At 71.0% G+C, this 57511-nt stretch carries 46 protein-coding genes, 2 pseudogenes and 1 riboswitch; of the genes and pseudogenes, 16 read left to right on the forward strand and 32 right to left on the reverse strand.

Features of this window, described 5'->3' with window-relative positions; translation table 11 throughout:
• Positions 1-633 precede the first annotated feature (633 nt).
• Positions 634-780, forward strand: a complete 147-nt coding sequence (locus OHS81_RS08435; protein ID WP_328383932.1) for a hypothetical protein — start codon at positions 634-636, stop codon at positions 778-780.
• Between the two features lie 30 nt (positions 781-810).
• Here OHS81_RS08435 and OHS81_RS08440 read toward each other — a convergent pair whose 3' ends face one another.
• The 3 genes from OHS81_RS08440 to OHS81_RS08450 form a co-directional block, all read right to left on the reverse strand.
• The gene (locus OHS81_RS08440; protein WP_328383933.1) at positions 811-2139 is read right to left on the reverse strand and encodes a class I SAM-dependent RNA methyltransferase; all 1329 of its coding nucleotides are present in this window, start codon (positions 2137-2139) and stop codon (positions 811-813) included.
• 345 nt (positions 2140-2484) lie between these two features.
• A complete protein-coding gene (locus OHS81_RS08445) occupies positions 2485-4536 on the reverse strand; it encodes an APC family permease (RefSeq protein ID WP_328383935.1) in 2052 nt (683 codons plus the stop codon).
• Positions 4537-4852: 316 nt separating this feature from the next.
• Positions 4853-6820 (reverse strand): NAD(P)-binding protein, encoded by a 1968-nt coding sequence (locus OHS81_RS08450; protein ID WP_328390984.1) that lies wholly within the window; start codon positions 6818-6820, stop codon positions 4853-4855.
• Between the two features lie 328 nt (positions 6821-7148).
• On the opposite strand from OHS81_RS08450, the gene OHS81_RS08455 reads away from it, so the two are divergent.
• Together OHS81_RS08455 and OHS81_RS08460 are read left to right on the forward strand one after the other, a co-directional pair.
• On the forward strand, positions 7149-7817 hold the full coding sequence (locus OHS81_RS08455; RefSeq protein WP_086721044.1) for a potassium channel family protein: 669 nt from the start codon (positions 7149-7151) through the stop codon (positions 7815-7817).
• Positions 7814-8485, forward strand: coding sequence for a potassium channel family protein (locus OHS81_RS08460; protein ID WP_030088864.1), 672 nt, complete (start codon positions 7814-7816; stop codon positions 8483-8485). The genes OHS81_RS08455 and OHS81_RS08460 overlap by 4 nt, the downstream gene beginning before the upstream one ends.
• Before the next feature lie 139 nt (positions 8486-8624).
• Here the strand turns inward: OHS81_RS08460 and OHS81_RS08465 are convergent, their stop codons facing one another.
• The 4 genes from OHS81_RS08465 to OHS81_RS08480 all read right to left on the reverse strand — a co-directional run bounded on the left by OHS81_RS08465 (position 8625) and on the right by OHS81_RS08480 (position 13334).
• Positions 8625-9500 (reverse strand): DUF3159 domain-containing protein, encoded by an 876-nt coding sequence (locus tag OHS81_RS08465; protein ID WP_443058667.1) that lies wholly within the window; start codon positions 9498-9500, stop codon positions 8625-8627.
• 3 nt (positions 9501-9503) lie between these two features.
• The gene (locus tag OHS81_RS08470) at positions 9504-9902 is read right to left on the reverse strand and encodes an OB-fold nucleic acid binding domain-containing protein (RefSeq protein ID WP_030088861.1); all 399 of its coding nucleotides are present in this window, start codon (positions 9900-9902) and stop codon (positions 9504-9506) included.
• 116 nt (positions 9903-10018) lie between these two features.
• A complete protein-coding gene (locus OHS81_RS08475) occupies positions 10019-10702 on the reverse strand; it encodes a response regulator (protein WP_328383941.1) in 684 nt (227 codons plus the stop codon).
• Positions 10703-10781: 79 nt separating this feature from the next.
• On the reverse strand, positions 10782-13334 hold the full coding sequence (locus tag OHS81_RS08480; protein WP_328383943.1) for a sensor histidine kinase KdpD: 2553 nt from the start codon (positions 13332-13334) through the stop codon (positions 10782-10784).
• Between the two features lie 243 nt (positions 13335-13577).
• Between OHS81_RS08480 and OHS81_RS08485 the strand changes: the two genes are divergently transcribed.
• Entirely contained in the window at positions 13578-14150 is a 573-nt protein-coding gene (locus tag OHS81_RS08485; protein WP_443058668.1) for a GNAT family N-acetyltransferase, read from the forward strand.
• A gap of 107 nt (positions 14151-14257) precedes the next feature.
• Here the strand turns inward: OHS81_RS08485 and kdpC are convergent, their stop codons facing one another.
• From kdpC to OHS81_RS08520, 7 genes are all read right to left on the reverse strand, one after another.
• Positions 14258-14926, reverse strand: coding sequence for a potassium-transporting ATPase subunit KdpC (gene kdpC / locus OHS81_RS08490; protein WP_328383947.1), 669 nt, complete (start codon positions 14924-14926; stop codon positions 14258-14260).
• A 5-nt stretch (positions 14927-14931) separates the two neighbouring features.
• Positions 14932-17031, reverse strand: coding sequence for a potassium-transporting ATPase subunit KdpB (kdpB, locus tag OHS81_RS08495; protein WP_328383949.1), 2100 nt, complete (start codon positions 17029-17031; stop codon positions 14932-14934).
• A 32-nt stretch (positions 17032-17063) separates the two neighbouring features.
• The gene (gene kdpA / locus OHS81_RS08500; RefSeq protein ID WP_328383951.1) at positions 17064-18740 is read right to left on the reverse strand and encodes a potassium-transporting ATPase subunit KdpA; all 1677 of its coding nucleotides are present in this window, start codon (positions 18738-18740) and stop codon (positions 17064-17066) included.
• A gap of 7 nt (positions 18741-18747) precedes the next feature.
• The gene (kdpF, locus tag OHS81_RS08505; protein ID WP_016575741.1) at positions 18748-18837 is read right to left on the reverse strand and encodes a K(+)-transporting ATPase subunit F; all 90 of its coding nucleotides are present in this window, start codon (positions 18835-18837) and stop codon (positions 18748-18750) included.
• 328 nt (positions 18838-19165) lie between these two features.
• Positions 19166-19930, reverse strand: a complete 765-nt coding sequence (locus OHS81_RS08510) for a DUF3710 domain-containing protein (RefSeq protein WP_328383953.1) — start codon at positions 19928-19930, stop codon at positions 19166-19168.
• A gap of 1 nt (position 19931) precedes the next feature.
• Positions 19932-20453: a dUTP diphosphatase gene (gene dut, locus OHS81_RS08515; protein ID WP_088800457.1), complete on the reverse strand. Its 522-nt coding sequence runs from the start codon at positions 20451-20453 to the stop codon at positions 19932-19934.
• Positions 20450-21043, reverse strand: coding sequence for a PaaI family thioesterase (locus OHS81_RS08520; RefSeq protein WP_328383956.1), 594 nt, complete (start codon positions 21041-21043; stop codon positions 20450-20452). Before OHS81_RS08520 ends, dut begins: the two co-directional genes overlap by 4 nt.
• A gap of 58 nt (positions 21044-21101) precedes the next feature.
• Between OHS81_RS08520 and OHS81_RS08525 the strand changes: the two genes are divergently transcribed.
• Entirely contained in the window at positions 21102-21545 is a 444-nt protein-coding gene (locus OHS81_RS08525) for a DUF3093 domain-containing protein (protein ID WP_328383958.1), read from the forward strand.
• Positions 21546-21565: 20 nt separating this feature from the next.
• Here the strand turns inward: OHS81_RS08525 and OHS81_RS08530 are convergent, their stop codons facing one another.
• The 4 genes from OHS81_RS08530 to OHS81_RS08545 form a co-directional block, all read right to left on the reverse strand.
• Positions 21566-22378, reverse strand: coding sequence for a hypothetical protein (locus OHS81_RS08530; protein WP_443058837.1), 813 nt, complete (start codon positions 22376-22378; stop codon positions 21566-21568).
• A gap of 101 nt (positions 22379-22479) precedes the next feature.
• Positions 22480-22782: a DUF4193 domain-containing protein gene (locus OHS81_RS08535; protein WP_003982531.1), complete on the reverse strand. Its 303-nt coding sequence runs from the start codon at positions 22780-22782 to the stop codon at positions 22480-22482.
• Positions 22783-23308: 526 nt separating this feature from the next.
• The gene (locus OHS81_RS08540; protein ID WP_328383962.1) at positions 23309-24571 is read right to left on the reverse strand and encodes a sensor histidine kinase; all 1263 of its coding nucleotides are present in this window, start codon (positions 24569-24571) and stop codon (positions 23309-23311) included.
• Positions 24572-24577: 6 nt separating this feature from the next.
• The gene (locus tag OHS81_RS08545; protein WP_006602630.1) at positions 24578-25231 is read right to left on the reverse strand and encodes a response regulator transcription factor; all 654 of its coding nucleotides are present in this window, start codon (positions 25229-25231) and stop codon (positions 24578-24580) included.
• Positions 25232-25555: 324 nt separating this feature from the next.
• Here OHS81_RS08545 and OHS81_RS08550 point away from each other — a divergent pair, with 324 nt between their 5' ends.
• Positions 25556-25732: a hypothetical protein gene (locus tag OHS81_RS08550; RefSeq protein WP_006602631.1), complete on the forward strand. Its 177-nt coding sequence runs from the start codon at positions 25556-25558 to the stop codon at positions 25730-25732.
• A gap of 81 nt (positions 25733-25813) precedes the next feature.
• Here the strand turns inward: OHS81_RS08550 and OHS81_RS08555 are convergent, their stop codons facing one another.
• Both OHS81_RS08555 and OHS81_RS08560 read right to left on the reverse strand, forming a co-directional pair.
• Entirely contained in the window at positions 25814-26659 is an 846-nt protein-coding gene (locus tag OHS81_RS08555) for an inositol monophosphatase family protein (RefSeq protein WP_328383964.1), read from the reverse strand.
• A 54-nt stretch (positions 26660-26713) separates the two neighbouring features.
• Positions 26714-27868 (reverse strand): ferrochelatase, encoded by a 1155-nt coding sequence (locus OHS81_RS08560; RefSeq protein WP_328383966.1) that lies wholly within the window; start codon positions 27866-27868, stop codon positions 26714-26716.
• A gap of 182 nt (positions 27869-28050) precedes the next feature.
• On the opposite strand from OHS81_RS08560, the gene OHS81_RS08565 reads away from it, so the two are divergent.
• Both OHS81_RS08565 and OHS81_RS08570 read left to right on the forward strand, forming a co-directional pair.
• Positions 28051-29334, forward strand: coding sequence for an MFS transporter (locus tag OHS81_RS08565; protein ID WP_328383968.1), 1284 nt, complete (start codon positions 28051-28053; stop codon positions 29332-29334).
• A gap of 247 nt (positions 29335-29581) precedes the next feature.
• Positions 29582-30925: a D-arabinono-1,4-lactone oxidase gene (locus OHS81_RS08570; RefSeq protein WP_328383970.1), complete on the forward strand. Its 1344-nt coding sequence runs from the start codon at positions 29582-29584 to the stop codon at positions 30923-30925.
• Positions 30926-31023: 98 nt separating this feature from the next.
• Here OHS81_RS08570 and OHS81_RS08575 read toward each other — a convergent pair whose 3' ends face one another.
• On the reverse strand, positions 31024-32238 hold the full coding sequence (locus tag OHS81_RS08575) for a hypothetical protein (RefSeq protein ID WP_328383972.1): 1215 nt from the start codon (positions 32236-32238) through the stop codon (positions 31024-31026).
• 498 nt (positions 32239-32736) lie between these two features.
• Between OHS81_RS08575 and sepH the strand changes: the two genes are divergently transcribed.
• Positions 32737-33795: a septation protein SepH gene (gene sepH, locus OHS81_RS08580; RefSeq protein ID WP_328383974.1), complete on the forward strand. Its 1059-nt coding sequence runs from the start codon at positions 32737-32739 to the stop codon at positions 33793-33795.
• Positions 33796-33912: 117 nt separating this feature from the next.
• Here the strand turns inward: sepH and OHS81_RS08585 are convergent, their stop codons facing one another.
• The gene (locus tag OHS81_RS08585; protein ID WP_328383976.1) at positions 33913-34752 is read right to left on the reverse strand and encodes a sulfurtransferase; all 840 of its coding nucleotides are present in this window, start codon (positions 34750-34752) and stop codon (positions 33913-33915) included.
• A gap of 249 nt (positions 34753-35001) precedes the next feature.
• Between OHS81_RS08585 and OHS81_RS08590 the strand changes: the two genes are divergently transcribed.
• Positions 35002-35778: a VOC family protein gene (locus OHS81_RS08590; protein WP_328383978.1), complete on the forward strand. Its 777-nt coding sequence runs from the start codon at positions 35002-35004 to the stop codon at positions 35776-35778.
• Positions 35779-35815: 37 nt separating this feature from the next.
• Here OHS81_RS08590 and OHS81_RS08595 read toward each other — a convergent pair whose 3' ends face one another.
• The 4 genes from OHS81_RS08595 to OHS81_RS08610 form a co-directional block, all read right to left on the reverse strand.
• The gene (locus OHS81_RS08595) at positions 35816-36481 is read right to left on the reverse strand and encodes a thymidine kinase (RefSeq protein WP_328383979.1); all 666 of its coding nucleotides are present in this window, start codon (positions 36479-36481) and stop codon (positions 35816-35818) included.
• 63 nt (positions 36482-36544) lie between these two features.
• Complete coding sequence (locus OHS81_RS08600; RefSeq protein ID WP_328383981.1) at positions 36545-37735, reverse strand: alkaline phosphatase family protein; 1191 nt, start codon at positions 37733-37735, stop codon at positions 36545-36547.
• The gene (locus OHS81_RS08605) at positions 37735-38328 is read right to left on the reverse strand and encodes a DUF5998 family protein (RefSeq protein WP_129293815.1); all 594 of its coding nucleotides are present in this window, start codon (positions 38326-38328) and stop codon (positions 37735-37737) included. Before OHS81_RS08605 ends, OHS81_RS08600 begins: the two co-directional genes overlap by 1 nt.
• Before the next feature lie 38 nt (positions 38329-38366).
• Positions 38367-41390 carry a bifunctional acetate--CoA ligase family protein/GNAT family N-acetyltransferase gene (locus OHS81_RS08610; RefSeq protein ID WP_328383985.1) on the reverse strand — a complete coding sequence of 1008 codons (3024 nt, stop codon included), beginning with the start codon at positions 41388-41390 and terminating at the stop codon, positions 38367-38369.
• Positions 41391-41612: 222 nt separating this feature from the next.
• On the opposite strand from OHS81_RS08610, the gene OHS81_RS08615 reads away from it, so the two are divergent.
• Entirely contained in the window at positions 41613-41894 is a 282-nt protein-coding gene (locus OHS81_RS08615; protein WP_328383986.1) for an HPr family phosphocarrier protein, read from the forward strand.
• 380 nt (positions 41895-42274) lie between these two features.
• Here the strand turns inward: OHS81_RS08615 and OHS81_RS08620 are convergent, their stop codons facing one another.
• From OHS81_RS08620 to OHS81_RS08635, 4 genes are all read right to left on the reverse strand, one after another.
• On the reverse strand, positions 42275-42964 hold the full coding sequence (locus tag OHS81_RS08620; protein WP_328383988.1) for a GntR family transcriptional regulator: 690 nt from the start codon (positions 42962-42964) through the stop codon (positions 42275-42277).
• 265 nt (positions 42965-43229) lie between these two features.
• Positions 43230-44009, reverse strand: coding sequence for a M23 family metallopeptidase (locus OHS81_RS08625; protein WP_328383990.1), 780 nt, complete (start codon positions 44007-44009; stop codon positions 43230-43232).
• Between the two features lie 12 nt (positions 44010-44021).
• A riboswitch (cyclic di-AMP (ydaO/yuaA leader) is annotated at positions 44022-44177 on the reverse strand.
• A 210-nt stretch (positions 44178-44387) separates the two neighbouring features.
• Positions 44388-45770, reverse strand: coding sequence for a M16 family metallopeptidase (locus tag OHS81_RS08630; protein ID WP_328390988.1), 1383 nt, complete (start codon positions 45768-45770; stop codon positions 44388-44390).
• A 38-nt stretch (positions 45771-45808) separates the two neighbouring features.
• Positions 45809-47158: a M16 family metallopeptidase gene (locus OHS81_RS08635; RefSeq protein WP_328390990.1), complete on the reverse strand. Its 1350-nt coding sequence runs from the start codon at positions 47156-47158 to the stop codon at positions 45809-45811.
• Between the two features lie 299 nt (positions 47159-47457).
• Between OHS81_RS08635 and OHS81_RS08640 the strand changes: the two genes are divergently transcribed.
• Positions 47458-49905, forward strand: a complete 2448-nt coding sequence (locus tag OHS81_RS08640; protein WP_328383992.1) for a DNA gyrase/topoisomerase IV subunit A — start codon at positions 47458-47460, stop codon at positions 49903-49905.
• Between the two features lie 60 nt (positions 49906-49965).
• Here the strand turns inward: OHS81_RS08640 and OHS81_RS08645 are convergent, their stop codons facing one another.
• Positions 49966-51072, reverse strand: coding sequence for a CobW family GTP-binding protein (locus OHS81_RS08645; protein WP_328383995.1), 1107 nt, complete (start codon positions 51070-51072; stop codon positions 49966-49968).
• Between the two features lie 107 nt (positions 51073-51179).
• A pseudogene (locus tag OHS81_RS08650) lies at positions 51180-52393 on the reverse strand (citrate synthase/methylcitrate synthase).
• Here OHS81_RS08650 and OHS81_RS08655 point away from each other — a divergent pair.
• The 4 genes and pseudogenes from OHS81_RS08655 to OHS81_RS08670 all read left to right on the forward strand — a co-directional run.
• A pseudogene (locus OHS81_RS08655) lies at positions 52327-52884 on the forward strand (citrate/2-methylcitrate synthase); the annotation flags it as partial. The pseudogenes OHS81_RS08650 and OHS81_RS08655 sit on opposite strands and share 67 nt — an antisense overlap.
• A gap of 198 nt (positions 52885-53082) precedes the next feature.
• Positions 53083-54081 carry a sucrase ferredoxin gene (locus OHS81_RS08660; protein ID WP_328383997.1) on the forward strand — a complete coding sequence of 333 codons (999 nt, stop codon included), beginning with the start codon at positions 53083-53085 and terminating at the stop codon, positions 54079-54081.
• A gap of 1067 nt (positions 54082-55148) precedes the next feature.
• Complete coding sequence (locus OHS81_RS08665) at positions 55149-56804, forward strand: sensor histidine kinase (protein WP_328390992.1); 1656 nt, start codon at positions 55149-55151, stop codon at positions 56802-56804.
• Positions 56801-57475 carry a DUF7342 family protein gene (locus OHS81_RS08670; protein WP_328383998.1) on the forward strand — a complete coding sequence of 225 codons (675 nt, stop codon included), beginning with the start codon at positions 56801-56803 and terminating at the stop codon, positions 57473-57475. The genes OHS81_RS08665 and OHS81_RS08670 overlap by 4 nt, the downstream gene beginning before the upstream one ends.
• Positions 57476-57511: the final 36 nt, after the last annotated feature.

The following is a 57511-nucleotide window of genomic DNA, read 5'->3' on the forward strand; positions in this document are numbered from 1 at the left end:
TCCGACTCTATCAGATCCTTGCGGGCCCGATTTTCGCCGGCGCGTTTCCGCCTTTCGGCTTCTTCGCGTTTCCAACCTTACCAGATCCGTTTCCGTCTCTGGCTCCCTGTTGGAGCGGGTCGGCCGTTCCGCTTTCGCTTTCGCTTTCCGGCCTTTCCGACTCTAGCAGACCCGATTTCGTTCCGTTGCCGGCCCGAATTCGTTTCCGATTCCCCGTCGGAGGGGGTCCGCCTGGGGTGCGACTTCTTGCGTTGCCGCGCCTTTCGGCGTGATCACTACTTTAGCGGAATTCCTCGTTGACGCATAATCACGTCACGGTCGAATTTCGGCATGCCGAAATTGGTCCCGGTGAGGGGCCGTGCAGTAGTGGTGTGCCGCTGTCGCGGCGGGATGGCTGCCCGGCGCCTGTCGGCTCCGTGGCAACTCGAAGAACTTACACGATCCTATGGGTGCGGCACGACTTGGGGGTACGTCCACGGTGGTTCGGGCTGTCCCTGACCGCTAGGTCGCCGATCCGTCTGGTCGCTGGGGCACCTGCAAGGCAGGCACATTCCCATGGTCTGTCCCGGTTCGGCACGCTCGCAGTGGTAGACCGCCTGCGAGGGAGGACCGTGACGGACGCATCGAGCGTTGGTGCTGTCCTCCCACCCCGCTGAAGGTTTCGCCGCTCTCCAGGAGGTGCGCCGGGCGCCGCCGTTGCGGCAGCGCCCACAGCACCTCGGCGATCTCCGCGCGGCCGCTTCGGAAGAGCTGGTGCAGGCAGCCGAGGGCCCGGCCTGAGACGCCACGGCCCTTTGCCCGAACCGCAGGTCAGACGCCCTTGGCCGTCTTCTCCAGCACCACGACGCACTCCACATGATGCGTCATCGGAAACAGATCAAACGCCCGCATCCGCCGCGGCGCATAGCCCGCCTCCGCGAAGTACTTGAGGTCGCGGGCGAGGGCTGCCGGGTCGCAGGCGACGTAGGCGATGCGGCGGGGGGTGAGGGAGGCGAGGTGGGTGACGGTCTTTTTGCCGGCGCCGGCGCGGGGTGGGTCGAGGACGATGAGGTCGACGTCGGTGATGCCGGTGCGGGGGAGGATCGCCTCGACCTTGCCGTGTTCGATGCGTACGCGGTCGAGGTCCTGGAGATTGTGGCGGGCGTCGTCGACGGCACGCTTGCCGGATTCGATGCCGAGGACCGCGCCCTTGTCTCCGACGCGTTCGGCGAGGGCGCCCGCGAAGAGGCCGACACCGCAGTAGAGGTCGAGGGCCATATCGCCCTTCTTGGGCATCAGGCCCTGCATGACGGCCTCGACGAGGAGGTCGGCGGCCTTCGGGTGGACCTGCCAGAAGCCACCGTTGCCGACCCGCCAGGTGCGGTCGGCGGCGCGTTCGCGGACGAAGGGGCGGCCGTGCACGCGGTGGACGCCGCCGTCCTTCTCGCCGATCCGCAGGACGGAGACCGGCTTGTCGAGTTCGACGATGGGGAGGCGGCCGCCGGGGCGGGGGGTGAGGATGACCTGGCGGTCGTGGGAGCCGGTGGCGGCGATCGCCTCGACAGTGGCCATCTGGGGCCACTCGCGCTTCTCGATGCCGAGTTCGGAGACCCCCGGGGCGGCGATCATGCAGTGGGTGACCGGCTCGATGTCGTGCGAGCGGTGCTTGCGCAGGCCCGCGTGGCCGTCGGCGTCGACGGCGTACTGGACGCGGGTGCGCCAGGCGGGGACCTCGCCCTTGGCGACCTTGTCGCCCGGGGCGGGCTCGACCGTGCCGTCCCAGTGGGCGTCGTCCGGCGACAGCCCGGCCAGCCGTTCCAGCTGTTCGGCGATGACCGAGGCCTTCAGGCGGCGCTGGGCGCCGGGGGCGGCGTGCTGCCAGTCGCAGCCGCCGCACTTGCCGGGGCCGGAGAAGGGGCAGGGGGCCTCGACCCGGTCCTTGGAGGGGGTGAGGATCTGCACCGCGTCGGTGCGCAGGAAGCGCGCACCCTCCTCGCCGTCGGTGACGCGGGCGATCACCCGCTCTCCGGGCAGGGCGTGCCGTACGAAGAGGACCTGGCCCTCGTCGGTGCGGGCGATGCAGTGGCCGCCGTGTGCGACCGGGCCGACCTCGACCTCGTACTCCTCGCCGACCAGCGATTTCTTCGGTTCTGCCTGCATGGCGGGAGGGCTCCTGTGGTGGGTGGTGCGGGGCGAGACGGGGGCGGTACGGGGCGCGCGGTACGGCCGGGCCACCCTCTGTACGGCGGGACGCCGACCGTCAAGTCTACGTCCCACCGTGCCGTGTCCTGTCCCGGTGCGGTGCTGCCCCGGTCCCGTGCTGTCCCGGGGCCGGGCCTCCTGCGGATCGCACCCTCGTCGGACATGCGGCCCACCGCTGGGATCTCGCACCTCGTCGGGGCTGCGGCCCGCCACTCCTCGTCGGGGCCTCCCGCTGCCCGTACCGCGCTCTGGTGCCGCTGCCGTACCGCGCCGCCCCGGTGTCCTGCCGGGGCGGTGGCGTCCCTACTTCTTGGTGGCTGCCTTTTCCTTCTTCGGCTGGGCGACCGGGCCGCGGCGGACCGCGCCCGGAGCGTTCCACTCGGCGCGCTTGCGGGCGCGCTGCTTGGCGGCCTCGGAGGAGTCCAGCTGCCAGGGCACGGAGGTGACCATGACGCCGGGGGTGAAGAGGAGGCGGCCCTTGAGGCGGAGGGCGGACTGGTTGTGGAGAAGGTGCTCGTACCAGTGGCCGACGACGTATTCGGGGATGTAGACGGAGACGGCGTCGCGCGGGCTCTCCCGGCGCAGCGACTTGACGTAGTCGATGATCGGCCGGGTGATCTCGCGGTACGGGGAGGCCAGGACCTTCAGCGGCACCTCGATGCCGCGGCGCTCCCACTCCTCCCGAAGGGCCTTGGTGTCGGCCTGGTCGACGTCCACGCTGACCGCTTCGAGGCTGTCGGAGCGCATCAGCTTGGCGTAGTTCAGGGCGCGCAGGGTGGGCTTGTGCACCTTGGAGACCAGGACGAGGGAGTGCACCCGGGAGGGGCGGACCACGTCGTCGTCGGGGGTGTCCTCGGCGGCGATCTCGTCGGCGACCCGGTCGTAGTGGCGGCGGATCGCGGACATCGTCACAAAGAAGATGACCATGCCGAGCAGCGCCACCCACGCGCCGTGGGTGAACTTCGTCAGGAGGACGACGACCAGGACCAGGCCCGTGAAGAAGGCGCCGAAGGCGTTGATGGCGCGGGAGCGGTGCATCCGGCGGCGCTTGGCCGGGTCGGTCTCGCTGAGCAGGTGGCGGTTCCAATGGCGGACCATGCCTGTCTGGCTGAGCGTGAACGAGACGAAGACGCCGACGATGTAGAGCTGGATGAGGCGGGTGGAGTCCGCGCCGTAGAGGTAGACGAGGATCGCGGCGGCGCCGGCCAGCAGGACGATGCCGTTGGAGAACGCCAGGCGGTCGCCGCGGGTGTGCAGCTGGCGCGGCAGATAGCGGTCCTGGGCGAGGATCGAGCCGAGCAGCGGGAAGCCGTTGTAGGCGGTGTTGGCCGCGAGGAAGAGGACCAGTGCGGTGGCGGCGGCCAGGATGATGAAGAGGAAGGAGCCGTTGCCGAAGACGGCGGAGGCGACCTGGGAGATGACCGGGTCCTGGGTGTAGCCGGCCCCGATCGGCTTGCCGTTCTGGAACAGGTCCTTGGCGGGTGTCTCGGCCATCCGGACGTGGGTGGCCATGGCCAGGCCGATGATGCCGCAGAACATGGTGACGGCCAGCCCGCCCATGAGGGCCAGGGTGGTCGCGGCGTTCTTGGACTTCGGCTTGCGGAAGGCCGGGACACCGTTGGAGATCGCCTCGACGCCGGTGAGCGCGGCGCAGCCGGAGGAGAAGGCCCGCAGCATGAGGAACACCAGGGCGAAGCCGGCCAGGCCGCCCTGTTCCGCGTGAATGGTGAAGTCGGCGGTGGGGGCCTTCATCGTGTCGCCCAGGACGACGCCGCGGATCACACCCCAGATGATCATGATGAAGACGCCGGCCACGAAGACGTACGTCGGGATCGCGAAGAGCTTGCCCGATTCCTTGACGCCGCGCAGGTTCATCAGCGTGAGCAGCACGATGATGACGATCGCGCACAGGGTCTTGTGCTGGACGACGAAGGGGATCGCGGAGCCCAGGTTCTCCACTCCGGAGGAGATGGAGACCGCGACGGTCAGCACATAGTCGACGAGCAGTGCGCTGGCGACGGTGAGACCGGCCTTGGGACCGAGGTTGGTGTTGGCGACCTCGTAGTCACCGCCGCCGCTCGGGTAGGCGTGCACGTTCTGCCGGTACGACGCGACGACGGTGAACATCAGCACCACGACCGCGACCGCGATCCAGGGGCTGAAGTTGTACGCAGACACACCCGCGACGGACAGGACGAGCAGCACCTCGCCCGGCGCATAGGCCACGGAGGAGAGCGGGTCGGAGGCGAAGACGGGGAGTGCGATGCGCTTGGGAAGCAGGGTCTCCCCGAGCTTGTCGCTGCGCAGTGCGCGCCCGATCAAGATCCGTTTGGGCACGTCGGTCAGTTTGGACACGCAGAGGATGCTAAGCCTTCGTCAAGGTCTGCGCCCACCCGCTACCGGATCGGGTGGCATCGGCAAAGCCCGCGGTACGGCGAGCGGGGCGCGTCCGCCCTGCTGAGGGGCGCATCGCGGCCGGTCGCCTCCACAGGATCCGCACGTCACGCGCACGGGGCGGCCCCGGCAGGCCGTATCCGTGGCGTTCGTCACGGGGTGCGGCGATCCGTCATGGAGTTGACGCCGTCCGTCACGGGAATGACGCGGTCTGTCACGAGGAGGGGGCGGAGGCTGTCACGAACTGACTCACCCGTCACGAAGTGTGACGGGCGAGTCACCCCTGTCGGACGGCCCCGGCCCCCGTGTCCGCGGCCCGGTGGCGCCGGACGTGCAGATCGCCCAGCCCCTGCCGGGTGGCGACCAGCAGCACCCGGTCCTGTGGCCGCAGGACATAGCCGTCGCCGAGCTCGTGCACCAGGTGCGCCGGCTCGCGCTCCGCGTCGGACGGTGGCGCGGCGGCAGCGTCGTCCGGCTCCGGATCGTCGGGGGCCGAGGTGTCGACCGCCAGCACCCGCAGCCGCCCCGGCCGCAGCACCTCGGCGACCGTACGGCCCTCCAGCGCCACATGGCCGCGTACCTCGACCCGGGCGACCAGCAGCACCCGGCGCTCGACGGGGATGGCGCCGAGGATCTGGCGGCCCATCATCGCGCCGGCGAAGGCGGGCGCGGCCAGGTACGTGACACTCCGGCTGCGGGTCAGCGCTCGCGGATGCGCGGCGCGCAAGGTGCGGTAGACGGCGGTGGCGAACCGGTCGTCGAACAGCCGCAGCGTCACCCGCAGCCGCGGCTTGACCGAGCGGGCGTAGAGGGCGGCCTCCAGGTTGGTGGTGTCCTCGCTGGTCAGCGCGAGCAGAGTGGCCGCGCGCTCGATCATCGCGGCTTCCAGGACACCTTCTTGTGTGACATCGCCCAGCACGGTCGGCACCCGCAGCCGGCGGGCCAGCGCGATGCCCCGCGCCTCGGGGTCCCCTTCGATGCACACCACGGGGATGCCCATCTCGTGCAGCCGCGCCAGCACCCGGGTGCCGACCTTGCCGAGGCCGAGCAGCACCACATGTCCCGACAGGCCGCGTGGCGGGCGGCGCAGTGCCGAGGCACTGCGGAAGGTGCCCAGCCCTTCGAACGCTGCCGCGACCAGCACCGGCAGCAGCAACAGCCCGGTCAGCCCGGACAGCAGCTGCAGCACCTTGCGGGGCGTCGGTTCGTGGATCGCCGGGTCGTTGATCGCGAAGAGATCCAGCAGCGAGAGATAGGCGGCGTGCACCGGATCCTCACCGGTGGTCAGCCAGCCGGCGACGGCCAGCGCCAGCACCGCCCCGACAACCCCGGCCAGCGACCAGCGCAGCCGCCGGGAGAAGAGCGAGGCGAGCGGCGCGCCCCGGCCGCGCAGTCCGCGGGAGCGCACCGGCCGCCCCGTATAGGAGACGGTCTCCAGGACGACGGTTCCGCAGCCGACGGCGGCCGAGGCCGCGGCGTCGTCCGGCAGAAGTACGGGGCCCTCGTGTCCTGCCGCCGAACTCGGTGCGTCCTCGGGGTCGTTGGCGGAGGCGGAGAGCAGCGCCAGGGTGCACAGCCCCGGGGTGCCGGGCCGGCCCGGCGGCCCCGGCGTACGCTCCACGGCGCGCAGCAGCAGCCCGTCCGCCTCGATGACCTTGCTGGTACCGGCGACCGCTGCGGCCGCGAGGGCGGGGGCCACGGTGTCGGCGTCGGACAGCACGGTCGTGGAGGCATCGGCGGCCTCCACGTCCCCGGCGTCGTCGGAGCCCAGGGCGGCGACCGCCGCCGCCTGGTCCAGCAACTCCTCCAGATGCTGGCCGAGTTTGCGGTTGTAGAGCCGGATGACCAGCCGCAGCCGCGGGTTGAGCCGGCGGGCCCGCAGCGCGGCGTGGATGTTGAGCTCATCGTCGTCGTAGACCAGCGCCAGGGCGTCCGCCTCGGCGACGCCGGCCGCGGCCAGCGCCGCATCGTCGGGCTGGGCCGCCTCCAGGAGCCGTACGGTCTCCTCCGGCGCCTCCGCGCCGTCGTCAAGGCCCTCGGGCGGCAGCGGTGTCGTCCGCGTCATCGCTGCCGACATCCGGCCCAGCAGCGCGGTCGCGCGGTCCAGCGCACGGGCCGGCGGCGGGATGCGGGGCCGGTGCGGCTCCCGGGCGGTGGGGACGACGAGCGTCACCCGTTCGCCGTAGACGTCCCGGAGCTCGGCGGCGAGCCGATGCGCCAGCGCATCGTCGCCGCAGACCACCATGTGCGGGGTGCAGTAGCCCTGTTGGGGCTGGAGAGGCAGGTTGGGCACACCTCGTAGCGTGCCTTACGGGCGCGGGGCGGCGCAGCCCGGCGCGAGAGGCGTAGCGCGGACGGCGCGGATCCGCATCCGACCACGGCCCACCGCGCCCCCTACCAGGAGCGCCATTACGGCTACGGTTGTACCGGACCACGGTGCGCCCAGCGCCCCCGCTGCCGCGCCCGGTCCTGTCGCGAGCCGTGGCTCCGTGTCGCCGGTACTGGGAGAAGAAAGTAGTGAGCAGGGTGTTTGTGCAGGTCAGCGCGCTAGTACAGGGCACGGGGTAATCAGCATGCACATCGTCATCATGGGGTGCGGGCGCGTGGGCTCCGCGCTTGCGCAGACCCTGGAGAGCCAGGGGCACACCATCGCCGTGGTGGACCAGGACCCGACGGCGTTCCGTCGCCTGGGTTCGTCCTTCGGCGGCCGCCGGGTGACCGGCGTCGGCTTCGACCAGGACACCCTGCGCGAGGCCGGCATCGAGGAGGCGGGCGCGTTCGCGGCCGTCTCCAGCGGTGACAACTCCAACATCATCGCCGCCCGGGTGGCCCGTGAGATGTTCGGTGTCGAGAATGTCGCGGCCCGTATCTACGACCCGCGCCGCGCCGAGGTCTACCAGCGCCTGGGCATCCCGACCGTCGCCACCGTCCGCTGGACGGCCGACCAGATGCTGCGCCGGCTGCTGCCCTCGGGCGCCGAACCGCTGTGGCGGGACCCGAGCGGCGGCGTCCAGCTGGCGGAGGTGCACACCTCCCCCTCCTGGGTCGGCCACAAGATCAGCACCCTCCAGGAGGAGACCGGCGTCCGCGTCGCTTTCCTCACCCGGCTGGGCGAGGCGATTCTGCCGACCTCGCAGACCGTGCTGCAGGAAGGCGATCTGGTGCACGTCATGATGCGCACCGACGAGGTCGAGAAGGTGGAGGCGGCATTCGCCACGGGTCCTGAGGGGGCGCACGCATGAGGGTCGCGATCGCAGGCGCCGGCGCGGTGGGCCGTTCCATCGCGGGCGAGCTGCTGGAGAACGGGCACGAGATCCTGCTCATCGACAAGGCGCCGACCGCCATCTCGGTCGAGCGGGTGCCGCTGGCGGAGTGGCTGCTGGCCGACGCCTGCGAGATCACCTCGCTGGACGAGGCGGCGCTGCAGCGCTGCAACGTCGTCATCGCGGCGACCGGCGACGACAAGGTGAACCTCGTCGTGTCGCTGCTCGCCAAGACCGAGTACGGCGTGCCGCGGGTGGTCGCCCGGGTCAACAACCCGAAGAACGAGTGGCTGTTCAACGAGTCCTGGGGCGTCGATGTCGCGGTCTCCACACCGCGTCTGATGTCGGCCCTGGTCGAGGAGGCGGTGAGCGTCGGCGATCTCGTCCGGCTGCTGCGCTTCAGCCACGGTGACGCCAACCTCGTCGAGCTGACGCTGCCCCCGGAGGCCGCGCTGGCCGGCACCCGGGTCGGCGATGTGGAGTGGCCCGAGGACACCTCCCTGGTGACGATCATCCGCGGTACGCGGGTGCTCACGCCCAACAAGGAGGACGCGCTGGAGGCCGGCGACGAGCTGCTGTTCGTCGCGGCCCAGTCGCGCGAGGAGCAGTTGGAGGATCTGCTGTCGGTGCGGCGCGAGGACGCGTAGCGCCGGCCGGTGGTCCACCCGGTGGGTGCCCCGGCGGCCGTCCGCCGGGGCACCCACCACCCACGTGAAACGCCCGGGGCCCGGGAACCAAGCGGTTCCCGGGCCCCGGGCGCAGGTGTGTGCGGTGCCGGCCGCCCCGTCAGCGGCGGTGGCGGGCCCGCCGCGGCCGCTCGTCGGCGGCCTCCGCCGCGACCTCGGACGCCATCCCCTGGTAGAGGTCGTCGGCGACCCCGTCCAGCGCGTCGCGCTCGCCTCGGCGCCGCTCCTCCGCCTCCTTTTCGGCCTGTTCCTTGGCCTCCATTTCGGCGAAGACGTCGATCGGCGGCGGTGCCTTCGCCAGGAAGACCCAGGTGAGGTAGACGGCGAGCAGGAAGGGCGGGATCTTCAGCGCGATCAGCACCCAGCCGAGCTGCGTGGTGTCCGCCCACCAGTACAGCGGGAAGAGGATCGCGCACTTGGCGAAGAGGATCAGCCCCCAGGCCCAGCTGGCCTTGGCGTACGCCTTCTTGCGTCCCGGGTTGCGGGTGCGCCAGGAAAGGTTCTCCTTGAACACCGGCCCCAGGATCAGCCCGATGAGCGGGACGCCCGCGACTGTGGTGATCATGTAAGCGAGGGCCAGTCCGAGGGTGTAGAGCATCCCCGGCAGATAGAAGTCCTTGGCGTTGCCCGTCATCATCGCGAAGACCACGCCGAAGCCCACCCCGAAGACGCCGCTGAAGGCGTGCTTGACGGTGTCCCTGCGGACCAGGCGCACCGCCGCCAGCACCAGCGAGACGGCCAGCGCGGCGATCGCCGAGGTGTGCAGATCCTTGTTGATGGTGAAGATCGTGACGAACAGCAGGCCGGGGACCACGGTCTCCACCATGCCGCGTACGCCGCCGAACGCCTCGAACAGCGCCGCCTCGGTCACCTGCCTGCTGTCGGCGTCTCTTCGGTCGCCCGGATCGGGCGAGGGGCCTGCGGGGGCGTCGGGGCCGCCCTCCGCGTCAGCGGTCGGTCGGTCGTGAGACGTCACCGGCTACTCCTGTCCGAGCGGTCGGAGTTCGTACTTCGGATTGAAGAGCACCCGGCGTCCGTGGCTCAGGGAGACCCGGCCCGAGGCGATGAGCTTACGGCCCGGCTCGATCCCGACGATGGAGCGGCGGCCCAGCCACACCACATCGAGCGCCGCGGAGCCGTCGAAGAGCTCCGCCTCGAGCGCGGGCACACCGGCGCGCGGCCGCAGCGTCACATGCCGCAGGGTGCCGGTGACCTTCACTATCTGCCGGTCGTCACAGTCGCAGATACGGGTGCACCCCGCGTCCTGCGCATCCTGCTGCAGCTCGGCGGACTGCAGCTCCTCCTCGGAGGAGGACAGCCTGTCGAGCAGCCGGCGGAATCGGCCGGCCGGCTTCTCGGAACGGGTCCCAGCACTCATAACCCCAGCGTACCGGTGGCCAGGGCCGCAGATCACTGTCCGCACACGGACTTCGTACCCGCCTCACAAAGCCGCGCCCCGCCGCGGGGGCCGGAGCCCGGTCACACCCCGCCGCCTCACTGCTCGAAGCGGTACCCCATCCCCGGCTCCGTGATGAAGTGCTTCGGGTGCGAGGGATCGCTCTCCAGCTTGCGGCGGAGCTGGGCCATGTACACCCGCAGGTAGTTGGTCTCGGTGCCGTACGAGGGCCCCCAGACCTCCTGGAGCAGCTGTTTCTGGCTGACCAGCCGGCCGGCGTTGCGGACCAGGACCTCCAGCAGATGCCACTCGGTGGGGGTCAGCCGGATGTCCCGGCCGCCGCGGTTGACCTTCTTCGCGGCGAGGTCTACGCAGAAACCTTCCGTCTCCACGATCACCTCGTCGTCGGCAGGCCCCGTCGGCTCGGCCCTGCGCACCGCCGCCCGCAGCCGGGCCAGCAGCTCGTCCATGCCGAACGGCTTGGTGACGTAGTCGTCCGCGCCGGCGTCCAGCGCCTCCACCTTCTCGTCGGAGGTCTGCCGCGCGGAGAGCACCAGGATCGGCACCCGCGTCCAGCCCCGCAGCCCCTTGATCACCTCGACGCCGTCCATATCGGGCAGACCGAGGTCGAGGACGATGACATCGGGGTGGCGGGCGGCCGCGAGTCTGAGCGCGGTGGCCCCGTCGGGGGCGGCGTCGACCTCGTACTTGCGCGCCTTCAGGTTGATCACGAGGGCGCGGACGATCTGCGGCTCGTCATCGACCACAAGCACCCGGTTCACTGGCGTTCTCCTCGTGGTGTCGTCGGCCGGCGGGGCGGGCCCGCCGGGTGTGTGGTGAGGGTGGTCGGTGCGGCCCGGCTCATGTCGTGGCCTGGGCCGGAAGGCCGGGCCTGGCAGGCGGCCGGCCGGGCGCGGCCCGAAGCGTGAGGACCATCGTCATGCCGCCTCCGGGGGTGTCCTCGGCGGCGAGCGTGCCGCCCATCGCCTCCGCGAAACCGCGCGCCACGGCCAGTCCGAGGCCCACGCCGGCACCGCGCGGAGCGTCACCGTAGCGCTGGAAGGGTTCGAAGATCCGGTCCTTGGCGCTGTCCGGCACCCCGGGGCCGCGGTCGGCGATCCGGAGCTCCACCCGGTCGCCGAGCGCGCTGGCCGAGACCAGCACCACCGCACCGTCCGGGCTGTATTTCACGGCGTTCTCGACGAGATTGGCCACCGCGCGCTCCAGCAGCCCCGGGTCGATGGCGACGATCGGCAGCTCCTCGGGGATGTCGAGGGTGACGCTGCCCTCCGGGACGCCGCCGAGCGCCATCGGCACCACCTCGTCGAGGTCGGTCTCGCGGATCAGCGGGGTGACCGTGCCGGTCTGCAGCCGGGACATGTCCAGGAGGTTGCCGACCAGGTGGTCCAGCCGGTCGGCGCCCGCCTCGATGCCGGCCAGCAGCTCCGCCTCGTCCTCCTCGGACCAGGCGACGTCGTCGGAGCGCAGGGACGTGACCGAGGCCTTGATGCTCGCCAGCGGGGTCCGCAGATCGTGGCTGACCGCGGCCAGCAGCGCCGTCCTGATGCGGTTTCCCTCGGCCAGCTCCCGGGCCTGCTCCGCCTCGCCCACCAGCCGCTGCCGGTCCAGTACGACGGCGGCCTGTGCGGCGAACGCGGCCAGCACCCGGCGGTCCTCGGCCGGCAGGACCCGGCCGGTCAGCGCCAGCGCCATGTGGTCGCCCACGGGCATGTCGACATCCGCGTCCTCGGGGCGCATCAGCGGCTTGCCGTGGTCACTTCCGGCCCGGCCCGCACAGGTCCACGGCTCGACGTCGCCGGCCCGCTCCAGCAGCGCCACCGTCTCCATGCCGAAGGTCTCCCGTACCCGCTCCAGCAGGGCGTCCAGGGTCGTCTCCCCCCGCAGCACGCTGCCCGCGAGGAAGGACAGGATCTCCGACTCGGCACGCAGCCGGGCCGCCTGGTGGGTGCGGCGGGCGGCGAGGTCCACCACGGAGGCGACCGAGACGGCCACCGCGAAGAAGATCACGATGGCGACGATGTTCTTGGGATCGCTGACCGTGAGGGTGTGGGTGGGCGGCGTGAAGTAGAAGTTCAGCAGCAGCGAGCCGACCGCGGCCGACGCCAGGGCCGGCAGCTGCCCGCCGAGCAGCGCGGCGACGACCGTCAGGAAGAGGAAGAGCAGGACGTCGTTGGCCAGCCCGGGGCCGTTCACCATGCCGGTCAGCAGCAGCGAGAGCAGAACCGGGCCGACGACGCCGACGAGCCAGCCGGCGAGGATCCGGGCGCGCCCCAGCCGCGCACCGCGCGCCACCGGCAGCCCCCGGCCCTTGGCGACCTCGTCGTGGGTGACGATGTGCACATCGAGATCGGGCCCGGATTCGCGGGCCACGGTCGCCCCCACCCCCGGCCCGAAGATGTACTGCCAGGCCTTGCGGCGGCTGGAACCCAGCACGATCTGGGTGGCGTTGACCCCGCGCGCGAACTCCAGCAGCGCGCTGGGTATGTCGTCCCCGATGACGTGATGAAACGTGCCGCCCAGGTCCTCCACCAGCGTCCGCTGGACGGCGAGTTCCTTGGGCGAGGCCGAGGTCAGCCCGTCGCTGCGGGCGATGTAGACGGCAAGCACCTCGCTGCCCGACCCCTTGGCCGCCATCCGCGCCGCGCGGCGGATCAGCGTACGGCCCTCCGGCCCGCCGGTCAGTCCGACGACGATGCGCTCACGCGCCTGCCAGGTGGAGCGGATCGAATGCTCCGCGCGGTACTCCTGCAGATACTCGTCCACCCGGTCGGCGACCCACAGCAGCGCCAGCTCGCGCAGCGCGGTGAGGTTGCCGGGGCGGAAGTAGTTGGACAGGGCGGCATCCACCTTGTCGGGCTGGTAGATGTTGCCGTGCGCCATACGACGGCGGATCGCCTGGGGCGACATGTCGACAAGCTCGATCTGGTCGGCCCTGCGGACGATCTCGTCCGGCACGGTCTCGCGCTGCCGCACACCCGTTATCGACTCGACGACATCCCCGAGTGATTCCAGATGCTGGATGTTGACGGTCGAGATCACATCGATCCCGGCTTCCAGCAGCTCCTCGATGTCCTGCCAGCGCTTGCCGTGGCGCGAACCGGGAACGTTGGTGTGGGCCAGCTCGTCGACCAGCGCCACGGCCGGAGCGCGATCCAGGACGGCGTCCACGTCCATTTCGGTGAAAACCGTGCCGCGGTACTCCAGCTCCCGGCGGTGCATCTGCTCCAGCCCGTGCAGCATGACCTCGGTGCGGGGCCTGCCGTGATGCTCCACGAACGCCACGACGACGTCCGTGCCCCGCTCCACGCGCCGGTGCGCCTCGGACAGCATCGCGTACGTCTTGCCGACGCCCGGTGCCGCGCCGAGATATATCCGTAGCTTGCCGCGTGCCATGGCCCCATTGTCTTACGTGAAAGCCGCCCCCACCGGGCTGAACCTGCTGCGACCCTACCGACCGGACAAGTGGACAAAAGGGACAGTCGGCGACTTGGCGGCCGGTCTTGACGCGACTCTGATACAGGGGGCGGGAGGAGCGGGCGGCCGGGGTTCATGGGGTGGGCGGGCCTTCGGGTGGGGACGCCGAGGTGGGCCATGGCCTGAAAAATGCCATCGCCGGGCCACCGGCCGACTGCGACGATGCCTCACATGACCGAGGCACAGCCGACGCCGCCCCGCAGGACCGACATCCGTATCGCCCACACCGCCGACCTGGACGCCGCCACCCTGAAGGCGGCCCGCACTCTCCTCTACGACGTCTTCGACGACATGACCGCGGAGGACTGGGAGCACGCACTCGGCGGTCTGCACGCCCTGGTCCACGAAGACGGCGCACTGATCAGCCACGCGTCCGTGGTCCAGCGACGTCTGCTGCACGACGGACGGGCGCTGCGCTGCGGCTATGTGGAGGGCGTCGGCGTCCGCGCGGACCGGCGCGGGCGCGGACACGGCGCGGCCATGATGGACGTCCTGGAGCGGGTCATCCGCAGGGGCTACGACCTCGGCGCACTCGGCGCCTCCGACGAGGCCGCGTCCTTCTATGCCGCCCGCGGCTGGCAGCTGTGGCGCGGCCGGTCCTGGGCACTCACCCCGGACGGCATCCGGCGCACCCCCGACGAGGACGGCTGCATCTACGTCCTCCCCGCCCCGGCCGCCCCCCTCAACCTCGACACCGACCTCGCCTGCGACTGGCGCGACGGCGACGTCTGGTGAGGCACGGGGCCGGCCGGGCGAAAACCTCCCCGCCCGGCCGGCCCCGGCCCCACCCCGCCCCGTCGCGTCCCCGCACTCCTTCAGGCACCGCACGCGCGCCTGTGCGCTCAGCCCTTGGCCCGGCCCTGCACCAGATCCTTGAGGCCGATGTTCAACTCCAGTACGTTCACCCGCGGTTCCCCCATGAAGCCGAGGATGCGGGCATCGGTGTGGCGCGCGACCAGCTGCCGCACCGTGGCGCCGGGCAGATGGTTCTCCTTGGCGACCCGGTCCGCCTGCAGCTGGGCGTACGCGGGCGAGATGTCCGGGTCGAGTCCGGAGCCCGACGAGGTGACGGCGTCCGCCGGGACCTTCGACTCGGGGACCCCGTACGTCTCGGAGACCCACTGCTTGCGCTCCTTCACCGCCTTGATGAGATCGGTGTTGGTGGCGCCCAGGTTGGAGGCGCCGGAGACCTGGAGGTCGTAGCGGGTGTTGACGCCGTTGGCCCGGTTGCTGCCCAGGCCCGCCGAGGGGCGCGGCTGGAAGAACTTCAGGTCCGGGACCGGATTGCCGTTCTTGTCCTTGCCCTTGTCGTAACGCTGGCCGATCAGCGACGAGCCGACGACCGTGCCGTGGGAGCTGACCTCGGACCCGTTGGCCTTGCCGGGGAACGCCGCCTGCGCCACTCCGGTGACCACCAGCGGGTAGACGACCCCGCAGACCACGGTCAGGACGAGCAGGGCGCGCAGCCCCGCCCCGATCAACCGGGCGGTGTTGCGTACGGAGTTGTTCACGGCGGTCACCCGATTCCGGGGAGGAGAGTGAGGAGCAGGTCGATGAGCTTGATGCCGATGAACGGTGCGATCAGACCGCCCAGTCCGTAGACGGCGAGGTTGCGGCGCAGCATCCTGTCGGCGCTGACCGGCCGGTACTGCACGCCCTTGAGGGCGAGCGGCACCAGCGCGACGATGATCAGCGCGTTGAAGATGATCGCCGAGAGGATCGCGGACTGGGGGCTGGACAGCCGCATGATGTTGAGGGTGTCCAGGCCGGGGTAGGCCACCGCGAACATCGCCGGGATGATCGCGAAGTACTTCGCGACGTCGTTGGCGATCGAGAAGGTCGTCAGTGCACCCCGGGTGATCAGCAACTGCTTGCCGATCTCGACGATCTCGATGAGCTTGGTCGGGTTGGAGTCCAGGTCCACCATGTTCCCGGCCTCCTTGGCGGCCGAGGTACCGGTGTTCATGGCCACTCCGACGTCCGCCTGTGCCAGCGCGGGGGCGTCGTTGGTGCCGTCGCCGGTCATCGCGACCAGCTTGCCGCCGGCCTGCTCCCGCTTGATGAGCGCCATCTTGTCCTCGGGTGTGGCCTCCGCGAGGAAGTCGTCCACCCCGGCCTCGTCGGCGATCGCCTTGGCCGTCAGCGGGTTGTCACCCGTGATCATGACGGTCTTGATGCCCATCTTGCGCAGCTCGGTGAAGCGTTCGCGCATGCCGTCCTTGACGACGTCCTTGAGGTGGATGACACCCAGGACCCGCGGGCCGCTCTCGTCCTCCAGGGCGACCAGCAGCGGGGTGCCGCCGGCCTGCGAGATGGCATCGGTGAGCTGCTGCGCGTCCTCGGCGACGCTGCCGCCGCGCTCCTTGACCCAGGCGATGACCGAACCTGACGCGCCCTTACGGACCTTGCGCCCGTCGACGTCCACACCCGACATCCGGGTCTGGGCGGTGAAGGGGACCCACTCGGCGTCCGTCAACTCGCCCTGGTGGCGCTCGCGCAGTCCGTACTTCTCCTTGGCGAGCACGACGATGGAGCGGCCCTCCGGGGTCTCATCGGCCAGCGAGGACAGCTGGGCGGCGTCCGCGACCTCGGCCTCGGTGGTGCCGCGGACGGGGACGAACTCGGCGGCCTGGCGGTTGCCGAGGGTGATGGTGCCGGTCTTGTCGAGCAGCAATGTCGATACATCGCCCGCGGCTTCCACGGCGCGGCCGGACATGGCCAGGACGTTGCGCTGCACCAGGCGGTCCATACCGGCGATGCCGATGGCCGAGAGCAGCGCGCCGATGGTCGTCGGGATGAGGCAGACCAGCAGCGCCAGCAGGACGATCATGGTCTGCTCGGCGCCCGCATAGATCGCGAAGGGCTGGAGGGTGACAACCGCCAGCAGGAAGACGATGGTCAGCGAGGCGAGCAGGATGTTGAGCGCGATCTCGTTGGGGGTCTTCTGCCGTGCGGCGCCCTCGACGAGGTTGATCATCCGGTCGATGAAGGTCTCGCCGGGCTTCGTCGTGATCTTGATGACGATGCGGTCGGAGAGCACCTTCGTCCCGCCGGTGACGGCCGAGCGGTCACCGCCGGACTCGCGGATGACCGGGGCCGACTCCCCCGTGATGGCGGACTCGTCGACCGAGGCCACGCCTTCGACGACATCGCCGTCACCGGGGATGATGTCGCCGGCCTCGCAGACGACCAGGTCACCGATGCGCAGTTCGGTGCCGGGCACCTGCTCCTCGGTGCTGCCGTTCAGCCGGCGCGCGACGGTGTCGGTCTTGGCCTTGCGCAGGGTGTCGGCCTGCGCCTTGCCGCGGCCCTCGGCGACCGCCTCCGCCAGGTTGGCGAAGATGACCGTCAGCCACAGCCAGGCGGCGATCGCCCAGCCGAACCAGTCCGAGGGAGACGTGCAGGCGAAGATCGTGGTCAGCACGGAGCCGACCTCGACCACGAACATCACGGGGGACTTGACCATCACCCGCGGGTCGAGCTTGCGTATCGCGTCCGGGAAGGACGTGACCAGCTGCTTGGGGTCGAAGAGACCGCCGCCCACGCGGCCGTCGCCGGGCTTGTGCCCGCTGGGGACGTCCTGGTGCGGGGCGCGAGTCGGAGTGGCGGTGGACATGGAGCCGGGCTCCTCTTGTTTCACAGAGGCGGTCATGACAGTCCCTCCGCCAGCGGGCCGAGGGCCAGCGCCGGGAAGTAGGTCAGACCGGTGATGATCAGGATCGTGCCGACGAGCAGCCCGGCGAAGAGCGGCTTTTCGGTACGGAGGGTGCCCGCGGTCTCCGGGATCGGCTTCTGCCCGGCGAGCGAGCCGGCCAGGGCGAGCACGAACACCATCGGCAGGAAGCGGCCGAGCAGCATCGCCAGGCCGATCGTGGTGTTGTACCAGGGCGTGTTGGCGTTCAGGCCGCCGAAGGCCGAACCGTTGTTGTTGGCGCCGGAGGTGAACGCGTAGAGGACCTCGGAGAAGCCGTGCGAACCGGCGCCCAGCGCCTTGGTGTTGAGCATCGAGCCCAGTGCGTCCGGCAGCACCATCGAGGCGGCGGTGAAGCCGAGCACCAGTGTCGGGGTGATGAGGATGTAGCAGGCGGCGAGCTTGATCTCGCGGGTGCCGATCTTCTTGCCGAGGTATTCGGGGGTACGGCCCACCATCAGTCCGGCGATGAACACCGCGATGATCGCCATGACCAGCATGCCGTAGAGGCCGGAGCCGACACCGCCGGGTGCGATCTCGCCCAGCATCATGCCGAGCAGCTGGATACCGCCGCCGAAGGCCGTGAAGGAGGAGTGGAACGAGTCCACCGCGCCCGTGGACGTGAGGGTGGTGGCCACCGAGAAGATCGAGGAGCCGCCGATGCCGAAGCGGGTCTCCTTGCCCTCCATGGCGGCCCCCGCGGCCTGCAGGGCCGGGCCGCCGTGGGCGAACTCGGTCCACATCATCAGGGCGGTGAAGCCGAGCCAGATGATGCCCATCGTGGCGAGGATCGCGTAGCCCTGCTTCACGTTCCCGACCAGCTTGCCGAAGGTCCGGGTGAGCGCGAACGGGATGACGAGGATCAGGAAGACCTCGAAGAGGTTGGTGAAGGCGTCGGGGTTCTCGAAGGGGTGGGCGGAGTTGGCGTTGAAGTAGCCGCCCCCGTTGGTGCCCAGTTCCTTGATGACCTCCTGGGAGGCGACCGCGCCACCGTTGGTCTGCTGGGAGCCGCCCATGAACTGACCGACCTCATGGATGCCCGAGAAGTTCTGGACGGCACCACAGGCGACCAGGACCAGGGCACCGATGACGGCGATCGGCACCAGCACCCGTACGGTGCCGCGGACCAGGTCGGCCCAGAAGTTGCCGAGGTCGCCGCTGCGGGAGCGGGCGAAGCCGCGTACCAGGGCGATGGCGACGGCCATGCCGGTGGCGGCGGAGACGAAGTTCTGCACCGCGAGGCCGGCGGTCTGTACGACGTGGCCCATGGCCTGTTCGCCGCTGTAGGACTGCCAGTTGGTGTTGGCGACGAAGGACGCCGCGGTGTTGAACGCCTGGTCCGGGCTGATCGACGCGAAACCGAGGGAGAGCGGCATACCGCCCTGGATGCGCTGGAGCAGGTAGAGGAAGAGCACACCCACCGCGGAGAAGGCCAGGACGCCGCGCAGATAGGCGGGCCAGCGCATCTCGGCATCCGCATTGGCGCCGATGCAGCGGTAGATGACCTTCTCGATACGGAGGTGCTTGGGGGACGCGTAGACGGCGGCCATGTAGTCGCCGAGGGGGCGGTACGCCAGGGCCAGCGCCGCGGTGAGCGCTATCAGCTGGAGCACGCCTGCGAGAAAGGGGCTCATGCGGTGCTCAGAACCTCTCCGGGAAGACGAGGGCGAGGACCAGGTATCCCAGCAGGGCGACGGCAACGATCAGGCCGACGATGTTCTCGATGGTCACAGCTTCGTCACCCCCTTGGCGACGAGAGCCACCAACGCGAAGACCGCGATCGTGATAACGACGAAGGCCACGTCGGCCATCGTGTGCTCCTAGAGGGATGGGGGGATCAGGACCCCCAAAGCAAAGCGCCCTTCCGACGCGGCTTGAACACTGTTGACGTCTCCCTTACGGCCATTAGCGCTCCGTTGACGGATTTCATACGCGTCTGGAGCTGACCTGCACAAACAACGAGGGCCCGGACCCCCTCAACGGGGGCCCGGGCCCTTGCGACCGTCGTTATCCAGCCGAGAAAGCGGACGCATTCGCGCCGCTTCAGCGCGCGGTGTGCTCAGCGGATCTCGGTGATCTCCGGTCCACGCTCCAGACGCTCCACACCACCGCCGAAACGCGACTGCTCGACCTGGTCCTGCTGCACGCCGTCCGGCACCATCTGGGCGTCGTCCGGCAGCTTCAGGACGATCGGGTCGCGGGGGGCCATCGGGCCCTCGCCGCGGATGATGACGGTGTCCCGGAAGATGTGTTCCAGCACGCCGGCGGCCTGCGGCTGCACCGCGCCCTGGCCGGAGATCACACCGCGCAGGAACCACCGGGGTCCGTCGACACCGACGAAGCGCACGACCTGCACACCGTTCGTGCCGTCCGGCAGCTGTACGGGGACCTGGGCACGCAGCTCCCAGCCCAGCGGGCCCTCGACCTCGTCGATGACGCCGCCCTGCTGGGTGATGCCCGCGGCGATCTCCTCGCGGACCTCGCCCCAGATGCCCTCGTTCTTGGGGGCGGCGAAGGCCTGCAGCTGCACGGCGCTGTCCTGCAGTACCACGGTCGCGGCGACGATGGCGTCACCGGCGACCTCCACCCGGAGCTCCATGCCCTCGACACCCGGCACGAACAGCCCGCCGAGGTCCACCCGGCCCTCGCCGGGCTCGGAGACCTCCGACGCGTCCCAGGGACCGTCGGGGCGCGGCGCGGGCGGAAGATTGAGCCGCTGCTGCGGCGCCCCGTCCTCGTCGGCGTCGCTCACCGCGTGCTCGTCGAGCGTGGTGTCCTCGACCGACTCTTCAGGAGCCTCGTTCTTCTTGCGACGTCCGAACACGTCACTGTCCTTCCCGGTCGGCACCGACCGATGCGTATTCATTCCCGCCCGTGGAGCCGCCCACCGCCGCATGACCGCCGGTGGAACCGAATCCCCCCTCGGCCCGCGCCGAGCCGGGAAGTTCCGCCACCTCGTGGAAGCGCACCTTCTCGACCTGCTGGACGACCAGTTGGGCGATCCGGTCGAACCTCTCGAACCGCACGCTCTCGCGCGGGTCCAGATTGACCACGATCACCTTGATCTCTCCACGGTACCCGGCATCCACCGTCCCGGGGGCATTGACCAGCGCCAGGCCGCAGCGCGCGGCCAGTCCGGACCGCGGGTGCACAAAGGCCGCATACCCGTCGGGCAGTGCGATCGACACCCCGGTGGGCAGCACGGTGCGCTCCCCCGGCGCCAGCTCGGCGGCCTCAGTGGTCACCAGGTCCACGCCCGCGTCCCCGGGATGCCCGTACGCCGGAACGGGCACGTCCGGATCCAGCCGCCGCAGCAGTACATCCACCGGATTCCGTCCCTGACTCATGGGTTCACCTCGAAGGCACGCGCTCGCTTGACCTGGTCCGGGTCGGACATCGCCGCCTGGATCTCCTCGGTCCTGCCGTTGTCGATGAAGTGGTCGACCTTCACCTCGATGAAGACGGCCTCGGCGCGCACCGCGACGGGGCCGTCCGGACCGCCTATGCGCCCCACGGCCGTCGAGTAGATCTTGCGCCCGTGCACCGCGGTGACCCGCGCGTCCAGATACAGCACCGTGCCCAGCGGCACCGGCCGTACGAAGTCGGTCTCCAGCCGCCCGGTCACCGCGATCACCCGCAGCAGCCAGTTCAGCGAGCCCAGGGTCTCGTCCAGCGCGGTGGCCAGCACCCCGCCGTGCGCCAGACCCGGCGCCCCCTGGTGGGCCTCCTTGACGGTGAACTCGGCGGACACGCTCACGCCGTCGCCGGCCCGCGCCTCCAGATGCAGGCCGTGCGGCTGGCCCGTGCCGCAGCCGAAGCACCGGTCGTAGTGCGCGCCGAGGAGTTCTCCGGGTGCCGGCGCGTCGGCATGCCGGACCGGAGCGACGGCGTCCGCCGGTGGCGTCAGCCGCGCCCTGGGTTCGTCAGTTCCACTCACGAGGTCAGACCCTACCCGCGCGCGTAACGCGCCCGCGCCGCCGTGCCAAGCTGGAGCCATGCAGCCGTACGAAGAACGCCTCACCGCGCCCCGGTCCTGGTGGGTGATCGCCGCGCTGATCGGCGTCGCCTGCGCCCTGATGCTGCTCCCCCTGGGGACGCTGTGGATGCTGGGCGGGCTGATCGGCGGAGCGGCCCTGTCCGCGGTGGCGGTGAGCTCGTACGGCTCGGCGCGGATCCGGGTGGTGGGCGGCGCCCTGATCGCCGGCGACGCGAAGATCCCGGTGACGGCACTGGGCGAGGCGCGGGCGCTGGACGCGGACGAGGCGCTGGCGTGGCGTACGCACAAGGCCGACGCCCGTGCGTTCATGCTGTTGCGCGCCTATGTCCGTACCGCGGTGCGGGTGGAGATCACCGATCCGCAGGACCCGACGCCGTACGCCTATCTCTCGACGCGGACGCCGGAGCGCCTGGTGGCGGCGCTGGCGGCCGGGCGGGGCTGACCGGCGCGCGGGGGTGCGGGTCAGCCGCCCGGTGAGGGCGGGGATTCCCCGGCCCGTTCGCCGCCCGCGGGGGCGTCCGGCGCGGAGGGGGGAAGGGCCTCCCAGGGGATCTGTTTCGTGCGCAGGTCCTTACGGATTTTTTCCGCAAGCTTTCTGGTGTCCCTGCGGTTCATGAACGCGCCGACCGAGGCGCCGATCATGAACGGGGCGAGGTTGGGGAGGTTGCGCAGCGTGCGCTTCATGATCTGCTGGCGCAGTTCACGCCTCATCTGCACACCGAGGGCGATGTTCAGCGAGGCCGGTTTGGTGAGGTCGACGCCCCGCTCCTCCGTCCAGGACATCAGACAGGCCATACCGCGCTGCCGGAAATTCCCGGCGGGCCGCAGGCCGTAGACCTCGTGCAGCTCGGCGATCAGTTTGATCTCGACCGAGGCGACGCCGGTGACCTCGGCGGCCAGCTCGGCCGGCATGGCGGGCGGTACGGGCAGCATCGCTGCCGCCCCGACGCCCGCTCCGACGGCCCCGGTGGCTGCGCAGGCGCCGGCGACCAGCTTGTCGGCCAGGTCCTCGGGGGTCAGTCCGGGGAACTGGGCGCGCAGGGTGGCGAGGTCACGGACCGGAACCCGCGGGGCGGTCTCGATGATCCGGTCGGCGATCACGGCAAGCCCGGCCCGTACCCTGCCGCCGGTTCTCCCGGCGCCACGGCCGACCATGGCCGCGAACGAGGCCGTACGACCTCTCCCCCGCTCTCGGTTTCGCTCGAGCGGGAGATGCCCCCACTGCGGTGCACCGGTCGTCCGCTCCGCGGGGAGGGCGCCCGGGTCGGCGGGCACGGGCGCGGTTTCCTCGCGTGATCGTGCGCCGGCCGCCGAGCCTTCGACGCCCTTGGAGCCCTTGCGGAACGGGTTCACGCCTGCCACGGCGTAGACCGGACTCAGGCCGCGCAGTCGCGGCAGATCGGCTGCCCGTTCTTGTCCTCCGCGGCGAGCTGGCTGCGGTGGTGGACCAGGAAGCAGCTCATGCACGTGAACTCGTCCTGCTGCTTGGGCAGCACGCGCACGGCCAGCTCTTCGTTGGACAGGTCCGCGCCGGGCAGCTCCAGGCCCTCGGCCTGCTCGAACTCGTCGACGTCGACGGCCGAGGCGGACTTGTCGTTCCGCCGCGACTTCAGCTCCTCAATGCTGTCCTCGTTGAGGTCGTCGTCGGTCTTGCGTGGGGTGTCGTAATCCGTAGCCATTTTCGCTCTCCCCCTCTGGGTGTCTGCGGTGTCTCAGCGCTCGTAACGCGTGAGAGGCCGGACTTGTGCCCGACCTGAGGCGGAGATTTTGCCTCACATCAAGGTCTGTTACTCAATCGACACCCAACCGCACCCCTGAAGAGGTGATCGGTTTGGATGGCGATCAGGACCGTACACGGTCCGAATGTCGCACCTCGCGCAGCCCATCACCTCTACTTCCCGTGATCTCACCCCCCGGAAACCCGGACTTCCCCGGCATTCCGACCGGCTTTTCGATCACAGAGCGTAGATGGCCGGAAAATCGCGTCTGTGAGGCATCACACACGCGCAGACCGGTGGGCGGACCGGTTCAATTCCGCGCAAAGCGAACTCGGCGAAGGATCCACGCCGACCCCCCTTGTCGTCAAACCGGCAGGCAAGGCGGTGTACGGCCGCGAGACGGGCGATCGTACGCACAGATGTCCGACGACTGCCCAGGGGGGTGCACAGCGGCTCCAGCGGGCGTACAACCCCCCTGTGGCCTGCGTCAGAGCGGCAGGACGACCCGCATCACCAGGCCGCCGCCCTCGCGGGGCTGGGCCGTGATCGTGCCGTCGTGCGCGCGCACCACCGAGCGCACGATGGACAGCCCCAGCCCGACCCCCTTGTCACTGCCGGTGCGCTCCGTACGCAGCCGCCGGAACGGCTCGAAAAGGTTCTCCACCTCATAGGCGGGAACCACCGGCCCGGTATTGGAGACCACCAGAACCGCACGCCCGTGCTGCGGCTCCGTCGTCACCTCCACCCAGCCCTCCTCCGGCACGTTGTAGCGCACCGCGTTCTGCACCAGATTCAGCGCGATCCGCTCCAACAGCACCCCGTTGCCCTGCACGAACACCTGCTCCCGCACCCCGCGCAGCTCCACCCCCTTGGCCTGCGCCTCCTCACGGGTCTGCTCCACCGCCTGCGAAGCCACCTCCGACAGATCCACCGGCTTCTTGTCCACGACCTTGTTCTCACTGCGCGCCAGCAGCAACAACCCCTCCACCAGCTGCTCACTGCGCTCATTGGTCGCCAGCAGCGTCTTGCCCAGCTGCGCCAGCTCCGGCGACGCCCCCGGATCCGCCAGCTGCACCTCCAGCAACGTCCGGTTGATCGCCAACGGCGTCCGCAACTCGTGCGAAGCATTCGACACGAACCGCCGCTGCGACTCGAACGCCCGGTCCAGCCGGTCCAGCATCTCGTCAAAGGTGTCCGCAAGCTCCTTGAGCTCGTCATCAGGACCCCCCAGCTCGATCCGCCGGTGCAGATCCGAACCCGCCACCCGCTGAGCAGTCCGAGTGATCCGCCCCAACGGCGACAACACCCGCCCCGCCATCGCATAACCGAAAGCGAACGCCACCACCGTCAGACCCAGCAAAGCCAGCAGGGAGCGGTTGAGCAGGCTGTTGAGGGCCACCGCGCGCTGGTGCTGCAGGCACTGTTCGACGGCCTGCTGGAGCAGCTGCCCGGACGTCTCGGTGGGCAGGTCGCAGATGTCACTGGTCGACTGGAACTTCCCGCCGAGGATCTTCAGCGGCAGCGCGCTGCCGTCGTGCAGCGCGTCCGCGGCCAGCATGTAGATGATCGTCAGCAGCACGATCCCGGCCATCAGGAACATGCCGCCGTACAGCAGCGTCAGCCGTATCCGGATCGTGGGCCGCAGCCACGGGAACGGACGGACATCGACCGGCCTGGGGTCCCAGGTCGGCTTGGGCGGAACGGGCGGCGGCGGGTTGGCCGCCTTGGAGAACGAGGGCAGGGAAGGCATCGCCGGTCAGATCCGGTATCCCGAGCCGGGGACCGTGACGATCACCGCGGGCTCGCCGAGCTTGCGGCGCAGCGTCATGACCGTGACCCGCACGACGTTGGTGAACGGGTCGGTGTTCTCGTCCCAGGCCTTCTCCAGAAGCTGCTCCGCCGAGACGACCGTGCCCTCGCTGCGCATCAGGACCTCCAGCACCGCGAACTCCTTCGGGGCGAGCTGGACCTCCTTGCCGTCGCGGAAGACCTCGCGGCGATTGGGGTCGAGCTTGATGCCGGCCCGCTCCAGGACGGGCGGCAGCGCGACGGTCGTACGGCGTCCGAGAGCGCGGACCCGGGCGGTCAGCTCGGTGAAGGCGAAGGGCTTGGGAAGGTAGTCGTCCGCGCCGATCTCCAGGCCCTCGACGCGGTCGCTGACGTCGCCGGAGGCGGTGAGCATCAGGACCCGGGTGGGCATCCCCAGCTCGACGATCTTGCGGCAGACATCGTCGCCGTGGACGACCGGAAGGTCACGGTCCAGCACGACGACGTCATAGTCGTTGACCGCGATCCGTTCCAGGGCGGCAGCGCCGTCGTAGACCACGTCGACCGCCATGGCCTCCCGGCGTAGTCCGGTGGCCACCGCATCGGCGAGCAGCTGCTCGTCCTCGACGACGAGAACACGCACGTCGCTAGTCCTTCCTCAGGGCCCTTTCGGGCAGGCACAACAATGTCTTCAGAGCACTTCCATCCTGCCCCGAAGAGCCATAAACCGGCGGTAAGGGGGGTGCGGAGGGGTGGAGAGCCCCGGGGTGGCACCCGAGGGGCAGGATTCCCGGGTGGGTTGAGGTTTCCCTGAGGTGAGCGGTGGGGAGGACGACTGCACACCCGCGATCACGCCCTGTTTATTTCGGCTATCCGCCTTGAACTGATCCATCGCAGGGACCACGCCGTGATCGAACCGCCCGTCGGCACACCCCCGTGCCCACCGACCCACGACGAGGGGGCGCACATGGACGCGTTCACCGCAGGCATTTTGCAGCGCATAGAGAACACCGAAGCTGATCTGGACCGGGCCCGCGCTGCGGGCGACGACTTCCTCGCCGAGGTCGAGCAGGCAGAACTCGAGGACCTGCAGCGACTGGCGACCGAGCACGGCGTGCGGTACGGAGCGGTCAGCAACGCCTGACCTCCCCCCGTCCTACGACGAGAGCGCCCCGGCATCCAGGGGACGGTGCCGGGGCGCTGTCGTGCCCGGACGCGGGTCCGATCAGTCGTGCCAGGCGCCGAGCTCGTCCAGGAGCGGCTGCAGCCGCTCGAAGAGGGCCGGGGAGGCGGCGAGGGTCAGCTCCTGGGAGACCGGCTTCCCGGGGCGCCCGCCGGTGAGCGCGCCGGCCTCCCGGGCGATCAGGGCGCCGGCCGCCATGTCCCAGGGGTTCAGACCGCGCTCGTAGTAGGCGTCGAGCCGGCCGCAGGCCACATCGCACAGGTCGATCGCGGCCGAGCCGCCGCGCCGGATGTCGCGGACCTGCGGCAGCAGTGTGCGCACCACCTCCGCCTGGCCCGCCCGGCGCTCGGCGAGGTAGCCGAACCCGGTGCCGACGAGCGCCTGGGAGAGCGGCGGGGCGGGCCGGTGGCGGATGCGCTCGCCGTTGTTGAACGCGCCACGACCGACGACGGCCTGGTAGGTCTCGCCGCGCATCGGGGCGGCGACGACCCCGACGACCACCTCGCCGTCCTTCTCCGCCGCGATGGACACCGACCAGGACGGCAGCCCGTAGAGGTAGTTCACGGTGCCGTCGACGGGGTCGATGACCCAGCGGATGCCACTGGTGCCGTCGGTGCTGGCGCCCTCCTCCCCCAGGAAGCCGTCGTCGGGGCGGTGCTCCCCGAGGAAGCCGGTGATCAGCTTCTCGGAGGCGAGATCCATCTCGGTGACGACGTCGATGGGGCTGGACTTGGTGGCGGCCACACCGAGGTCGGCGGGCCGGCCGTCGCGCAGCAGCGCCCCCGCGCGGCGGGCGGCCTCCAGGGCCAGGTCGAGAAGTTCGTCGTACAGCGCGTCGCTCTGCGCCGGGGCGGTCTGGGGGGCGTCGGGGTGCAGCGGGTCGGGCACGATGCTCCTTGCTCGGACGAGCGGTGATCGGGGGCGTGGGCGTGAGTGCGGGGCCTATGCGGGGGCCCGGTCGGCCGGGCCGCGCCAGTCGGCGCCGGCGGCGGCCGGGCGCGGTGCGCGCGCGGGGCAGCAGCCGACGGGGCACAGGTCGTGGCCGGCACCGAGGGCGCCCAGGGCGCAGCGCTCCGGGGTGCGGCCCCGTTCGGCGGCCGCGCGCTCCAGGAGGAGGTCGCGGACGGCCGCCGCGAACCGCGGGTCGGCGCCCACGGTCGCCGACCTGGCAACCGGAAGCCCCAGCTCGGCGGCCTTGGCGGTGGCTTCGGTGTCGAGGTCGTACTTGACCTCCATGTGGTCGGAGACGAACCCGATGGGAGCCATCACGACGGCCGGGACGCCGGCGGCGTGCCGCTCCTCCAGGTGGTCGCAGATGTCCGGCTCCAGCCACGGGATGTGCGGGGCCCCGCTGCGGGACTGGTAGACGAGCCGCCAGGGGTGGTCCACACCGGTCTCCGCCCGGACGGCGTCCGCGATCACCCGCGCCACGTCCAGGTGCTGGGCGACATAGGCGCCGCCCGCGCCGTCCTGCGTGTGGCCGTCGGGGGTGCCCGAGGTGTCGGCCGCGGCGGTGGGGATGGAGTGCGTGGTGAAGGCGAGATGGGCACCGTCCCGCACCTCCCGGGGCAGGGCCGCGAGGGATGCCAGCACGCCGTCGACCATCGGCCGGACGAAGCCGGGGTGGTTGAAGTAGTGCCGCAGCTTGTCGACCCGGGGCAGCTCCAGGCCCTCGGCCTGCAGGGCGGCGAGGGCGTCGGCAAGGTTCTCGCGGTACTGCCGGCAGCCCGAGTACGAGGCGTAGGCGCTGGTCGCCAGGACGGCGATACGGCGGTGACCGTCGTGGACCATGGTGCGCAGGGTGTCGGTCAGGTAGGGCGCCCAGTTGCGGTTGCCCCAGTAGACGGGCAGGTCCAGTCCGTGCCCGGCGAAGTCCTTGCGCAGTGCTTCCAGCAGTTCCCGGTTCTGGGCGTTGATGGGGCTGACGCCGCCGAACAGGAAGTAGTGCTGCCCCACCTCCTTCAGGCGCTCACGGGGGATGCCGCGGCCGCGGGTGACGTTCTCCAGGAACGGGACCACGTCGTCGGGGCCTTCGGGACCGCCGAAGGACAGCAGCAGCAGGGCGTCATAGGGGCGGGGGTCGCGCTGTTCGGGCATGCCATCGATCCTGCCACCCTTCCCATGGGTGCGGCGGGCAGGTCCCGGCGCCGGGAGGACCGGCCGCTGCGGCGGGCGGTGGCGGAAATCCGGAGGCGGCCGGCGGCACACCGCCCGTAAGCTGTATCGGCCCTTGTCATTCCTTACCGATCTATTCGGTCCTCACCGGCGGAGCATCCCCGTTGCCCAGTCCCTACCGCGCCATCTTCGGCCGCCCCGGCACCAAGTCGTTCTCCGCCGCCGGGCTGCTGGGCCGGATGCCGTTGTCGATGCTGGGCATCGGGATCGTCACGATGATCTCCCAGCTGACCGGCCGCTACGGCCTGGCCGGTGCATTGTCCGCGACGATTGCGCTGTCCGCCGCGGTCCTCGGCCCGCAGATCTCCCGGCTGGTGGACCGGCACGGCCAGCGCCGGGTGCTGCGCCCGGCCACCCTGGTGTCGGTCACCGCGGTCACGGGGGTGCTGCTGAGCGCGCAGCAGCGCTGGGCGGACTGGCTGCTGTTCGTCTTCGCGGCCTGTGCGGGGTGTGTGCCGAGCGTGGGGGCGATGATCCGGGCGCGCTGGGCCGAGCTCTACCGGGGGTCCCCGCGGGAGCTGCACACCGCGTACTCGTGGGAGTCGATCGTCGACGAGATGTGCTTCATCGTCGGGCCGATCCTGTCCATCGGCCTGTCCACCGCATGGTTCCCGGAGGCCGGGCCGCTGCTGGCCGCCGCTTTCCTGGCCGCCGGTGTCTTCTGGCTGACGGCGCAGCGGGCGACGGAGCCGGTGCCGCATCCGCGCGAACAGCACACCAAGGGATCCGCGCTGCGCTCACGGGGGCTGCAGGTGCTGGTGGTGACGTTCGCGGCCACCGGCGCGATCTTCGGGGCGGTCGACGTGGTGACCGTGGCATTCGCCGAGGAGGTCGGGCACAAGGCGGCGGCCAGCCTGGTCCTGGCCGTCTATGCGCTCGGCTCGTGTGCGGCCGGCGCGGTCTTCGGCCTGCTCCACCTCAAGGGGCATCCATCCCGCCGCTGGGTGGCGGGGGTGTGCGTGATGGCCGTGAGCATGGTGCCGCTGCAGCTGGTGGGCTCGCTGCCGCTGCTGGCCGTCGCCCTGTTCGTCGCCGGGCTGTCCGTCGCCCCGACGATGGTGACCACCATGGCGCTGGTCGAGGAGCATGTGCCGCGGGCGAAGCTGACCGAGGGCATGAGCTGGACCGGCACCGGCCTGGCAGTGGGCGTCGCACTGGGGTCGTCGGCCGCCGGCTGGGTGGTGGACGCCGCCGGGGCCGCCCGGGGCTATCTGGTGCCGGGGGCGGCGGGCCTGCTCGCCGCACTGGTGGCCTTCGCGGGCTACCGCAGGCTCCGCCCGCAGTCCGCGCCCGCGGTGGCAGGCCCGGCCGTGGCGGGAGGCCTGCCCGGCCCGACCGGCCCGACCGATCCGGCCACGGAGCGGCGGGGCGAGGAGAGCGTCACCTAACGGGGGCCCGGCCTCGCCGGTCCGCGGAGCTCCGACACGCCCGCCACCCCGCCCGCCTCGTGAACCCACCCCTCCCGTCGGGGAGTTACCCGCGGTACGACATGTCCGGGGGCCGGGCGGTTCGAGCCGGTTCCGTGCCGCTGTGATTCCCGTCACCCCGCCCTGACGGGGCGTCGGCGACTGACATCATGCGCTCAATCACGGCGGCCGGACACGGCCTGCCCGCGCGGAGGGAGGGGACGTCACCATGGCAGTCAGCAACGCCGTCGGCCGCTCGGGAGGGCGTGGTCCGACCATCGGGCCGTGGCGCAACTGGGCGGGCAATGTCACCGCCCGCCCCGCCCGGAGCGTGACCCCGGCGAGCACCGAGGAAGTGGCGGCCGCGGTACGCGCCGCCGCAGCGGACGGGCTGACGGTCAAGGCCGCCGGCACCGGCCACTCGTTCACTCCTGCCGCCGCCACCGACGGGCTGCTGATCCGCCCCGAGCGGCTGACCGGCGTCCGCGCGGTCGACCGCGAGGCCGGCACGGTGACGGTGGCGGCCGGTACGCCGCTCAAGCACCTCAACGAGACGCTGGCCGCACACGGACTGTCGCTGACCAACATGGGCGACATCATGGAGCAGACGGTCTCCGGGGCGACGTCCACCGGCACCCATGGCACCGGCCGCGACTCGGCGTCGATCGCCGCCCAGACCACCGCCCTGGAGCTGGTCACCGCAGACGGCTCGGTCCTGACCTGTTCCGCCGAGGAGAACCCCGAGGTCTTCGCCGCGGCGCGGCTGGGCTTGGGCGCGCTGGGCGTGATCAGCGAGCTGACCTTCGCCGTGGAACCGGAGTTCCTGCTGACCGCCCGCGAGGAGCCGATGCCCTTCGACGAGGTGACGGACCGGTTCGACGAGCTGGTCGCCGAGAACGAACACTTCGAGTTCTACTGGTTCCCGCACACCGGCAGCTGCAACACCAAGCGCAACAACCGCAGCCAGGGTCCGGCGGCGCCGCCCGGGAGGGTCAGCGGCTGGGTCGAGGACGAGCTGCTGTCCAACGGGGTCTTCCAGCTCGCCTGCACCGTCGGGCGGGCGGTCCCGGCCGCCATACCGGGCATCGCCAAGATCTCCAGCCGCGCCCTGTCGGCCCGTACGTACACCGACATCCCGTACAAGGTGTTCACCTCGCCGCGTCGGGTGCGGTTCGTGGAGATGGAGTACGCACTGCCCCGGGCGGCCGCGGTGGCGGCGCTGGGTGAACTCAAGGCCCTGGTGGAGCGCTCGGACTTCAAGGTCAGCTTTCCGGTGGAGGTGCGGACCGCGCCCGCCGACGACATTCCGCTGTCCACCGCTTCGGGCCGGGACACCGTCTACCTCGCCGTACACATGTACCGCGGGACACCGTACGGAGCGTATTTCGCGGCCGCCGAACGGATCATGACGGCACACGAGGGGCGGCCGCACTGGGGGAAGCTGCACACCCGCGACGCCGCCTACCTTGCCGACGCCTATCCGCGGTTCGGGGAGTTCACCGCGCTGCGCGACCGCCTGGACCCGGAACGCCGGTTCGCCAATGCCTATCTGCGGCGGGTCCTGGGGGACTGACCAACGACGGCCGCGGCCCGGCGCCCTGGGGTGGGCGCCGGGCCGCGGCCGTCGCGGGTGCGCCCCGTCCGGACGGTCCCTGCCGGATCGGAGCCGGCTCAGGAGGCGCCGGGATCGGGGACCGGCCCGCCGGACTGCTGTCCGTTCGGGAGGCCCCCCTGGCCTCCGGTGCCGGCCGGGCCGTCGCCGGAGCCGGTCTGTCCGTCACCGGCGGAACCGCTCGGGGACGGGTCCGGCGACGAGGGCGTGCCGGGATCCGGCGAGGTCTTGCCGCCGTCGGACGGGCTCGGGTCCGGCGACGGCGTGCCGCTGCCCTTGTCCGTACCGGTATCGCTGCCGGTGTCACCCGAGTTGTCCGGATCCGGGCTCCGACGGTCTCCGCCGCCGTGCCGGCTGCCGCCGTCCGGGGACTGACCGGAGCCTGGCGACTGCGGGGAACGGTGCTGCTGGCGTCCCCCTCCCCCGGTGTGGGTGAGGTTGCTCAGCGTCGTGCCCTGCGCCCCGCTCGGCGTCTGCCCGGTGATCAGCTCGGTGCCGGTGACCACACCCATGGCAAGCGCGAAGACCGCGAGCGCACCGAGCGTCGGCCGCTTCCAGCCGCGCAGCCGCGTGCCGTACGTCGCGGTGCTCAGCTCCTCGGGCGGACCGGCCGGATGCCGCGCGGCCGGAATACCGGCCGGGCGGGCGGACGCCGCGCCCAGCGCCATGGTCCGCTCGTCGAGGCGCGGCACCAGTTGTGTCCGGTCGGCGGACCGGCCCGGGTCGCTCCCGTCCACCGCGCGCAGGGCGCGGGTCGCCTCGGGGTCGGCGGCGCGCAGCAGCCGCGTCGCGTCATCCGCCGGCGGGGCGGGGTGGGCACCTGCCGGATCGCGCCGGCGGGCCTGCTCGGCCCGCGGGATCAGCTGCGTACGGGCGGTGCCGGGCGCGGACGTCCTGGCAGCGACGGAGGTGACCTTGTCCTCCGTGCCCTCCTTGTCGAAGGTCGGCAGCACCATCGTGGGCCCGGCCTGCCGGACGTCCGGTGTGGTGGATCGAGTGCGGGCGGCGGAGGGGCGGCGCGGCTTCGGCCGGGTGGTGACCGTCGCCTCCTTGAGCTGTTCACCGGTGCGCCGGAACAGGTGCTGGAATACCGAGCCGCCAGTAGTGGCCACGACACTGACCACACCGGCGCCGATGATGGTTCCGTAGACGCCGAGCCGGCCCGCGAGGTACGCGGCGACCGCCGCGGCGAGCGCGCTGCCGGCAACCTGAGCAAGGCTCAGGTCTATCCGCCTCTCCTTCTTCTTCGTGTCGCTTTCGGTTTCTTCGTCCATCTCCAACCTTTGATAGCCCCTTCGATCCATCCTGCATGGAGAAGTGACCATTCGGCGGAGTCAAAAGTTCCGATTTTGGGGAATCTGTGAAACTCGCCACCGACGTGCCAGGTAGAGAGGTCGACAAGGCGACTCAACTCCGTTGCGCGCCCAGAAGTTCAGCGGCGCGGCGGTCCACCTCAGTGGTCCGAATGGAGTACTGTGGCGAGCCCTGGCCCCGGTTCCCGTCCGGCTGCCCGGATCCCATGGGAGGGGGCCATGAAGGCGGCACTCACACCGGGGCGCCGCCGCTCGGTACGGGTGAACGGCGACAGGACAAGCGGCATGGTCACTGAGCGTGGCGAACAGGTAACCGTGTCATAACGGCGTTTCAGGGCCAAGCCCCGACACGCCGGGCAACTCGGCAATGTTGTGGCAGGCTGCACCCGGGCAGGCCACACTCGACTAGCGGAAGCAGCGACGCGAGTGACGTCGGCAGGCACCACCCGGGAGGTCCCCATGCCCGAACTGCGTGTCGTGGCCGTCTCCAACGACGGCACACGGCTGGTGCTCAAAGCTGCGGACAGCACCGAGTACACGCTTCCGATCGACGAACGGCTGCGCGCCGCCGTCCGCAATGACCGTGCACGGCTCGGCCAGATCGAGATCGAGGTCGAGAGCCACCTGCGTCCGCGGGACATCCAGGCCCGTATAAGGGCCGGTGCCTCCGCAGAAGAGGTCGCCCAGCTAGCCGGCATCCCCGTCGACCGGGTGCGCCGCTTCGAGGGCCCGGTGCTCGCCGAGCGCGCCTTCATGGCCGAGCGGGCCCGCAAGACACCGGTGCGGCGCCCCGGCGAGAACACCGGTCCGCAGCTCGGCGAGGCGGTGGCGGAGCGGCTGCTGCTGCGCGGCGCCGACAAGGAGAGCGTGCAGTGGGACTCCTGGCGCCGGGACGACGGCACCTGGGAGGTGCTGCTGGTCTACCGCGTCGCCACCGAACCGCACTCGGCGAGCTGGACGTACGACCCGCCGCGGCGGCTCGTCCAGGCCGTGGACGACGAGGCGCGGGCGCTGATCGGCGAGAGCGATGACACGCCCGAGCCGAGCTTCCCGTTCGTGCCGCGGATCGCGCGGCTGCCGCGCGACCGGCCGCTGGACCGCGCGTTGGACCGGCAGACCCCCGAGCGCGGCGAACGCCCGGCACCCTCCGGTGACGACGACGGCGAGCCGCGGGTCGCGGAGGAAGCCGTCGGCGAGCGGGATTCGCTGACCAGCCTGTTGGAGGCGGTGCCGAGCTTCCGCGGCGACATGGTCGTCCCGGAGACCGTGAAGTCGGCGCAGAGCGACGAGGAGTCCGAGGCCGAGGTCGAGGAGCCGCCCGCCCCGGCGGCCAGTGCGGGTGCGGGTTCCGCGTACGCCGATGTGCTGATGCCACGCGCGGTGGCCGGCCATCGCGACCGGCTGACCGGGACGACGGACCGGCAGGCCGAGGCGGACGGTGTACGGCCCGGCCGCCGCGCCGCGGTGCCCAGCTGGGACGAGATCGTCTTCGGCACCCGGCGCAAGAAGCCGGAGTAGCGGGAGGGCCCTTGAGGCCCTTCCCGACGTGTACCACGCCGTCCGCCCGCCCCCTGAATGCCAGGGGGCGGGCGGACGGCGTGGTACGACGCCCCCGTTACGGGCCCCGGCGGGGGCTCAGCCGGGCTGCGGGCCGGTGGCGACGGGGCGGGACGGATCGGCCGACCACTCGCTCCAGGAGCCGACGTACAGGGCGGCGGGGACGCCCGCGACCGCGAGGGCCAGTACCTCATGTGCGGCGGAGACCCCGGAGCCGCAGTACACACCGACCTCCGCCTTCGGCGTGGCGCCCAGCGACGCGAAACGCTCGGCCAGTTCCGACGCCTCGCGGAAGACGGTGCCACCCTCGACGACGTTCTCGGTCGTCGGGGCGGACACGGCACCCGGGATATGGCCGGCGACCTTGTCAATCGGTTCGACCTCACCGCGGTAACGCTCGGCGGCGCGTGCGTCCAGCAGGACTCCGCGGCGGGCCACGGTGGCCGCGTCATCCGCCCGCAGCAGCGCCAGGCCGCCGGGTACCGGGCTGAAGTCACCTTCCTGCGGAGTCGATTGATCGACACTCAGGGCGCCGCCGGCCGCCTCCCAGGCGGCGAGGCCGCCGTCCAGGACGCGCACGTCGGGGTGACCGGTCCAGCGCAGCAGCCACCAGGCGCGGGCGGCCGCCCAGCCCTGGCCGCCGTCGTAGACGACCACCGGGCGGTCCGCGCGGACGCCGGCGGCCCGCATGGCCTCGGTGAAGACATCGAGATCGGGCAGCGGGTGCCGGCCACCCTGACCGGGAGGCGAGGCCAGCTCGCTCTCGAGGTCGACGTAGACCGCGCCGGGCACATGACCGGCCTCGTACTCGGGGCGACCGGGCGGGCCGCCCATCTGGTAGCGGACATCCAGGACGGCCGGAGCGATGGGCCGGTCCAGCTCGCTCGCGAGTTCGGTAGCGGTGATGATGGCATTCATGGGACTCATCCTTGCGTAGCGACGGCTACGTACAGAAGGTAGGCGCCGACCCTCCGTATGACGCAGTTACGTCCTGCCGTAACGCCGCTGAGGCGGATCGGAAACGTCAAAGCGGGCATTCTCCCTCGCGAACCGGCCATGGACGGCGCGGCCGGGGCGCTCACCAGGTCACCGGGTGCGAGCATCTGCTCGGGACCCGCGCCCGTGGCGCAGATGGTCAGCACCCGACGCTCCGAGGAGAGAGTGACAATGACGACCGAGGCAGCGACCCGGCGGATGCCCGGCGCGCCCTGCTGGGTGAGCCTCCTGGCCCACAGCCTGTCCGCGACGCAGGAATTCTACGGCGCGCTGTTCGGCTGGGAGTTCCGCCCGGGACCGCAGCATTTCGGTCCGTACGCCCGGGCCTTCCTCCACGGCCGGGAAGTCGCCGGGCTCGGCGAACTGGCGCCCGACCGTCATCTCCCGGTCGCCTGGACCACCTACCTGGCGAGCGATGACGCGGACGCGACCGCCGAGCAGATCCGTTCCTGCGGCGGGACGGTGGGCGTCGGGCCACTGGATGCGGACGACGACGCGGGGCGGATGGCGATCGCCTCCGACCCGCAGGGCGCGATCTTCGGCATCTGGCAGGGCAGGTCGGTGGCAGGCACCACGATCACCGGTGAACTGGGCACCCCGGCATGGAACGAGCTGGTCACCCGGGACACGAGCTCCGTCCTGACGTTCTACGAGCATGTCTTCGGCTACGAGGCGGAGCCGGTGATCTCGGCGAACTTCGACTATCTGACGCTGCACCTCAAGGAACGCCCGGTGGCCGGTATCCACGGCGTGGGCAACGCCCTGCCGCGCGACCGGGGTTCCCACTGGATGACGCACTTCGCCGTCTCCGACACGGACGCGGCGGCCCGCCGGGTCACCGAGCTGGGCGGCCAGGTGCTGCAGCCCGCCCGGGACTCCGCCCACGGACGGCTGGCGACGGTCTGCGACAGCGAGGGCGCCGTCTTCACGATCGCCCAGCGGAACTGAGGGACAGTCACACCGGGCTGCCCCCCGGCGGCCGGACCTACTTCGCGCTGTCGACCGGCAGAACGTCCGGGGAGAGCGCGGCCGCCCGGGCGGTCGCCGAGGTCTGGCGGCGACGGTGGTGACGCCGGCACAGTACCTCGTAGCCGACCTCGGTGTGCGCGCCGTCCACGTCGCCGACGACATCGCCGACCACGACCTGAGCGCCCTCGACGACCATCCGGCCGTCGACCGTACGGGCGTTGTGGGTGGCGCGCGCGCCGCACCAGCACAGCGCCTCGACCTGCAGCACCTCTATGCGGTCGGCCAGTTCGACCAGCCGCTGGGAGCCGGGGAACAGCTTGCTGCGGAAGTCGGTGGTGATACCGAAGGCGAAGACGTCCAGGTCGAGGTCGTCGACGATGCGGGCGAGCTGGTCGATCTGTTCGGGGACGAGGAACTGCGCCTCGTCGGCGATGACGTAGTCGACCCGGCCGCCGGCGGAGAGATGGTCGACCACATGCGTGTAGAAGTCCATGCCGTGCGCCGCCTCGACGGCCTCGGTCACCAGGCCGAGGCGGGAGGAGAGCTTGCCGCGGCCGGCCCGGTCGTTGCGGCTGTAGATCATGCCTTGCAGACCGCGGGAGGAGCGGTTGTGCTCGATCTGCAGAGCAAGTGTCGACTTTCCGCAGTCCATCGTTCCGGAGAAGAACACCAGCTCAGGCATGGGGTGTTGCGGGCCTTTCAGGCTCGTACGGAAGAGTGGGGGCGGGCGGGCGGACCGCGCGGGTCAGGTGCGGACTTCCAGGAGCGGCACCAGCTGCTCCACCGGGGTCATCGAACCGTGCATCCCGACCATCTCCGATTCACGGGGCTCCCGTTCGGTCGCGATGATCACCATATCGGCGTGCGCCGCCGCGACGACATCGCCGATCCGGGCACGCACCCGGTCGTCGACGGACGGTCCGAACCACCCCGCGGCGATGGCCTCTTCACGGCTCGCCACCCACATCTGCTCACCGACCACCTCGCGCCATACGGCGAGCACATCGGCGGCCGCGCCCGGGTGGGCGTACACATGACGCGCGCGGCCCTCGCCCCCCAACAGGCGCACACCGGCGCGCAGTTCCCAGTCCTCGTCGAAGTCGATCCGGGACTCGGGGTCGAAGGGGATGTCGATCATGCCGTGGTCGGCGGTGATGTACAGCGCGCTGCGTGGCGGCAGTTGTTCCGCCAGCCGCTGGGCGAGCCGGTCGACGTACATCAACTGGCCGCGCCAGGCGTCGGAGTCGACGCCGTAGCGGTGCCCCTTGCCGTCCACCTCGGAGTAGTACGTGTAGACCAGCGAACGGTCACCGGCGGCAAGCTGCTCAGCGGCGAGGTCCATCCGCTCCTCGCCGGAGAGCCGGCCGTGGAAGGTGCCGCCGCTCAGCGCGACCTGGGTGAGCGGGGTGTGCTGGAAGCTCGGCGCGGAGACCTGGCAGGTGTGGATCCCGGCGGCGTCCGCGCGCTGGAAGACCGTCGGATACGGCTGCCAGACATGCGGGTCGGTCCACGGGTACCAGCGCAGCTGGTTCATCAGGGCGCCGGTGACCGGGTCCTCGCAGGTGTAGCCGGGCAGGCCGTGGGCGCCCGGCGGCAGGCCGGTGCCGACCGAGGCGAGCGAGGTGGCGGTGGTGGACGGGAAGCCCGCGGTGAGCGGGCGGCCGCTGCCGTTGAACGACGTGTCCAGGAGCGAGGTGAGAAACGGCGCCTCCTCCGGGTGGGCCCGCAGCAGTTCCCAGCCGAGGCCGTCGATCAGGAAGACACAGGCGCGGTCGGCGGGCGCCAGCTCCATCGAGGTGGCGAAGCCGGTCATGCCGAGCCCCGTGGCGATGGTGGGCAGAAGGTCGGCGAGCGAACCGGTGCCGTACCGCGGCACCGGGGCGCCGAGCGGGTCGAGCGGTTCGGGTTCCGGCCAGGCGGGGGCGATGTGGACCATCAGCGGGGGGAGGGGGTGGCCGCGGTGGCCTCGGAGAGCGCCTGGGCGAAGGTGAGCGTCTCGCGCACCGAGTCCGGTCCGTCACCGGCCTCGCTGACCCGCAGCGAGAGGTCGTCCGCGGTGGAGGAGCCCGTGTAGCCGTGGTCCGCCTCGCAGTTGGGGTCGCCGCAGGCGGCGGGCTCGAGGTCCAGACGGGCGACCGCGCCCCAGCCGATGGTGAGCACGACCTCGCGGGGCAGCCGGCCCGGGGTATACGACTCGGGGTTGGCGACCACCCGGCTGAGTACCACGGAGGAGATCCGGCTCAGCTTGACGGATTCGGTGGAGGTGGTGGCGTACGGCGACGGGGAGGTGGCGTCGGCGGCCTGCTCGTCGGTGTGGCTGACGATGAAGCGGGTGCCGGTCAGGACCAGGACCGTGACATGGCGGCGGACCTCGTTGGCGTCGAAGGTCGTCTCCTGGTGGACGAGGTACGACGTCACGGGCTCGCCGCCGACCGCGGCCTGCACCGCCTCGGCCACGAGCGTCGGGTAATAGCCGCTGCGCTCGATCGCCGCGCGCAGCCCCTGGGTCGTCGTACCGGTCTTAGCCATGGGGTCCATCTTACGGGGCGTACCGGGCCGCGAGAGCCTCAGTAGACGGGCAGCCGGCGGGGGCCGAGGTCAGTGGTGGCGGGGGCCCGGGCCAGACGCACGGTCGCCCCCAGTACGGAGAGGCCGTGTGCGGCGACGACGACCGGTTCGAGGTCGACGCCGACGACCTCGGGGTGGTCGTCGACGAGCCGGGAGACGCGCAGCAGCACGTCGGCCAGAGCCGTGGTGTCCACGGGCTGGGAGCCGCGCCAGCCGAACAGCAGCGGGGCGGCGCGGATCGAGCGGATCTGTTCGGTGACCTCGCGGTCGGTGGCGGGGATGAGGCGGTGCGCGATGTCGCCGAGCAGCTGGGAGGGCGCCCCGGCCAGGCCGAAGGAGAGCACGGCGCCGGCGGCCGGGTCGATGGCGGCACGGATGACCGTGTCGACGCCGCGCGGCACCATCGACTGGACGACCGGGCGCAGCTCCTCCGGAGAGCCGAGGAAATCGGTCAATTCGGCGTAGGTGCGGCGGAGTTCGGACTCACCGGCGATATCGAGACGTACCCCGCCGAGGTCGGCGCGGTGGCGTAGATGGGGTGCGGTGGTTTTCAGGGCCACCGGATAGCCGAGGCGGGCGGCGGCGCGGACGGCGGTGTCCGGGTCGGGGGCCGGCAGGACGGGCCGGGTGTGGATGCCGTAACGGGCGAGCAGGGCCTCGGCGTCCTGGGGCGGCACCGGGACGGAGCGGCCCGTGGGGGCGTCGGGGGTGAGCCGGTCGAGCAGGCGCTCGATGTCGGCGCCGGCCGCCGCCTCCTGGATGTCGTCGTAGGCGGGCACCCGGCCCGGCTCGGCAGCCTCCCGGCGCCATGCGGCGTAGCGGACGGCCTCGGCGAGGGAGCGCACGGCGCGCTCGGCGGCGGGGTAGGCGGGGATACGGAGCGGCGCCGGGCGGGGCCTGGGCGGGGTGGCGGCGCCGGCGTCACGGGCCGGGTCCGGCCGGCGTAGGGCGAGGGTGGGCGGAGGGCCCGGGGGGACCGGAGGGCGTACGCGGTTCGCCGGGGGGTGCGGGGGCTGCAGGGGCTCGGCGGACCGGGCGGACGCGGGGGCCGGGCCCTCGGGGCGGACCGGCTCGCTGCGGGCGGGCGCCGCGGGTCCGGGCGGCTGCGACTGCGCGGGTGCCGGTGCCGGTGCCGGTGCCGGTGCCGCAAGTGTCTCGGCCAGATCGTCCATGGCGAGGTGGACGACCGTCACCGGCTTCTCCGGATGCGCCTCGGCCGCGGTCCGCAGCGCGGCGGCGAGTGCGGCGCCTTCGCTGCCGGCCGGGGAGACTGCGGCCCCCTCCCCCACCCAGGGGATGGCCGTGACGACCACGGCATCGCAGCCGTCGCCGGACAGTGCCTCGGCGAGCGCGGCCCGGAAGTCATCGGGTGTCGCCGCGGAGGGGAGTACACGGGGGCTCTGCGGGCGCAGCCCTTCGGTCAGGCAGGCGTCGTAGGCGAGCAGCGCCAGCGACTCGGAGTTGCCGAGGATGGCGATGCGCGGGCCGGCCGGCAGCGGCTGGGAGGCCAGCAGCAGACCGGCGTCGATCAGCTCCGTGACCGTGTCGACGCGGATCACGCCGGCCTGGCGCATCAGGGCGGCGACGGTGCTGTCGGGGACGCGGACCGTGGGCACGGCGTGACCGGGCGGGGCGGTGCCGTTGTGCCGGGCCCCCTTGGCGACCACGACCGGTTTGACGGCGGCGGTGCGGCGGGCGAGCCGGGCGAATTTGCGCGGGTTGCCGATGGACTCCAGGTAGAGGATCACGACATCGGTGTCCGGGTCGTCGTACCAGTACTGGAGCAGGTCGTTGCCGGAGACATCGGCGCGGTTGCCGGCCGAGACGAAGGTGGAGATGCCGGCGATCCCGCCGTCACCGGGACCGCGCGCATGCAGTCCGCTGAGCAGGGCGATACCGATGGCACCGGACTGGGTGAACAGGCCGATGTGGCCGGCGCCGGGCATCCGGGGGGCGAGGGAGGCGTTCAGCCGGACGCCGGGGGCGGTGTTGATCAGGCCGAAGGCGTTGGGCCCGATGAGCCGCATACCGTACGAGCGGGCCTGGCGGAGCAGGGCGCGCTGCCGCTCCCGGCCGTCCGGGCCCGCCTCTGCGTAACCGGAGGACAGGATCAGCACGCCCTGGACGCCGTGTTCACCGCAGTCGCGGACCACGTCGGGGACACTGTCCGCGGGGACGGCGATGACGGCGAGGTCCACCGGGTCGGGGATCTCCCGCAGAGTGCGGACGGCCGGCACCTCTTCGGGCTGCAGCCGCTGCATGTCGTCGGGGAAGGCGTGGTTGACGGCGTGCACCCGGCCCGTGAAGCCGGATTCCAGGAGGCTGCGCAGCGCGGTGCGCCCGACACCCCCGGGGGCGCGGCCGGCGCCGATGACGGCGACCGAGCCCGGGGCGAGCAGCCGCTGTACGGAGCGGGCCTCGGCACGCTGCTCGCGGCCGCGCATCACGGCCATGGACTGCTCGGTCGGCTCCAGATCGAACTCCAGGCGGACCACACCGTCTTCGAAGGTGCGCTTGTGGGTGTAGCCGGCGTCCGTGAAGACCTTGATCATCTTGGAGTTCGCGGGGAGCACTTCGGCGGCGAACCGGCGGATGCCGCGCTCGCGGGCGACGGCTGCGATGTGCTCCAGGAGGGCGGAGGCGACACCGCGGCCCTGGTGGGCGTCCTGGACGAGGAAGGCGACCTCGGCCTGGTCGTCCTCGGGGCTCTTTGCGGGCAGCCCCTGGTCGTTGATCCGGTCGTAGCGGACGGTGGCGATGAACTCGCCGCCGACGGTGGCGGCGAGCCCTACCCGGTCGATGTAGTCGTGGTGGGTGAAACGGTGCACATCGCGGTCGGACAGGCGCGGATAGGGCGCGAAGAAGCGGTAGTACTTCGACTCGTCCGAGACCTGTTCATAGAAGGAGACCAGCCGCTCGGCGTCGTCGGGGGTGATGGGGCGGATCCGCGCCGTACCGCCGTCACGCAGCACCACGTCGGCTTCCCAGTGGGTCGGGTACGCGTGGTCCTGCGGCTTGTGCATGCGGACAGCGTACGACCGGCCACCGACAACCGGCTCGGCGCGCGTACGCTCGGGATGCGGGGCAGGCTGAGGAGGCCGTACGGACGTACGCTCCGGTCGGCCTGCCGGACCTCCCTCGGGGAGACCGATGGCCGCAAAAGGCCAGGACAAAGGGCTGCCCAGCACTCCCGGCAGCGTGAGAGACTGGTCTAGACAACAGTCACGACTTTGAAGGGCAACACCATGGCAGAGCGCCGCGTCAATGTCGGTTGGGCCGAGGGCCTGCACGCCCGCCCCGCGTCGATCTTCGTCCGTGCGGCCACCGCCTCCGGCATCCCCATGACGATCGCCAAGGCTGATGGCAACCCCGTCAACGCGGCCTCCATGCTCGCGGTCCTGGGCCTGGGCGCCCAGGGTGGCGAGGAGATCGTGCTGGCCTCCGACGCCGAGGGCGCCGAGGAGGCGCTCGACCGTCTGGCCAAGCTCGTCGCCGAGGGTCTTGAGGAGCTCCCCGAGACCGTCTGAGTCCCCCAGGACTTCTGCTGCGGCGGCCCCGTCGCGGCGACCGGTGACCGGTTGCCGCGACGGGGCCGTTTCGCTGTGCCGGGACCTTGGCCGTACCGGAACCTTCGCCGTAGCGATCCCCGTACCGGAACCAGTTCGCCGTACACGGGACGCCGGAGACGATGCCTCGATATCGGGGACGCAGGAAAAAGCGTGCGCTATTCATTCCTTCAATGCCTCACCGATGGCAGCGCACATGGCAGTGCAGCAGGCATTCCGGCACAGCACATATAGCGGCACACGCATTGCGGCACACATGCACGCTGAATGCGGGCGGGGACGAAAATTCAATCTCGCACCCCCGAATCCCCTTCCGCGCTTCTTTGTATACGGGGCGATTGTTAAGGGCGGGCACGGGCCGTGTTGACGGGCGGTTTCGGATCCCTCACCTCCGTCTTGGCGGGCCGTCGGAGCCGGTACACCGGGAGTGAGTGTTCGACATGAGCCGCCATCAGAGCACGGGCCCGTTCCGCATCCCCCCGGGCCACCGCGTCCAGCACCGCGCCGTGTTCGTCCCACGACTCCCCCGTGCGGGCGGGCAGTTCCACGGCATACATCCACTCGATCTTGCGCCGCAGCTGGGTCAGCAGCGCCGTCAGACTGGGGCTGCCGACCGCCTGGGCCAGCGTCTCGTGGAACCAGCCGTCCAGTTGGCGCAGATCCGCCGGGCTGCCGTGACGGGCCCGCTCGCGGCCGAGCCGTACCAGGCCGCGGAGCACCTTGAGGTGGGCCGGGCTACGGCGGGCGGCCGCACGGGCGGCACCCAGCGGCTCCAACAGCGCGCGGACGTCGAGGAGATCGGCGGCCTCCTGCTCGGTGGGCTCGGCGACGCAGGCGCCCGCGTGGTGGCGGGTGGTGACAAACCCTTCGGACTGCAGAGTCCGCAGCGCTTCACGGACCGGCACCCTGGAGACGCCGTACCGGGCCGCAAGGATCTCTTCGATCAGCCGGCTCCCCGGCGCCAGCGCACCGGAGACAATGTCATCGCGAATCGCCGTGCATACCGCATGAGCGGAAATATGGCCTCGCATCTTCCGTGCCTCCGCCTTAATCCCCTGGAAACGCCGCCGGTCGGCGCCTTTTCCGTGACTCTATTCGACCGGAACGGATTTTCGCCGGGCTCCGGTTATTCATGGAAATTTTTTGGCCGGAAGTCGGCGGGAGGGCACGGCATATCCCCTGCACACCGGCCGCGGCGCCGGATACGCCGAAGCCCCGGCCGTGGAGCCGGGGCTTCGGGCGGAGGCTCGGCGCGACGCGGCCTCTGTGAGGAGCGCGGGCGGGCGAGGCGGAAGATCAGACGTTGACGCCGTGCGAGTGCAGGTACGCGACCGGGTCGATGTCCGAGCCGTAGTCGGCGCCGGTACGGGCCTCGAAGTGCAGGTGCGGGCCGGTGGCGTTGCCGGTGGCGCCGGAGAGGCCGATCTGCTGGCCCGGGGTGACGTGCTGGCCGACCGAGACGCCGAGCGACGACAGGTGACCGTACTGGGTGTACGTACCGTCGCTCATCTTGATCACGATGTTGTTGCCGTACGAACCGCCCCAGCCGGCCTCGACGACGGTGCCCGTGCCGACGGCGTGGACGGAGGTACCGGAGGCGGCGTGGAAGTCGATGCCCGTGTGGCTGCCGGAGGACCACAGACCGCTGGAGGCCTTGTACGAGGTGGACACGTAGGAGTCGGCAACGGGGGCGACGAAGGTGTTGAGACGCTTGCGCTCCGCCTCGCGGGCGGCGCGCTCCTTGGCCTTGCGGGCGGCTTCGACGCGCCGCTTGGCCTCTTCGGCCTGCTTCTTGGCCACGGCCTCGGCCTTTGCCTTCGCCGCCGCGGCCTCCGCTTCGGCCTGCTGCTCGTCGGCCTGGGCCGCGACGTGGTGGGCGAGCTCGTCACCGAGCACCACGGCATGCTGCAGACCGGTGTCGTGGGCGCGGGCCTCGTCCGTGGCCGCCAGCGCCGGCGAGGCCACGGAGGCGACCACGCCGCCGGCCGCGAGGGTGGCTATGCCGGCGATGTTGCGGGTCGTCCGAACGGGGCGGCTCGTACGACGGTGCTTCCCGGTGGCACGGATGAACGCCATGTACTGGCTTGTCCTTTCCCTCCTTCTCGCCTACCGGGTTAGCTGACGGGTTCGGAGCAGGAAGGTCTCCTACGGGCTCCTCCGGAGGGGAGTCCGATTCACCCCAAGGGACTCTGGGTCCCCGGCTCCCCTAGCTCGCGCCGTACGGGGACTCGGCGATGACTGTCCGGTGCCACGGTTGTGGCGGACTTGTGACGAACAGCCGGACCGACGCTAAACGGGGCAACTTTCAATCGGCAAACAGATCCGCATTTTTGTGCGGGATGCCACAAGAACCGAGGCACCGGCCGCAATAAACCGGACATACGGCAACTCCCGTGGCGGACCACCGCCACGGGAGTTGCTTTGTCGATATGTGACCTGCCGTCACATGACGGACTAGCCGCTGACGACCGTCACCTCACCGATGCCCAGCGCCTTGATGGGCTCGGCGATCTGCGCCGCATCGCCCACCAGGACCGTCACCAGCCGGTCCACGGGGAAGGCGTTGACGGCCGCCGCGGTCGCCTCCACCGTGCCGGTCTCCGCGAGGCGGACGTACAGCTGCGCCTGGAAGTCGTCCGGCAGGTGCTGCTCCACCTGGTCGGCGAGGGTGCCGGCGACGGCTGCCGCGGTCTCGTACTTCAGCGGCGCGACCCCGACGAGGTTCTGTACGGCGACATCCCGCTCGGCGTCCGTCAGCCCCTCTGCCGCAAGGGTGCGCAGCACGTTCCACAGGTCGTCGAGCGCCGGGACGGTGGAGGCGGTGTCCACCGAACCGCTGATGGCGAGCAGCGAGGCACCCGTGGCCCCCTCGGGGGACGTGGGAGCGGTGGAGCGAAGCACCTGGCCGAAGGCGCGCACCCCGTACGTGTAGCCCTTCTCCTCGCGCAGAACACGGTCCAGACGGGAGGTGAGGGTGCCGCCCAGGCAGTACGTGCCGAGGACCTGCGCGGGCCACACCCGGTCGTGCCGGTCGGCGCCGATACGCCCGATGAGCAGCTGCGTCTGGACGGCGCCGGGGCGGTCCACGATCACCACGCGGCCGGTGTCGTCGGCGACGATCGGGGAGGCCTTCAGCGGCTCGGCCGACGAGCCGCGCCACGCGCCGAGCGTCTCGGCGAGCGCGGCGTCCAGGTCGACCCCGGTGAAGTCACCGACGATGACGGCAGTGGCCGTGGCGGGCCGTACATGGGCGTCGTAGAAGGCACGGACGGCCGCGGCATCGACGCGTCCGACGGTCTCCTCGGTGCCCTGGCGCGGCCGTGACATACGGGACGTGGCCGGGAACAGCTCCTTGGACAGCGCCATCGCCGCGCGCCGGGCCGGGTTGGCGAGCTCGTGCGGGATCTCGTCGAGACGGTTGCGCACCAGCCGCTCGACCTCGCTCTCCGGGAAGGCGGGAGCGCGCAGCGCGTCGGCGAGCAGGCCGAGCGCACGCGGCAGCCGGGACGCCGGCACCTCCAGGGAGACCCGTACGCCGGGGTGGTCGGCGTGCGCGTCCAGGGTGGCGCCGCAGCGCTCCAGCTCGGCGGCGAACTCCTCCGCGTCGTGCTTGTCGGTGCCCTCGGACAGGGCACGCGCCATGATCGTGGCGACGCCGTCCAGGCCCTCGGGCTCGGCCTCCAGCGGAGCGACGAGGTTGATCTCGACGGCGACGACCTGCTGGCCGGGGCGGTGGCTGGTCAGGAGGGTGAGCCCGTTGGGCAGTTGGCCGCGGTCGGGGGCCGGGAAGGCCCACGGCCTGGGCGCGCCGCCCTGGGGCTGCGGGTGAAAGTCCATCCTGCTCACGGGGGAATCGGCGTGGGTGGTGGCGTCGCTCACTGGTCCGCCTCCCCTTCCTCGGTGTCGGCGGCGTCGGTCGGCTCGGTGGGCTCGGTGGGCTCGTAGACGAGCACCGCGCGGTTGTCGGGGCGCAGCCGGGCCTTGGCGACCGCCTGCACCTCCTCGGGAGTGATGTCCAGAACGCGCTGCACGGCGGTCAGCGCCAGCTGCGGGTCGCCGAACAGGACGGCGAAGCGGCACAGTTCGTCGGCGCGGCCGCTGACCGTGGCCAGCCGGTCCAGCCATTCGCGCTCCAGCTGGGCCTGTGCCCGCTCCATCTCCTCCGGGGTCGGGCCCTCGGCGGCGAAGCGGGCCAGCTCCTCGTCGACCGCGCGCTCGATGCCGGGGACCTCCTCGCCGCCGGACGTCTTCACGTCCAGCCAGCCCAGTGAGGGCGCGCCGGCCAGCCGCAGCAGGCCGAAGCCGGCCGCCACGGCGCTGCGGTCACGGCGCACCAGCCGGTTGTACAGGCGGGAGGACTCGCCGCCGCCCAGGACGGTCAGCGCGAGGTCGGCGGCGTCCGCCTCACGGGTGCCGTCGTGCGGCAGCCGGTAGGCCGCCATCAGCGCCCGGGCGGGCACGTCCTCCTCGACGACCTCGCGCAGCTCGCCTCCGATGACGTCGGGAAGCGTGCCGTCCCGTGGCGCCTGCTTGCCGTCGTGCGCGGGGATCGAGCCGAAGTACTTCTCGACCCAGGCCAGCGTCTGCTCGGGGTCGATGTCGCCCACGATCGACAGGACGACGTTGTTGGGCGCGTAGTACGTCCGGAAGAACGCCCGCGCGTCCTCCAGGGAGGCCGCGTCCAGATCGGCCATCGACCCGATGGGCGTGTGGTGGTACGGGTGGCCCTCGGGGTAGGCCATGGCCGTCAGCTTCTCGAAGGCCGTGCCGTAGGGGACGTTGTCGTAGCGCTGGCGGCGCTCGTTCTTGACGACGTCGCGCTGGTTCTCCATCGACTCGTCGTCGAGCGCGGTCAGCAGCGAGCCCATCCGGTCGGCCTCCAGCCAGAGCGCGAGCTCCAGCTCGTGGGCGGGCATGGTCTCGAAGTAGTTGGTGCGCTCGAAGCTCGTGGTGCCGTTGAGCGAACCGCCGGCGCCCTGCACCAGCTCGAAGTGGCCGTTGCCCGTCACCTGCGCGGAGCCCTGGAACATCAGATGCTCGAAGAGGTGCGCCAGGCCCGTACGGCCCTTGACCTCGTGGCGGGAGCCGACGTCGTACCACAGGCAGACCGCTGCGACCGGGGTCAGGTGGTCTTCGGAGAGCACCACGCGCAGGCCGTTGGCCAGCCGGTGCTCGGTCGCTGTCAGGCCGCCGGAGCCGGCTTGTTCTGTGGCCGTGTGACCCATGGGCATGTACGTCCCTTCGATCCGCTTGCGAGGAAGTTCTGTCACTGTATGCAAGCGCATCGGCATCTGGCGAAGTCACCGGGCGGCCGGCCCGGGATGAGCGCCGTGCGCGAGCCCGCAGGAGCTGAAGGGGGAGTCGCGGTCGGCGTTGTCAGTGGGGCGGTCCACAATGGTCCGCGTCAGACTCAGACATACTCGCGGGTCGATCCCTCAGCTGGTTGACCCGACTGGTTGACCGTTGTTCCGATGCCGCCTCCCCGGCATCGGCAGTAGACGCAGCTAAAGGAGCCGCAGCCGCGATGGCCCGCCGCAGCACGAAGACCCCGCCGCCGGACGACTTCGAGGAGAGGATCCTCGACATCGACGTCGTCGACGAGATGCAGGGTTCCTTCCTCGAGTACGCGTATTCGGTCATCTACTCGCGCGCCCTGCCGGACGCCCGCGACGGTCTCAAGCCCGTGCACCGCCGCATTTTGTACCAGATGAACGAGATGGGGCTCCGGCCCGATCGCGGTTACGTCAAGTGCGCCCGCGTCGTCGGCGAGGTGATGGGTAAGCTCCATCCGCACGGCGACGCGTCGATCTACGACGCCCTGGTGCGCATGGCGCAGCCGTTCTCGATGCGGCTGCCGCTCGTCGACGGCCACGGCAACTTCGGTTCGCTGGGCAATGACGACCCGCCCGCCGCGATGCGGTACACCGAGTGCCGGATGGCGTCCGCGACATCCCTGATGACGGAGTCCATCGAAGAGGACACCGTCGACTTCGCGCCGAACTACGACGGCCAGGAGCAGGAACCGGTCGCCCTCCCCGCCGCGTATCCGAACCTCCTGGTCAACGGCGCGTCCGGCATCGCCGTCGGTATGGCGACGAACATGCCGCCGCACAACCTGGGCGAGGTCATCGCCGCGGCCCGCCATCTGATCAAGCATCCGAACGCCGATCTCGACACCCTGATGCGCTTCGTGCCGGGTCCTGACCTGCCGACGGGCGGCCGGATCGTGGGCCTCGGCGGCGTACGGGACGCGTACGAGAAGGGCCGCGGCACGTTCAAGATCCGCGCGACGGTCACGGTGGAGAACGTCACCGCCCGCCGCAAGGGCCTGGTCGTCACCGAACTCCCCTTCACGGTCGGCCCCGAGAAGGTCATCTCCAAGATCAAGGACCTGGTCGGTTCGAAGAGGCTCCAGGGCATCGCGGACGTCAAGGACCTCACCGACCGCGAGCACGGCCTGCGGCTGGTGATCGAGGTCAAGAACGGCTTCAACCCCGAGGCCGTATTGGAGCAGCTGTACAAGCTCACGCCGATGGAGGAGTCCTTCGGCATCAACAACGTCGCGCTGGTGGACGGCCAGCCGCTGACGCTGGGCCTCAAGGAGCTGCTGGAGGTCTACGTCGACCACCGCTTCAACGTGGTGCGGCGGCGCAGCGAGTTCCGGCGGACCAAGCGGCGCAACCGTCTCCACCTCGTCGAGGGCCTGCTGACGGCCCTGGTGGACATCGACGAGGTGATCCGGCTCATCCGCTCCAGCGAGAACAGCGCACAGGCCAAGGAGCGGCTGATCGAGCGGTTCTCCCTGAGCGACATCCAGACGCAGTACATCCTCGACACCCCGCTGCGCCGGCTGACCAAGTTCGACCGTATCGAGCTGGAGTCGGAGCGTGACCGGCTGCAGGACGAGATCGAGAAGCTGACGCGGATCCTGGAGTCGGACACCGAGCTGCGCAAGCTGGTGTCCGGCGAGCTGGCCGCGGTCGCGAAGAAGTACGGCACGGACCGGCGGACGGTCCTGCTGGAGTCGGCGGGCACCTCGGTCGGCGCGGTGCCGCTGGAGGTCTCCGACGACCCGTGCCGGGTGCTGCTGTCCTCGACGGGGCTGCTGGCGCGTACGGTCGCCGGGGACATGGCCTTCGACGCCGATGCCAAGCGCGTCAAGCACGATGTGATCGTCTCGGCGGTGCCGGCGACGACCCGCGGCGAGGTGGGCGCGGTGACGTCCCTGGGCCGGCTGCTGCGGATCTCGGTGATCGATCTGCCGCACCTGCCGGAGACCGCGGCGGCGCCCAGTCTCTCGGGTGGCGCGCAGCTCTCGGAGTTCCTGACGCTGGAGGACGGCGAGGAGCTGATCTGTCTCACGACGCTCGACGAGTCGTCGCCGGGCCTGGCGCTCGGCACGGAGCAGGGCGTCGTCAAGCGGGTGGTGCCCGACTACCCCGCCCACAAGGAAGAGTTGGAGGTCATCACCCTCAAGGACGGGGACCGCATCGTGGGCGCGGCCGAGCTGCGCACCGGCGAGGAGGACCTGGTCTTCGTCACCAACGAGGCGCAGTTGCTGCGCTATCCGGCGTCGCAGGTGCGGCCGCAGGGCCGGCCTGCGGGTGGCATGGCGGGCGTCAAGCTGGGGGAGGGCGCGAAGGTGATCGCGTTCGCCGCGGTCGATCCGGCGACCGAGGCCATGGTGTTCACGGTCGCCGGCTCGCACGGCACGCTGGACGACTCGGTGGCGACGGCCAAGCTCACCCCGTTCGACCAGTATCCGCGCAAGGGCCGGGCGACCGGCGGGGTGCGGTGCCAGCGGTTCCTGAAGGGCGAGGACGTGCTCATCCAGGCGTGGGTGGGACCGGCTCCGGTGCATGGCGCGGACGCCAAGGGCACCCCGGTCGAGATGCCGGAGGTGGATCCGCGCAGGGACGGCTCGGGTGTGCCGCTGATGAAGCCGGTGACGGCGCTGGCGGGGCCGGTGTAGGCAGGCGCGTGACGGATGCGGGTGACGCCGTCGGGCCGGTGGAGGACCGGTCCGACGGCGTCAGCCGTCTTGGGAGTCCTCGCGCGCGGCCACGTACCGCAGCACACCCCACATACTGTTCTGGTCTGCGTCCGGCGGTGCGCTCTCGCGGCAGTTGTCCAGTTCCTTGTGCAGGGCCGGTGCGTCGATACCGCTGCCGATCATGACGAGCTGGGTGCACCGCTCCTCGCCCTTCGGCCACGGTGCGGGATAGAAGCGCAGGAAGTCACCGACGGCGTGCACCGTGAACTTCTGGCGGTTCTCCGGTAGGTCGAAGTGGACGAAGCCCTTGATGCGGTAGAGGCCGGCGGGGCGGCTGTCGAGGAAGTCCATGAGGCGGCGCGGGTGCATCGGCTCGGCAGAGGTGAACTCCACGCTCTGGTAGGCGGCATGGAGATGACCTGCGTGGTGGGTGTGGCCGGGGTGATCGCACTGGTCGTCCGGACCGTGCGTGGAGTCCTCATTCGCCGCGGTCTCGCGCAGCAGGTCCTCGAAGGACAGCTGGCGCACGGCCGCGTCGAGGTCCTCACCCGGCCCACGGTCGAAGAACAGCTCGGGATCGATCTGCCCGTAGGCCGTGCAGATCACAGGCCGGCCGGGAGCAAGGTCCGCGAGCGTGTCCATGAGGTGCTGCCGTGCCGCGTCGCCGACGCGATCGGCTTTGTTGAGCACCACGATGTCGGCGATGCCCACATGCCGGTCCAGTTCCGGATGCCGGGCCCTGGTGTCCTCGAACTCCGCGGCGTCGACGACCTCGATCAGCCCGCCGTAGACGATCCTGTCGTTGTCACTGGCGAGGATCATCCGGATGAGTTCCTGCGGCTCGGCCAGCCCGCTGGCCTCGATGACGATCACATCGATCCGGGCGGCGGGGCGCGCGAGCCGTTCCAGGTAGGTGTCGAGTTCGCTGGTGTCGACCGCACAGCACAGACAGCCGTTGCCGAGCGAGACCATCGAGTCCACCTGCCCGGCGACGGTCATGGCATCGATTTCGATGCTGCCGAAGTCATTGACGATGGCGCCGATACGGGTGCCGTCGCCGTTGCCGAGGAGGTGGTTGAGCAACGTGGTCTTGCCTGACCCGAGGAAGCCCGCGAGCACGACGACCGGGATCTGTTGCGTGGCCAAGGGGGCGCCTCCATGGTGCGGGTGGCGGGCCGCGCGGACCGGCGGCGGACGAGCTGCCGATCGTAACGGAATGCCCGCGCCGCGAGCCCGGCCCACCCCCGCACCGTCTACGGCGCTCCCCGCTGGCAGGGCGCGACGACAGGCAGCGGCTGCGGCGGAGGCGGGCCGACGTACCGGGCCGCGGGGCGAATGATCTTCGAGTCCTCGGCCTGCTCCAGGATGTTGGCGCTCCATCCCACCACGCGGGCCGCGCAGAAGGTCGGCGTGAACATCTCGCGCGGCAGCCCGCACAGCTCCATGACGACCCCTGCGTAGAGCTCCACATTGGTGTGCAGCTCACGTCCGGGCTTGAGCTCGGCCAGCAGCTCTTCCACCCTCGCCTCCACCTGGACGGCGAAGTCCACCAGCGGCCCACCGATCTGTTCGGCGATACCTCGGAGCATCCTGGAGCGCGGGTCCTCGGTCCGGTATACGGAGTGGCCGAACCCCATGATCCGGTCCCCGCTCAGGACACGGTCGCGGATCCAGGGGTCGATGCGGTCGGGTGTGCCGATGGCGTCGAGCATGTCCAGGGCTCGACTGGGCGCACCGCCGTGCAGCGGTCCGGAGAGAGCGCCGACGGCACCGACCAGGCAGGCCGCAAGATCGGCGCCGGTGGAGGCGATGACGCGTCCGGTGAAGGTCGACGCGTTGAAGCCATGGTCGATGGTGGAGATCAGATACGCCTCGATCGCCCGGACCCGGTCGGGCTCCGGCTCGTCGCCGGTGAGCATGTAGAGGTAATTGGCGGCGTAGCTCAGATCCGAGCGGGGCTCGACGGGCTGCAGGCCCCGGCCGAGCCGGTGGAGCGCGGTGACCAGGGTCGGTACGGCGGCGCACGCGGCGAGCGCGTCGGCACGTCGGCGGCCGGCATCGATGTCGTACAGCGGCCGGAAGCCGGCCGTCGCGCCGAGCAGGGACAGGCCGGTGCGCAGCCCGGCGAGGGGGCCGGAGAGCACACCGGCACGAGCGAGGGCAGGCAGCGCATCGCGTACGGCCGCGGGCAGTGGGCGCAAAGCGGCGGTCTCGGCGCGAAGGCCGCGAGCTGCGCCGCGTCGGGCAGCTCCCCGTGGAACATCAGGTACCAGACGTCCTCGAAGGTCCGGGCGGTCGCCAGCTCGACGGCGGAGTACTGGCGGTAGTGGTAAAAGCCCTCGATGCCCCGGACGTCGCCTACTTGGGTCTCGGTGACGATGACGCCCGCAAGCCCACGGGGTGCGTCGATCCCTCGCCGCCTCGACGTTCGCGGTACGCGTCGCCGCCTCCGCCCGCGCGCATCCATACGCGATCGTCTCGGCAGGCTTCGGGGCACTGGACGGCGTGCTGCACGGTGCGGCAAGCGGACTCGCCCACCGGATGCTGGTGGAGGTGCGGGACCGGGGCAGCGCGGCTGCCGTGGTCGCCGACCATCTGCGGACCGGCCGCCGGGTCCCGGGCCTCGGTCATCGCCTCTACCCGGGCGAGGATCCGCGAGCCCGCACCCTGTTCCGCCTCCTGGAGGACATCCCGCGGGCCCGCCCCGCCCTGCAGGCCGCCCGTCAAGTGGTCACCACCACGGCCCGGCACACGGAGCTGCATGCCAATGTCGATCTCGCGCTGGCCGTACTGGCCGTCTCGACAGGCATGCCGGCGGAGGCAGGCGAGACCATCTACGCCATCGCCCGCACCGCCGGCTGGATCGCCCACGCCCTGGAGGAATACGCCGAACCGCCCCTCCGGATGCGCCCAAGTGGTCACTACCACGGCCCCCGCCCGCCACAGCCGCTGCCGTGACGGGAGGCTGCCGCTGGGTGGGCTACCCCGGGCGGTGCCAGGACTCCAGCAGCACCGGCGCCGATGCCGGAACCCTGGCATCGCCGGACCTCACGCGAAGGGGCATCTGCCATCACCGCGGGACATCCGGTTGCCCATCGCCCCGTTGCACACCCACCCGGAAGCCGACGCGGGACAGATGAGGTTAGGCTCACCTATGTGAGTACCTGCGCCACCGCTTCTCGTGAATCGGCCGAATCTCTCGCCGGGACCGCGGCCCCTGCCCGGACCTGGCTGCTCATCGAGCAGCCGGGGCCCTGGGGCACCCATGCACTGACGGACAGCCACCTCGACCCTGACGTCGGCCGGGCCTTGGAGACCGCGGCAGAGGGAACGGGCGTACGCATCGCCCTGATCCGCCGGCCGGGGCGCCACGCCGACCGCCACGGCACCTCCCGGCGACGACTGTTCCTCGCGCACACCGCGCCGGGACGATCCTGGATCCGCACGACCACCGTCACCGACCCGCGGGCGGTCCTCGGGCTGGACTTCGCGGCCCTGGGAGCGGGAGAGCACCACAGCCTCTGGGAGCCGTACATCGGTGAGCCGCTGGTCCTGGTGTGCACCAACGGCAAGCGGGACCGTTGCTGTGCCCTGCTCGGCCGCCCGCTGGCCGCAGAGCTCGCCGCCGGCGGAACCGAGGCCTGGGAGGTCACCCACATCGGAGGTCACCGCTTCTCCCCCACCCTTTTCGTCCTCCCCTACGGCTACGCCTACGGACGGGCCTCGGCCCCCCTGGTCAAGGAGGCCGTGGAAACGGCGCGCGACGGACGGGTCACGGTCAACCACGCCCGTGGCCGCTCCGCCTGGGACCGGCCGGGCCAGGCCGCCGACCTTGCGGTCCGTCAACTGATCGGGGAGGACCTGGCGGACGCACTCGACGTCGTACGGACCGACACGGTGTGGCCCGAACCGAGGTCGGCCGACAGCCTGACGCCCGGCAATGCGTCCTTTACCGGAGCCTCCGCCGCCTGGGCGATTACCGTGGCGCACTCCGACGGCCGTGTCTGGCGAGTCGTCGTCGAACAGCGGGCCGATGGTGCTGCGGCGCCCGCCAGCTGTGGTGCGCCGCTCGGTCCACCGGCGCGTATGGCGGTTGTCTCGATCAGTGCGGCGAGCAGCATGCCGCAAAGGACGGTCCAGGCCGTCGGCAGGTGACTTGGCGGACCCCCCGAGACGCTCACCGGGTACTTCACCACCCCGTGCTCCCGAACCCCGCGTTTCCGCCCCAGGAGACAGACACGGACCCTCATACGGACCAATCCGCGGCTTGCCCGGAAAGCGACGGTCGCTCCGGCCACATGCGGCCCCGCCGGACGCGCACACGGCACCCGGCAGCGGGCGACTGCTCCACGACCAGGTGAGCCGGCAGACCAGACGCACCGACCAGCTACGCCGGGACCGTCCGCCTGCGGCCCGGCGACCGAGCGGCACACATCCCTCCCTCCTCCACGCCTTGCGCCACGTCCCGTGGCTGACCTCCCCCGTCGACCGCATGACCGCTCCCTTCCGCACGCACATCGCGCATCACATACCGGCCGATCGGCCCGCACCCCGGCGCAAGGCCCAGCCGCCTACTCACCGTGCGAGGCTACGCGCACACAATCCGCAACCAAAAGGCCTGTGGATAACCACTCCTGGTCCCTTCCAGCCTCGTTGACACGCACCTGACCTGCGCCTTCGTTACTGGAGTCAGCCTCTGCCACCAATCGGCGAGACGCCGCTGACGCCACTCATGCCGAGATGCCGATGGAATCCCTCCTGCTGGGATTGCACGGATGAGCAAAGGACCGAACGCGACGAGCTGACGGGGCAGCCGTGAGTCGCGGCAATGTCGTCGCCGTCGGCCAGTCAACAGCGCGCGTCATGTTCTGCGGCTCGTGACGGGCGGGGCACCTCGCGAGTCGCCGCTCGGACACCCTCCGAATTCGCTTCGTCAGGGAATACCGGCCGACCCTTCTCCGCGCTTACTGTTCGTTCGTATGGGCGAGAAGGAAGCGTCGGTCCCCCGCCCGAGCGCCGCAGAGCCCTCGGGTCCCGCCCCGTTTCCCACCGAGACGGCCTCCGGCGCCCGCAGCAACGAGCCACTCGGCACCCCGCAGACGAGTGCCGATCTACAGGCTCCCGACACTCGGGCCCTGGTCGACCCCGACCCTACCGACTACGCAACGCGTCGGCCGAGGCCTCGGCTGGGGTGGCCACGGCGGGTCTTCTCCCAGGTGCTGATGGTGCAGCTGGCCATCGCAGCCGGTGTCACAGCCCTGGCGACCGGCCTGTTCCTTGCCCCGCTCAGTGCACAGCTCGACGACCAGGCGATGCGCCGTGCCCTCGCCATCGCACAGACCACCGCGGCCGAGCCTCGCCTTGACGATGCCCTGGAGTCCTCCCGTCCGACGCGCCACGGCCCCGTACAGCACGAGGCGGAGCGGATTCGCGCGGCCACCGGCGCCGAGTACGTCGTGATCATGGACAAGCAGGGGGTGCGCTGGTCGCATACCGACCCCGATGAGATCGGCCGCCACGTCTCTACCGATCCGAGCATCGCGCTCTCCGGCCAGGAGGTGATGCAGATCGACGAGGGCACCCTGGGCAGGTCCGCGCGGGGCAAGGTCCCGCTCCGTGACGAAGACGGCAAGGTCGTCGGCGCCGTCTCCGTCGGCATCGCCTACGAGAGCGTGCAGGAACGGCTGCTCTCCACCGTCCCCCAGTTGCTCGCTTACGCGGGCGGAGCGCTCGCCGTGGGCGCACTCGCCGCCTATCTCGTCGCCCGCCGGCTGCAGCGCCGCACCCACGACCTGGCGTTCTCCGATATCTCCGCGTTGCTGGTCGAGCGGGAGGCGATGCTGCACGGCATCCGGGAAGGGTTCCTCGCCCTCGACAAGAACGGCCGCATCCGCCTGCTGAACGACGAGGCACAGCGTCTCCTGGATCTCCATGCCGAGGACACCGGCCGCCCCTTGGACGCGGTCCTGCCTCCCGGCCGTACGACGGACGTCCTGGCAGGCCGCGTTTCGGGAGCAGACCTACTGGCTGTCAGCGGGCACCGGGTCCTGGTGGCGAACCGCATGCCGACCGACGACGGCGGAGCCGTGGTCACCCTGCGCGACCGTACCGAGCTGGAGCGGCTGGGGCGTGAACTGGACGGCACCCGCGGCCTCATCGATGCCCTCCGTGCCCAGGACCACGAGCACGCCAACCGGCTGCACACCCTCCTCGGCCTGCTCGAACTCGGGCTGCACGAGGAGGCAGTGGAGTTTGTGACGCAGGCCGTGGGCGTGCATCACGCGACCGCCGAGCAGGTCACCGAGCGCATCCACGATCCGCTGCTGGCTGCCCTGCTGGTGGGCAAGGCCACGGTCGCCACCGAGCGCGGCGCCTCCCTGCGCATCTCCCCCCGTACACACCTGCCCGACCGCCTCGTCGACCCGCACAGCCTGGTCACCGTCCTCGGCAACCTCGTCGACAACGCACTGGACGCGACGTCGGGTGAGCGTGACGCGCAGCTGGAAGCGGAGGTCCGCGCCGACGGCCGCACCGCCATCGTGCGCGTCATCGACAACGGACCGGGCGTGCCCGAAGAGCGCCGCGGGGAGATCTTTACCGAGGGCTGGACGACGAAGGAACCGCCGGCCCACGGGCAGCGCGGCATCGGCCTCGCGCTCGTACGGCGTCTCGCCGAGCGCTACGGAGGCAGTGTCGAGGTAGGCGACCGTCCCGGTGGCGGGGCGGTGTTCACCGTGACGGTCCCCGACGCACTGTCCGAAGAGCTTCCCGAAGCACGTGAAGCAACCCACCAGGCAGCAGTCACGGACACTCACACCACCAGCCGGCCCGAAGGGGGCGCTCGTCGCCCCAACGGCTCCACGGAGGCCGCCAGATGATCGACGTACTGGTCGTCGACGACGATGTGCAGGTCGCGAAGATCAACGCTGCCTATGTCGCGAAAATCGAGGGGTTCCGTGTCAGTTGCCTCGCGCACACAGCCGCTGAGGCCCTTGCCGCCCTTGAGACCCACTCCGTCAATCTGATCCTTCTCGATCACTACCTCCCCGACAGAACAGGGCTCCAACTGGTCGGCGACCTGCGGCGGCGTGGCCTGGTCACCGACGTGATCATGGTGACGGCGGCGCGAGATATCGCCACCGTGCAGGCCGCGATGCGCCACGGTGCGCTGCAGTACCTCGTCAAGCCATTCACCTTCGCAGGCCTGCGCTCCAAGTTGCTGGGATACGCGGCGCTGCATCGCACCTTTGCGGGTGGTGGGCAGGCCGAACAGTCCGAAGTGGACTGGATCTTCGGGGCGTTGGGAGCCGCCAACGCGGGTCCCGCCGAGCTGCCGAAGGGACACTCCACCGCCACCGCCGACCGGGTGCGCTCGGTGCTGCGCTCCGCGGGCGCCCCGCTGTCGGCGCAGGACGTCGCCCTCCAGGCGGGGCTGAGCCGGCAGACCGCACAGCGCTACCTCAAACTGCTGGAACGCACCGGGCGAGTGCGCCTCACACTCAAGTACGGCGAGACCGGCCGCCCCGAGCACCGCTACGAGTGGGTCTAGCCAGGAGAACGAACGCCACCGTGAGCCGTTGGGCAC

Source organism: Streptomyces sp. NBC_00400 (assembly GCF_036048035.1).
Classification (GTDB): Bacteria; Actinomycetota; Actinomycetes; order Streptomycetales; family Streptomycetaceae; genus Streptomyces.

Coding starts and splice junctions, on each gene's coding strand:
- OHS81_RS08440 (WP_328383933.1), bottom strand. CDS start 2,139: ATGCAGGCAGAACCGAAGAAATCGCTGGTCGGCGAGGAGTACGAGGTC.
- OHS81_RS08450 (WP_328390984.1), bottom strand. CDS start 6,820: ATGGTGGTCTGCGGCGACGATGCGCTGGCGCATCGGCTCGCCGCCGAG.
- OHS81_RS08455 (WP_086721044.1), top strand. CDS start 7,149: ATGCACATCGTCATCATGGGGTGCGGGCGCGTGGGCTCCGCGCTTGCG.
- OHS81_RS08460 (WP_030088864.1), top strand. CDS start 7,814: ATGAGGGTCGCGATCGCAGGCGCCGGCGCGGTGGGCCGTTCCATCGCG.
- OHS81_RS08470 (WP_030088861.1), bottom strand. CDS start 9,902: ATGAGTGCTGGGACCCGTTCCGAGAAGCCGGCCGGCCGATTCCGCCGG.
- OHS81_RS08480 (WP_328383943.1), bottom strand. CDS start 13,334: ATGGCACGCGGCAAGCTACGGATATATCTCGGCGCGGCACCGGGCGTC.
- OHS81_RS08485 (WP_443058668.1), top strand. CDS start 13,578: ATGCCTCACATGACCGAGGCACAGCCGACGCCGCCCCGCAGGACCGAC.
- kdpB (WP_328383949.1), bottom strand. CDS start 17,031: ATGTCCACCGCCACTCCGACTCGCGCCCCGCACCAGGACGTCCCCAGC.
- kdpA (WP_328383951.1), bottom strand. CDS start 18,740: ATGAGCCCCTTTCTCGCAGGCGTGCTCCAGCTGATAGCGCTCACCGCG.
- dut (WP_088800457.1), bottom strand. CDS start 20,453: ATGAGTCAGGGACGGAATCCGGTGGATGTACTGCTGCGGCGGCTGGAT.
- OHS81_RS08525 (WP_328383958.1), top strand. CDS start 21,102: ATGCAGCCGTACGAAGAACGCCTCACCGCGCCCCGGTCCTGGTGGGTG.
- OHS81_RS08535 (WP_003982531.1), bottom strand. CDS start 22,782: ATGGCTACGGATTACGACACCCCACGCAAGACCGACGACGACCTCAAC.
- OHS81_RS08540 (WP_328383962.1), bottom strand. CDS start 24,571: ATGCCTTCCCTGCCCTCGTTCTCCAAGGCGGCCAACCCGCCGCCGCCC.
- OHS81_RS08550 (WP_006602631.1), top strand. CDS start 25,556: ATGGACGCGTTCACCGCAGGCATTTTGCAGCGCATAGAGAACACCGAA.
- OHS81_RS08560 (WP_328383966.1), bottom strand. CDS start 27,868: ATGCCCGAACAGCGCGACCCCCGCCCCTATGACGCCCTGCTGCTGCTG.
- OHS81_RS08570 (WP_328383970.1), top strand. CDS start 29,582: ATGGCAGTCAGCAACGCCGTCGGCCGCTCGGGAGGGCGTGGTCCGACC.
- OHS81_RS08575 (WP_328383972.1), bottom strand. CDS start 32,238: ATGGACGAAGAAACCGAAAGCGACACGAAGAAGAAGGAGAGGCGGATA.
- sepH (WP_328383974.1), top strand. CDS start 32,737: ATGCCCGAACTGCGTGTCGTGGCCGTCTCCAACGACGGCACACGGCTG.
- OHS81_RS08585 (WP_328383976.1), bottom strand. CDS start 34,752: ATGAATGCCATCATCACCGCTACCGAACTCGCGAGCGAGCTGGACCGG.
- OHS81_RS08590 (WP_328383978.1), top strand. CDS start 35,002: ATGACGACCGAGGCAGCGACCCGGCGGATGCCCGGCGCGCCCTGCTGG.
- OHS81_RS08595 (WP_328383979.1), bottom strand. CDS start 36,481: ATGCCTGAGCTGGTGTTCTTCTCCGGAACGATGGACTGCGGAAAGTCG.
- OHS81_RS08600 (WP_328383981.1), bottom strand. CDS start 37,735: ATGGTCCACATCGCCCCCGCCTGGCCGGAACCCGAACCGCTCGACCCG.
- OHS81_RS08605 (WP_129293815.1), bottom strand. CDS start 38,328: ATGGCTAAGACCGGTACGACGACCCAGGGGCTGCGCGCGGCGATCGAG.
- OHS81_RS08610 (WP_328383985.1), bottom strand. CDS start 41,390: ATGCACAAGCCGCAGGACCACGCGTACCCGACCCACTGGGAAGCCGAC.
- OHS81_RS08615 (WP_328383986.1), top strand. CDS start 41,613: ATGGCAGAGCGCCGCGTCAATGTCGGTTGGGCCGAGGGCCTGCACGCC.
- OHS81_RS08620 (WP_328383988.1), bottom strand. CDS start 42,964: ATGCGAGGCCATATTTCCGCTCATGCGGTATGCACGGCGATTCGCGAT.
- OHS81_RS08625 (WP_328383990.1), bottom strand. CDS start 44,009: ATGGCGTTCATCCGTGCCACCGGGAAGCACCGTCGTACGAGCCGCCCC.
- OHS81_RS08630 (WP_328390988.1), bottom strand. CDS start 45,770: ATGGACTTTCACCCGCAGCCCCAGGGCGGCGCGCCCAGGCCGTGGGCC.
- OHS81_RS08635 (WP_328390990.1), bottom strand. CDS start 47,158: ATGGGTCACACGGCCACAGAACAAGCCGGCTCCGGCGGCCTGACAGCG.
- OHS81_RS08640 (WP_328383992.1), top strand. CDS start 47,458: ATGGCCCGCCGCAGCACGAAGACCCCGCCGCCGGACGACTTCGAGGAG.
- OHS81_RS08665 (WP_328390992.1), top strand. CDS start 55,149: ATGGTGCAGCTGGCCATCGCAGCCGGTGTCACAGCCCTGGCGACCGGC.
- OHS81_RS08670 (WP_328383998.1), top strand. CDS start 56,801: ATGATCGACGTACTGGTCGTCGACGACGATGTGCAGGTCGCGAAGATC.